Origin of the sequence: Streptomyces sp. NPDC001634, from assembly GCF_040298185.1 — a bacterium.
Taxonomy (GTDB): Bacteria; Actinomycetota; Actinomycetes; order Streptomycetales; family Streptomycetaceae; genus Streptomyces.
In genome coordinates, this window is record NZ_JBEOZU010000005.1 from 115,115 (window position 1) to 169,794 (window position 54,680).

General features: G+C 69.5%; 58 protein-coding genes, 2 tRNA genes and 3 pseudogenes (1 of these 63 cut by a window edge). 36 read left to right on the plus strand and 27 right to left on the minus strand.

Features of this window, described 5'->3' with window-relative positions; all coding sequences use genetic code 11:
• Positions 1 to 262: 262 nt before the first annotated feature.
• Together ABT186_RS04885 and ABT186_RS04890 are read left to right on the plus strand one after the other, a co-directional pair.
• On the plus strand, positions 263 to 601 hold the full coding sequence (locus tag ABT186_RS04885; protein WP_351923554.1) for a hypothetical protein: 339 nt from the start codon (positions 263 to 265) through the stop codon (positions 599 to 601).
• A gap of 321 nt (positions 602 to 922) precedes the next feature.
• Positions 923 to 1,174, plus strand: a pseudogene (locus ABT186_RS04890) (hypothetical protein); the annotation flags it as partial.
• On the opposite strand, the gene ABT186_RS04895 reads toward ABT186_RS04890, so the two are convergent.
• Positions 1,159 to 1,509 carry a hypothetical protein gene (locus tag ABT186_RS04895; RefSeq protein WP_351923697.1) on the minus strand — a complete coding sequence of 117 codons (351 nt, stop codon included), beginning with the start codon at positions 1,507 to 1,509 and terminating at the stop codon, positions 1,159 to 1,161. The pseudogene ABT186_RS04890 and the gene ABT186_RS04895 sit on opposite strands and share 16 nt — an antisense overlap.
• Before the next feature lie 204 nt (positions 1,510 to 1,713).
• Here ABT186_RS04895 and ABT186_RS04900 point away from each other — a divergent pair, with 204 nt between their 5' ends.
• Entirely contained in the window at positions 1,714 to 2,343 is a 630-nt protein-coding gene (locus tag ABT186_RS04900) for a hypothetical protein (RefSeq protein WP_502973139.1), read from the plus strand.
• A 79-nt stretch (positions 2,344 to 2,422) separates the two neighbouring features.
• Here ABT186_RS04900 and ABT186_RS04905 read toward each other — a convergent pair whose 3' ends face one another.
• The 3 genes from ABT186_RS04905 to ABT186_RS04915 form a co-directional block, all read right to left on the minus strand.
• A complete protein-coding gene (locus tag ABT186_RS04905) occupies positions 2,423 to 3,358 on the minus strand; it encodes a TRADD-N-associated membrane domain-containing protein (protein ID WP_351923558.1) in 936 nt (311 codons plus the stop codon).
• 68 nt (positions 3,359 to 3,426) lie between these two features.
• On the minus strand, positions 3,427 to 3,678 hold the full coding sequence (locus ABT186_RS04910; protein ID WP_351923560.1) for a hypothetical protein: 252 nt from the start codon (positions 3,676 to 3,678) through the stop codon (positions 3,427 to 3,429).
• Positions 3,671 to 3,877 (minus strand): hypothetical protein, encoded by a 207-nt coding sequence (locus tag ABT186_RS04915; RefSeq protein ID WP_351221199.1) that lies wholly within the window; start codon positions 3,875 to 3,877, stop codon positions 3,671 to 3,673. The genes ABT186_RS04910 and ABT186_RS04915 overlap by 8 nt, the downstream gene beginning before the upstream one ends.
• Before the next feature lie 1,148 nt (positions 3,878 to 5,025).
• Between ABT186_RS04915 and ABT186_RS04920 the strand changes: the two genes are divergently transcribed.
• Positions 5,026 to 5,110 (plus strand) — tRNA-Ser (locus ABT186_RS04920).
• 138 nt (positions 5,111 to 5,248) lie between these two features.
• Here ABT186_RS04920 and ABT186_RS04925 read toward each other — a convergent pair.
• The 12 genes from ABT186_RS04925 to ABT186_RS04980 form a co-directional block, all read right to left on the minus strand.
• On the minus strand, positions 5,249 to 6,625 hold the full coding sequence (locus ABT186_RS04925) for a tyrosine-type recombinase/integrase (protein ID WP_351923562.1): 1,377 nt from the start codon (positions 6,623 to 6,625) through the stop codon (positions 5,249 to 5,251).
• 56 nt (positions 6,626 to 6,681) lie between these two features.
• Positions 6,682 to 6,867, minus strand: a complete 186-nt coding sequence (locus ABT186_RS04930; RefSeq protein WP_351923564.1) for a helix-turn-helix transcriptional regulator — start codon at positions 6,865 to 6,867, stop codon at positions 6,682 to 6,684.
• 483 nt (positions 6,868 to 7,350) lie between these two features.
• Complete coding sequence (locus ABT186_RS04935) at positions 7,351 to 8,826, minus strand: AICE element replication initiation protein (RefSeq protein ID WP_351923566.1); 1,476 nt, start codon at positions 8,824 to 8,826, stop codon at positions 7,351 to 7,353.
• A gap of 2 nt (positions 8,827 to 8,828) precedes the next feature.
• Positions 8,829 to 9,674 carry a bifunctional DNA primase/polymerase gene (locus ABT186_RS04940; protein WP_351923568.1) on the minus strand — a complete coding sequence of 282 codons (846 nt, stop codon included), beginning with the start codon at positions 9,672 to 9,674 and terminating at the stop codon, positions 8,829 to 8,831.
• An 89-nt stretch (positions 9,675 to 9,763) separates the two neighbouring features.
• Positions 9,764 to 10,228, minus strand: coding sequence for a hypothetical protein (locus ABT186_RS04945; protein ID WP_351923570.1), 465 nt, complete (start codon positions 10,226 to 10,228; stop codon positions 9,764 to 9,766).
• Positions 10,229 to 10,432: 204 nt separating this feature from the next.
• Positions 10,433 to 12,562: an FtsK/SpoIIIE domain-containing protein gene (locus ABT186_RS04950; RefSeq protein ID WP_351923572.1), complete on the minus strand. Its 2,130-nt coding sequence runs from the start codon at positions 12,560 to 12,562 to the stop codon at positions 10,433 to 10,435.
• A gap of 104 nt (positions 12,563 to 12,666) precedes the next feature.
• Entirely contained in the window at positions 12,667 to 12,966 is a 300-nt protein-coding gene (locus tag ABT186_RS04955; RefSeq protein ID WP_351923574.1) for a hypothetical protein, read from the minus strand.
• Between the two features lie 2 nt (positions 12,967 to 12,968).
• Positions 12,969 to 13,286: a hypothetical protein gene (locus ABT186_RS04960; protein WP_351923576.1), complete on the minus strand. Its 318-nt coding sequence runs from the start codon at positions 13,284 to 13,286 to the stop codon at positions 12,969 to 12,971.
• 1 nt (position 13,287) lies between these two features.
• Entirely contained in the window at positions 13,288 to 13,635 is a 348-nt protein-coding gene (locus ABT186_RS04965) for an RRQRL motif-containing zinc-binding protein (protein WP_351923693.1), read from the minus strand.
• The gene (locus ABT186_RS04970; RefSeq protein WP_351923695.1) at positions 13,635 to 14,492 is read right to left on the minus strand and encodes a protein spdB; all 858 of its coding nucleotides are present in this window, start codon (positions 14,490 to 14,492) and stop codon (positions 13,635 to 13,637) included. Before ABT186_RS04970 ends, ABT186_RS04965 begins: the two co-directional genes overlap by 1 nt.
• A gap of 8 nt (positions 14,493 to 14,500) precedes the next feature.
• Positions 14,501 to 14,770 carry a DUF6284 family protein gene (locus ABT186_RS04975; RefSeq protein ID WP_351923578.1) on the minus strand — a complete coding sequence of 90 codons (270 nt, stop codon included), beginning with the start codon at positions 14,768 to 14,770 and terminating at the stop codon, positions 14,501 to 14,503.
• Between the two features lie 87 nt (positions 14,771 to 14,857).
• Positions 14,858 to 15,037, minus strand: a complete 180-nt coding sequence (locus ABT186_RS04980) for a hypothetical protein (protein ID WP_351923580.1) — start codon at positions 15,035 to 15,037, stop codon at positions 14,858 to 14,860.
• Between the two features lie 398 nt (positions 15,038 to 15,435).
• On the opposite strand from ABT186_RS04980, the gene ABT186_RS04985 reads away from it, so the two are divergent.
• Positions 15,436 to 16,230, plus strand: coding sequence for a GntR family transcriptional regulator (locus tag ABT186_RS04985; RefSeq protein ID WP_351923582.1), 795 nt, complete (start codon positions 15,436 to 15,438; stop codon positions 16,228 to 16,230).
• A complete protein-coding gene (locus ABT186_RS04990; RefSeq protein ID WP_351923584.1) occupies positions 16,227 to 16,901 on the plus strand; it encodes a YdcF family protein in 675 nt (224 codons plus the stop codon). Before ABT186_RS04985 ends, ABT186_RS04990 begins: the two co-directional genes overlap by 4 nt.
• 497 nt (positions 16,902 to 17,398) lie before the next feature.
• Here ABT186_RS04990 and alsS read toward each other — a convergent pair whose 3' ends face one another.
• The 3 genes from alsS to ABT186_RS05005 all read right to left on the minus strand — a co-directional run bounded on the left by alsS (position 17,399) and on the right by ABT186_RS05005 (position 21,194).
• Positions 17,399 to 19,084, minus strand: coding sequence for an acetolactate synthase AlsS (gene alsS / locus ABT186_RS04995; protein ID WP_351923585.1), 1,686 nt, complete (start codon positions 19,082 to 19,084; stop codon positions 17,399 to 17,401).
• Between the two features lie 50 nt (positions 19,085 to 19,134).
• Entirely contained in the window at positions 19,135 to 19,944 is an 810-nt protein-coding gene (gene budA / locus ABT186_RS05000) for an acetolactate decarboxylase (protein ID WP_351923586.1), read from the minus strand.
• 746 nt (positions 19,945 to 20,690) lie between these two features.
• Positions 20,691 to 21,194, minus strand: a complete 504-nt coding sequence (locus tag ABT186_RS05005; protein WP_351923587.1) for a PP2C family protein-serine/threonine phosphatase — start codon at positions 21,192 to 21,194, stop codon at positions 20,691 to 20,693.
• Here ABT186_RS05005 and ABT186_RS05010 point away from each other — a divergent pair.
• Entirely contained in the window at positions 21,172 to 21,735 is a 564-nt protein-coding gene (locus tag ABT186_RS05010) for an IS630 family transposase (RefSeq protein WP_351923588.1), read from the plus strand. The genes ABT186_RS05005 and ABT186_RS05010 overlap by 23 nt on opposite strands.
• 657 nt (positions 21,736 to 22,392) lie before the next feature.
• Here ABT186_RS05010 and ABT186_RS05015 read toward each other — a convergent pair.
• Positions 22,393 to 22,867: pseudogene (locus tag ABT186_RS05015) on the minus strand (ArsI/CadI family heavy metal resistance metalloenzyme).
• Between the two features lie 83 nt (positions 22,868 to 22,950).
• Here ABT186_RS05015 and ABT186_RS05020 point away from each other — a divergent pair.
• The 5 genes and pseudogenes from ABT186_RS05020 to ABT186_RS05040 all read left to right on the plus strand — a co-directional run bounded on the left by ABT186_RS05020 (position 22,951) and on the right by ABT186_RS05040 (position 25,974).
• Positions 22,951 to 23,340 carry an ArsR/SmtB family transcription factor gene (locus ABT186_RS05020; protein ID WP_351923590.1) on the plus strand — a complete coding sequence of 130 codons (390 nt, stop codon included), beginning with the start codon at positions 22,951 to 22,953 and terminating at the stop codon, positions 23,338 to 23,340.
• A complete protein-coding gene (locus ABT186_RS05025; RefSeq protein WP_351234204.1) occupies positions 23,337 to 24,080 on the plus strand; it encodes an aquaporin in 744 nt (247 codons plus the stop codon). Before ABT186_RS05020 ends, ABT186_RS05025 begins: the two co-directional genes overlap by 4 nt.
• Positions 24,081 to 24,107: 27 nt before the next feature.
• A complete protein-coding gene (locus ABT186_RS05030; RefSeq protein WP_351234202.1) occupies positions 24,108 to 24,530 on the plus strand; it encodes an arsenate reductase ArsC in 423 nt (140 codons plus the stop codon).
• A 55-nt stretch (positions 24,531 to 24,585) separates the two neighbouring features.
• Positions 24,586 to 25,115 (plus strand): annotated as a pseudogene (locus tag ABT186_RS05035) (GNAT family N-acetyltransferase).
• Positions 25,116 to 25,188: 73 nt separating this feature from the next.
• Complete coding sequence (locus tag ABT186_RS05040) at positions 25,189 to 25,974, plus strand: hypothetical protein (RefSeq protein ID WP_351923592.1); 786 nt, start codon at positions 25,189 to 25,191, stop codon at positions 25,972 to 25,974.
• 64 nt (positions 25,975 to 26,038) lie between these two features.
• Here ABT186_RS05040 and ABT186_RS05045 read toward each other — a convergent pair whose 3' ends face one another.
• Positions 26,039 to 27,016: a hypothetical protein gene (locus ABT186_RS05045; protein ID WP_351234198.1), complete on the minus strand. Its 978-nt coding sequence runs from the start codon at positions 27,014 to 27,016 to the stop codon at positions 26,039 to 26,041.
• A gap of 61 nt (positions 27,017 to 27,077) precedes the next feature.
• Between ABT186_RS05045 and ABT186_RS05050 the strand changes: the two genes are divergently transcribed.
• Both ABT186_RS05050 and ABT186_RS05055 read left to right on the plus strand, forming a co-directional pair.
• The gene (locus ABT186_RS05050) at positions 27,078 to 27,806 is read left to right on the plus strand and encodes a TetR/AcrR family transcriptional regulator (RefSeq protein WP_351923594.1); all 729 of its coding nucleotides are present in this window, start codon (positions 27,078 to 27,080) and stop codon (positions 27,804 to 27,806) included.
• 10 nt (positions 27,807 to 27,816) lie between these two features.
• Positions 27,817 to 28,515: a helix-turn-helix transcriptional regulator gene (locus ABT186_RS05055; protein ID WP_351923596.1), complete on the plus strand. Its 699-nt coding sequence runs from the start codon at positions 27,817 to 27,819 to the stop codon at positions 28,513 to 28,515.
• Positions 28,516 to 28,526: 11 nt separating this feature from the next.
• Here the strand turns inward: ABT186_RS05055 and ABT186_RS05060 are convergent, their stop codons facing one another.
• Positions 28,527 to 28,910: a VOC family protein gene (locus ABT186_RS05060; RefSeq protein ID WP_351234193.1), complete on the minus strand. Its 384-nt coding sequence runs from the start codon at positions 28,908 to 28,910 to the stop codon at positions 28,527 to 28,529.
• Positions 28,911 to 29,074: 164 nt separating this feature from the next.
• A complete protein-coding gene (locus ABT186_RS05065; protein WP_351923598.1) occupies positions 29,075 to 29,944 on the minus strand; it encodes a bifunctional DNA primase/polymerase in 870 nt (289 codons plus the stop codon).
• A 381-nt stretch (positions 29,945 to 30,325) separates the two neighbouring features.
• Between ABT186_RS05065 and ABT186_RS05070 the strand changes: the two genes are divergently transcribed.
• From ABT186_RS05070 to ABT186_RS05105, 8 genes are all read left to right on the plus strand, one after another.
• On the plus strand, positions 30,326 to 30,637 hold the full coding sequence (locus tag ABT186_RS05070; protein WP_351234189.1) for a hypothetical protein: 312 nt from the start codon (positions 30,326 to 30,328) through the stop codon (positions 30,635 to 30,637).
• Between the two features lie 313 nt (positions 30,638 to 30,950).
• Positions 30,951 to 32,207, plus strand: coding sequence for an acyl-CoA dehydrogenase family protein (locus ABT186_RS05075; RefSeq protein ID WP_351234220.1), 1,257 nt, complete (start codon positions 30,951 to 30,953; stop codon positions 32,205 to 32,207).
• Positions 32,204 to 33,202: a bifunctional MaoC family dehydratase N-terminal/OB-fold nucleic acid binding domain-containing protein gene (locus ABT186_RS05080; protein WP_351923600.1), complete on the plus strand. Its 999-nt coding sequence runs from the start codon at positions 32,204 to 32,206 to the stop codon at positions 33,200 to 33,202. Before ABT186_RS05075 ends, ABT186_RS05080 begins: the two co-directional genes overlap by 4 nt.
• 1 nt (position 33,203) lies before the next feature.
• On the plus strand, positions 33,204 to 34,256 hold the full coding sequence (locus ABT186_RS05085) for an acyl-CoA dehydrogenase family protein (protein WP_351234186.1): 1,053 nt from the start codon (positions 33,204 to 33,206) through the stop codon (positions 34,254 to 34,256).
• The gene (locus ABT186_RS05090; protein ID WP_502973140.1) at positions 34,253 to 34,678 is read left to right on the plus strand and encodes a MaoC family dehydratase; all 426 of its coding nucleotides are present in this window, start codon (positions 34,253 to 34,255) and stop codon (positions 34,676 to 34,678) included. Before ABT186_RS05085 ends, ABT186_RS05090 begins: the two co-directional genes overlap by 4 nt.
• Positions 34,675 to 35,841 (plus strand): lipid-transfer protein, encoded by a 1,167-nt coding sequence (locus tag ABT186_RS05095; protein WP_351923602.1) that lies wholly within the window; start codon positions 34,675 to 34,677, stop codon positions 35,839 to 35,841. Before ABT186_RS05090 ends, ABT186_RS05095 begins: the two co-directional genes overlap by 4 nt.
• Positions 35,842 to 36,022: 181 nt before the next feature.
• The gene (locus tag ABT186_RS05100; RefSeq protein WP_351234490.1) at positions 36,023 to 36,577 is read left to right on the plus strand and encodes a SigE family RNA polymerase sigma factor; all 555 of its coding nucleotides are present in this window, start codon (positions 36,023 to 36,025) and stop codon (positions 36,575 to 36,577) included.
• 121 nt (positions 36,578 to 36,698) lie between these two features.
• Positions 36,699 to 38,354: a long-chain fatty acid--CoA ligase gene (locus ABT186_RS05105; protein ID WP_351234494.1), complete on the plus strand. Its 1,656-nt coding sequence runs from the start codon at positions 36,699 to 36,701 to the stop codon at positions 38,352 to 38,354.
• 88 nt (positions 38,355 to 38,442) lie between these two features.
• On the opposite strand, the gene ABT186_RS05110 is transcribed toward ABT186_RS05105, so the two are convergent.
• Entirely contained in the window at positions 38,443 to 42,630 is a 4,188-nt protein-coding gene (locus ABT186_RS05110; protein WP_351923604.1) for a PAS domain-containing protein, read from the minus strand.
• 224 nt (positions 42,631 to 42,854) lie between these two features.
• Positions 42,855 to 43,286 carry an SSI family serine proteinase inhibitor gene (locus ABT186_RS05115; RefSeq protein WP_351234486.1) on the minus strand — a complete coding sequence of 144 codons (432 nt, stop codon included), beginning with the start codon at positions 43,284 to 43,286 and terminating at the stop codon, positions 42,855 to 42,857.
• Positions 43,287 to 43,620: 334 nt separating this feature from the next.
• On the opposite strand from ABT186_RS05115, the gene ABT186_RS05120 reads away from it, so the two are divergent.
• Positions 43,621 to 43,714, plus strand: a tRNA-Ser gene (locus tag ABT186_RS05120).
• A 60-nt stretch (positions 43,715 to 43,774) separates the two neighbouring features.
• Here the strand turns inward: ABT186_RS05120 and ABT186_RS05125 are convergent.
• On the minus strand, positions 43,775 to 45,283 hold the full coding sequence (locus ABT186_RS05125) for a tyrosine-type recombinase/integrase (RefSeq protein ID WP_351923606.1): 1,509 nt from the start codon (positions 45,281 to 45,283) through the stop codon (positions 43,775 to 43,777).
• Positions 45,284 to 46,051, minus strand: a complete 768-nt coding sequence (locus ABT186_RS05130; protein ID WP_351923608.1) for a helix-turn-helix domain-containing protein — start codon at positions 46,049 to 46,051, stop codon at positions 45,284 to 45,286.
• A gap of 122 nt (positions 46,052 to 46,173) precedes the next feature.
• On the opposite strand from ABT186_RS05130, the gene ABT186_RS05135 reads away from it, so the two are divergent.
• The 13 genes from ABT186_RS05135 to ABT186_RS05195 all read left to right on the plus strand — a co-directional run.
• Complete coding sequence (locus ABT186_RS05135; RefSeq protein ID WP_351923610.1) at positions 46,174 to 46,398, plus strand: helix-turn-helix transcriptional regulator; 225 nt, start codon at positions 46,174 to 46,176, stop codon at positions 46,396 to 46,398.
• A complete protein-coding gene (locus ABT186_RS05140; RefSeq protein ID WP_351923612.1) occupies positions 46,398 to 46,733 on the plus strand; it encodes a helix-turn-helix domain-containing protein in 336 nt (111 codons plus the stop codon). Before ABT186_RS05135 ends, ABT186_RS05140 begins: the two co-directional genes overlap by 1 nt.
• Before the next feature lie 437 nt (positions 46,734 to 47,170).
• Positions 47,171 to 48,070 (plus strand): bifunctional DNA primase/polymerase, encoded by a 900-nt coding sequence (locus tag ABT186_RS05145; protein WP_351923614.1) that lies wholly within the window; start codon positions 47,171 to 47,173, stop codon positions 48,068 to 48,070.
• Positions 48,067 to 50,136 (plus strand): hypothetical protein, encoded by a 2,070-nt coding sequence (locus ABT186_RS05150; RefSeq protein ID WP_351923616.1) that lies wholly within the window; start codon positions 48,067 to 48,069, stop codon positions 50,134 to 50,136. Before ABT186_RS05145 ends, ABT186_RS05150 begins: the two co-directional genes overlap by 4 nt.
• A 317-nt stretch (positions 50,137 to 50,453) precedes the next feature.
• Positions 50,454 to 50,798 (plus strand): hypothetical protein, encoded by a 345-nt coding sequence (locus tag ABT186_RS05155; protein ID WP_351923618.1) that lies wholly within the window; start codon positions 50,454 to 50,456, stop codon positions 50,796 to 50,798.
• Positions 50,795 to 51,472, plus strand: coding sequence for a hypothetical protein (locus tag ABT186_RS05160; protein ID WP_351923620.1), 678 nt, complete (start codon positions 50,795 to 50,797; stop codon positions 51,470 to 51,472). Before ABT186_RS05155 ends, ABT186_RS05160 begins: the two co-directional genes overlap by 4 nt.
• Entirely contained in the window at positions 51,469 to 51,738 is a 270-nt protein-coding gene (locus ABT186_RS05165) for a hypothetical protein (RefSeq protein ID WP_351923622.1), read from the plus strand. The genes ABT186_RS05160 and ABT186_RS05165 overlap by 4 nt, the downstream gene beginning before the upstream one ends.
• Positions 51,735 to 52,175, plus strand: coding sequence for a hypothetical protein (locus ABT186_RS05170; RefSeq protein WP_351923624.1), 441 nt, complete (start codon positions 51,735 to 51,737; stop codon positions 52,173 to 52,175). Before ABT186_RS05165 ends, ABT186_RS05170 begins: the two co-directional genes overlap by 4 nt.
• The gene (locus ABT186_RS05175) at positions 52,172 to 52,318 is read left to right on the plus strand and encodes a hypothetical protein (RefSeq protein ID WP_351923626.1); all 147 of its coding nucleotides are present in this window, start codon (positions 52,172 to 52,174) and stop codon (positions 52,316 to 52,318) included. Before ABT186_RS05170 ends, ABT186_RS05175 begins: the two co-directional genes overlap by 4 nt.
• Before the next feature lie 69 nt (positions 52,319 to 52,387).
• Positions 52,388 to 52,981 (plus strand): hypothetical protein, encoded by a 594-nt coding sequence (locus ABT186_RS05180; protein WP_351923628.1) that lies wholly within the window; start codon positions 52,388 to 52,390, stop codon positions 52,979 to 52,981.
• Between the two features lie 67 nt (positions 52,982 to 53,048).
• Positions 53,049 to 53,477, plus strand: a complete 429-nt coding sequence (locus ABT186_RS05185; protein WP_351923630.1) for a helix-turn-helix domain-containing protein — start codon at positions 53,049 to 53,051, stop codon at positions 53,475 to 53,477.
• 1 nt (position 53,478) lies between these two features.
• On the plus strand, positions 53,479 to 53,670 hold the full coding sequence (locus tag ABT186_RS05190; RefSeq protein WP_351923632.1) for a hypothetical protein: 192 nt from the start codon (positions 53,479 to 53,481) through the stop codon (positions 53,668 to 53,670).
• A gap of 11 nt (positions 53,671 to 53,681) precedes the next feature.
• Positions 53,682 to 54,680, plus strand: partial view of a coiled-coil domain-containing protein gene (locus ABT186_RS05195; RefSeq protein WP_351923634.1) — the 5' portion only. It continues 15 nt past the right edge of the window; the window shows 999 of its 1,014 coding nt (coding positions 1–999); it begins with the start codon at positions 53,682 to 53,684; its stop codon lies beyond the right edge, outside the window.

Sequence of the window (54,680 nt, forward strand, 5' to 3'; positions counted from 1 at the left end):
GCGAACGGGGCGCCGTTCGCGCTCGTCGTGACGGGCTTCCTGATGCATTTCAAGCACGAGTGGGCATCATCGGCGAGATCTCGCCGTCGCCTGGTGTGCGCACCTGCACCTCTCGCCACAGAGCCCGTTGACATCCTCATCGCCAAGGAATAGGACAAAGTTCGTAAAACATGTGAAGGTGAGCCATCTCGGATGTGGATGGCTCACCGGCGACTGACACCAAGACTCCTTGACTTGCGCGTCGCGAGGAGGAGGTGAACACATGAGCGACACAGAACAGACGCCTCAGGAACCCGAGGAGACCTCGGCCGAAGGCGAGGAGTCGGCGGCTGAAGCAGCGGAGACTGCGGAAGGTGCGGAGGCGGAAGCCCCCGCGACCGGTGAGGCCGCGGAACCCGAGGAGGCCTCGGCCGAAGGCGAGGAGTCGGCGGCTGAAGCAGCGGAGACCGCGGAAGGTGCGGAGGCGGAAGCCCCCGCGACCGGTGAGGCCGCGGAACCCGAGGAGGCCTCGGCCGAAGGCGAAGAGCCCACAGCCGAAACGGAGAAGGAGGAAGCGGAGGCACCGGAGGCCGAGGGTGAGGAGTCATCCGAGGGTGAGTAATTGTGGTTGTACCTGGGCAAAGCGATCACCGTCAGGTGATCGGCGGATGGCGCCCAGCGTATGAAACGACGTCGTCCCCACTTTTCCAGTGGGGGCGACGGATGTGTGCCTACGGGAGCGGCGCGGTCTGGCCCGGCCGGACTACTCCTCGTCTCCGGCTTCCAGGGCCGGCTCGATCTGCTGATTCGCGTGCTGTCCAGGCCGAGGGGTGGTCCGGTCCCTGATTTTTGGTCTTGGTCATGCGAGCGGCGCCGGATGAACCGGAGCCTCAGAGGCAGCTCAGGGCTCTACCCACCTCGTAGATGGTCGGCCGGCCCTTGCGCCCGCCAGTACAACCAGGCCCGCGCATACTTCACGGAGGCTCTGCAACTGGCCAAGGAAATCGACGGCTGGCAGTTCATGGCCAACGTCCTTGCCTGCATGAGCTTGCAGGGTACGTACCAGGACAAGCCTGCGGACTCACTGGCACTTGTGACCGCCGCCCAAGACCAGGCCTGCTCAGCGCTCGACACCACCCCACGGGTTTTGTCGATGCTGTCCATGCGCGAAGCCTTCGCTCACGCCACTCTCGGCGGGTCTCCGTTGTCCTTCGGCGTCTGGAAGGTCGCGAGCACGACGTCGTTGAACGTCACACCGTGGTCGGCGCTGCGCGCGAGATGCGCCGAGACGATGGGGAAGCCGTCGCTCGTCGTTCCGTCGAAGGTGTCGTACAGCACGGATGGCAGCCTGTCTGGGTTCCTGGCGACGCGCGCGACGATGCGGCCCTGGGCGAGACGGAAGACGGCGTGATCCCCCAGGCGCAGCAACTCGATGCCGTCCGGGTCGACATTGGCCTCGCTGCAGGCCCGCCGGAGCAGGTCCTCCCCGCTCGCAGCGTCGAACTCGGTCCGCACAGGGTGCCCCGCCACGCGGGGCACCCTGTAGATACTGAGGCTGAACTCGTGGTGTCGTGGCTGGTTGTGCGGGGCTGAGGGCAGGCCGGTCTCGTGCCGAAGGGCTGTGCATGGTGGGCTCCGGGCACGGCGGGCACGTGCCACACTCGATCGGCTGTAGATCAACGATCGGCGCCCGCGGTGGACGGCAGTCCCGTCCCAAACGCCAGGAGGATGTCCGTGACCTTTGCCGTCGGCCTCTTCGAACTGTTTGGCATCGCGATCCCGGGAGGGGTGCAGCTGGCAGTCCTCCTGTACGCCCTCGGCCGCCTGCACCTGGTCGACGTCGGCGCCCTGGCCACGGCGCCGTCGGCGTTGCTGGTGGTCGGCGCTGTGGTGAGCAGCTACGTGCTGGGCAGTGTCACCACTCCCCTGAGCGCCGTCCTCGACAAGATCATGCCCCGCTGGCACCGAACTCCCGACGACGCCCGGCGTATTTTCCTTGCCAGCGTTCCCGACGCCCGGGACCGCCCCTTCGTATCCGCGGACCCCAACGTGTTGCTGGCCACCGCCGAACTACACAACAAGCCGGTCGCCAGCGAGGTCACCCGAAGGGAGGCAGTGGGGATGATGCAACGCAACCTCGCGCTCTCGCTGACCATGGCATCAATCGCTGCGCTGGTCGAATTCGCCGTCGGCCCCCACTGGCTGCTGGCCGCCTGCTGCGCCCTGCTCCTGTCGACGGCCGTCGTCGGCACCATATGGAGAGAGAGGAAGACACGACACTACCCGTGGCTGAAGACCCTGGAGATCTGCTTCTGGATACCCGATATCGATACCCCCTTCGCCCCCGACCGCGACCGTCGCTGACTGGCGTGTAGCGGACTCTCTTACCCTCAGCCCTTCATAACCAGCAACGACACCACGAGTTCAATCTCAGTCACAGCGATTACGTGAGGGTCTCCTCACCAGTTGTCGACGTTGCTCCATCCGCTGCCGATGCCTCTGCTGTCGGCTGTTCCTGATCGGCGGATTGGGTCGTATCGAGTTGGCCACCCACAAGCTGTAGGGCTATCTGAGCACGGACGGTGTTCCGCAGACGCTCTTCGCTGATGTTGTCGGAAAGGACCGTGGCGGCCTTCAGGCGGCGGTCGAAGCGGCTGTCGTCGCGAAGCATCACGCCTTGGGAACCCATGTCCCTGCGAGTTCGGTTGGATTGGAGGAAGAAGACACCGGCCAGAATATCGATGACGGCTCCCGAAGTCTGAGTGACGATTGCTCCATAGCGGTTTCCGTTGGTGTCTGCATGGAGAATAGCGAGCCAGACTCCAAAGAGGAGGACTGTCGATCCGATCACGGCGAAAGCGAGGCTGACAAAGAAACTCAGCTTGGCTTGGGCGAGCCCGTGTGTATAGATCCGAGTCAGCATTGATTCCTGGGCGTCTGACTCAAGTAGCCTAGCAGTGCCGGGTTGCTCGGCCCCTGACTGAGATCCTGTTGAGGAAATGTGGATTGTTGCCCCGGCGCCGTGGACGTGGAGGTCGCGAAGGCTGGGGTCCTCCAGCTGGCGTAGGGTTTTCTCCGTCTCGGTCGTGAATGATCGACCTGCAGCCCACAAAAGCGATGCGAGTACGCCAGATATGCCGAGAAGGATTGCGGCAGCCGCGACTCCGCGGTCATACCAAATCTGGGCCTCATAGTTATAACTGCCGAAGGATGGCCCGTTTCCTTCAACAAGCGCCCATAAAACGAAAGCAAATGCCGCGGATAGAATTGAGCCTATGGCGGCAATCAGAGGTGTGCGCAGTTTGCTTACCTGTTTTACTACCCGTGCTGAGGTGGATGGCGTGGCCTCGCCTTCCGTATTTCTCTCTGTGTCGGACAACGTCGATCGCGCCTCTCTAAGGACCACAGTCCAGGTGCCGCAGGAGTTGGCGGTTACGGCTTCCCAGGTCAGATCTCCATGTACGCGACGACGATCACCATGCCAAGAGCGGTTGCGTAGAAGACGACCCGGGCCGAACCCTGGCGATAGTCCCGCAGAAGTGGGGCGTTCGGCAGGGGATCGCCGATCTTTGGGTTGACGGAGATGGCCACCAGGAGCGGATCGAGGTGCTGCAGCTCCTGGTCGCCAATCGCAGCGAGCTGCCGCTCGGCGACTTCGTGGAAGGTGATCTGCGCGCGCCGGGGGCCGTGTTCAGGCAACGTCGTCAGCCTCGTCCTCGATGGGCGGCATGCCCCGCTCGGCGCGGATGTCCTCCCACGGCCGACACTTGTCGAGGTCGATGCCCTCGTCTGCCAGCTGCTGCAGCACGTACGCGAGGGTGGGGTTCTCAGGGAACTCGGCTCGCGCCGCAGCGCGCAGCCCGTCGGCCTCTTGGGGGTCGAACGCAATGCGTGCCATGCCGGTCCTCCCGGGCTGTCTCACGGTCGAGGGTACGCGCGCAGTCAGCGGTGGCGCACCCTCTTCGCAGACTCGCTCCATGGGAACTTGATCATGGCCGGTGGGCCGGTGGGCCGGTGGGCCGGTGGGCCGGTGGGCCGGTGATGAGCCAACAGCAAGGCATTCTTTGCGCGGCTGGTGCGGGCAACGTACGTGTGATGCGCCAGAGTTTCGCCACCCCTTGGAGTCCCAGGACCGAGAAATCCCAGCACGCGCCCTGGCGAACCCTGGCGAATGCCGGTATCCGCGAAATCCACAGAGTCGTGCGCGGTAGCGTCCGCCAGGTGGCTCGGTTCCGCCCCTCTGCGTCTCTCCTGCTCGTCTGTTGAGCAGGGGGAACTGAGAGAGGTGGGAGGTGAGTTGATGGACCAGTCGAAGGGGCCCGCGTGGTTCCGGCGGCATCACTGGTGGATCCAGTTGGCACTGGAAGCCTTGGCCGTGGCTGGGACGATCGTGGGCTGTGCTGAGCCGTTCATGCGCTGAGAGGTGGATGATCGGTGGTCCGGTCGGAGGGGCCTCTGGTGCGGGCCCGGCCGATGGGTGCTCGACCGGGCCCACTGCCCGCGTGGCCGGCCTGGCTCCGGTTGCCCCCGGGGCCAGGCCGTCGCCGTACGCGGGAGTCAAAAGGATCCCTCCAGGCGGTGCGTTTGTACCGCTGCGTAGCGCTCACCCCGCGCTACGCCAATCTAGCGTGAGGCTTGATCCAGGTGATCGTTTATGCCCACGAATCCGGGGTTGTTAATGGACGTTAACATAATGGAGTTGCAGGTCAAGCGGCGGTGAGGTGGCGAATCCTGGCGAAGTTCGTGATCTTGGGATTCGCTGTGTCCGGCTGTAGAGAGCCCGTAAGGGAGCGTCGGGCAACTCGGTGCGCTGCGGCGCGCAGGTCGTTGGCCCCTTCTTGGTCGAACACAACGTGTGCCATGTCGGTCCTCATGAGCTGTCTCACGGTCGGGAGTACGCGCGTGCCTATCGGTGGGGCAGGACCTCCCGCCAGATCCCTGTGGGGCAGTGGATCATGCTCCATGGGCCTATGACGGGCCAACAGCCCATGATCGCAGCGTCGGCCGGTAGGCTGTACCCGCTCCGCCCCTGTTGGGCGGGACGGAGGTGGGTTGCCCGAGCGGCCTAAGGGAACGGTCTTGAAAACCGTCGTGGCGCGAGCCACCGTGGGTTCAAATCCCACACCCACCGCTCCGCAGGTCAGAGACTTGCAGGTCAGAAGGGGTGCCACCCTCCAGGGGGGCACCCCTTCCGCATGCACCCTGTCTCACCCTGACTCGCCCGTATCCCGGGTTTGACCAGCCCGTGCGGCCAACCTGCGGCCAGGATTCACGACCCCTCGGCCCCGCTCTCGTGCTCTGCCAACCCCTGCTCGATCAGCGCGTTCATCCTCGCCTCTTCTCCGTCCAGAACCTTGGCGTAGTAGCGCTGAAGAACCGCGACACTCTGTCCCGCGCGGCGGGCCGTCTCGGCGAGGCTCACCCCGGACCGGAGCCAGAACGAGACGCAGGCATGCCGCAGGTCGTACGGGATCGCGGCCAGCGGAGAGGCGATCTGCGCCGGGGTGAGCGCCTTCCGCCGGGCCTCCTTCCACACAGCGCCGTACTCCTGCGACCGAACCGGGCCACCGCGTACAGCGCTGAACAGCCGGCCATCGGCAGTAGTCCCGAACGTGTCGATGTGCTCCCGAAGGATGGCGACCAGGACCGGCGGAATGGGCACGGGCCGCACCGCACGCCGGGCGCGGTGCTTGAGTTGCCGCTCCTCGTACGGCTTGCCGTCGTCAGTCCATGCGGACCCCACCTGTGGCCGGGCGCCGGCGAGCATGAGCCGTCCCCAACCCTCCTCGGGAAGGTCGCATTGGTCGGCACTCAGCATGGACACCTCCTCCGGCCGCATCGCCGCGTAGTACATGCACGCGAAGAAGGCGACGAGGTGAGCACCGCGTGGACCTTGCGCACGCACCGCGTCCAGTAGCGCCCGTGCCTGTGCGGGCGTCGCCACACTGCGCACGTCCAGCTCTTCCACTGCCTTGGGAGTCTCCCAGTGCACGCGGAGTAGCGGATTGCCGGGCAGCAACTCGTGCTCAACTGCCAGGCGCAGGCAGTTGCTCAGCACCGCGCGGCGGCGTCGGAACGTGTTGGCGGCGGCAGGCTTCCCGTCCTGCCGTTTGGCTAGATGCTCTAGCACCGTGCGCACGCGCTTGGCGCTGTCCAGATCGACCACGGCCGGCGAGTTGCGCTCCACCCACGCCAGCGCCTTGGCTTCCGCTTCCGGTGGCTCTTGGTCGTGACGCCCTGCGTTGAATCCCCACTGGTAGAGCGCGCGGCGCAGGACTTCATCGTCGGGACGTCCCTTCTCCGCCGGGCACAGAGCCATGGTGGCGATGGTCAGGCTCTCCGCGATGCTCGCTCGGTGCTTCGCCGCGGCCGTTGGCCACTTCCGCGCGGCGTGTGCGCGGGCGTGGGCGTACCAGCTCTTGCGATTCCTTTCGCGTAGCTCAGAGACGGGAAGCCCAGTCTCCGTGTCGAACGCCTCGCCCTTACGAGTCGCGGTCAGCAGTTCCGCGCGGCGGCCATCTGCGAGCGTCTTAGTGGCGAACTTCTCCTGGAACTCTTCTCCATCGACCATCCAACGCAGTTGGAATGGGGCAGCCTTGCTGGGGCGCTTACGGATGTTCCAAATGCGCACGTCGTAGCTGTGCATCGTGCTCCCTATTGGATGAGGGGCACCGTTGTTACGGTGCCCCTCATGCGGTCAGGTCAGGCGGCGATCTCGTGTTCGGCCCACCAGGCGTCAAGGTCGCTGCGGCGGCAACGGATCTGACCGTTTGGCAGCTTGATCAACTTCGGGGCCTTGCCACGGGCGCGCATGCGGTAGAAGGCGGCGCGGCTCATCTCGATCTCTTCGAGGACTTCGGGGAGCTTGAGCATCTGAGGGCGTGCCACGGTCGACTCCTTCGAGGCATCGGTCATGGCGGGGCTTGGGGCCCCGGCTCAGGGGGTGTGGATTCTTGTGGGGCTCGCGCTTGTCCGAGGCGCGGATTTCTGCGTCATTGCGTCATCAGCGTCATTCGGGCTTCTGACCTGCGGTTCTATGTGACGCAGTGGTGCGGGGGTGCGTCATCGGCGCGTCATGGGCTGTGTCATCGCGTGACGCAGATGACGCAGGATGACGCAGAGGCCGTCGTCTGCGTCATGGCTGTATCCGCAGGTCACGGGCCGTTTTTCCGTCTGCATGACGCAGATGACGCAGCGTCTCCCCTCTTAGGACAAAGAGGGGGTGTCTGTTGTGGTGCGGTGCGCCTTACAGCGTGAAGAAGGAGCCGCTGCGCGGCGCGTCCTTTGGGCGGCGTTCCGCCGAACAGCAAGAGGAGCACGCCCGGCCGGTGGTGCTCTTCTTGCTTGTCCGCGGGGCGATCGCGGCGCGGGTCAGAACATCGGTTTGTGCTCGGGTGGGGGCGGGGCCGGTTGGCGGGTCATTTCGAGGTAGCGGCCCTCGCTGGTGCGGCCCGAGTCGATGAGGACACCGCGAGCGGCCAGAGTCGGTTGGAGGCGCTTGAGACGGTCGGAGAGGACCTTTCCCGTGGTCGGCCACCCCTTGGGCAGGGGACGCAGGTCCTCGCCGCTGTAGAGGCGGCTGAGGCAGTGCAGCCACTCGGTGGACGTCATCCGCTGCGCCGCGCCCGGCTCGATGGTGTCGGCGTGCCGGAGGACGGTCTGAGCGAGGAGATCGCCCTCGATGACGTCGTCGTTGAGGTCATCCAGGCTCCGCCGGTAGGCGGCGAGCGCTCCCAGGCCGGTTGCTGCGTCGAGCTGCGCGCACAGGTGCGCGAAGTCGGCCATCCGCAGGTCGGTGGGGGTCTCCGCCTCGGCCGCGCGGACCTTGACTGTGAGGTCCAGGAGCGAGCCGAGCACGACGGGCAGGACCTCGGCGTACTCCGCCCATAGTTCCGCCTCGGTGCGCCTCACGCGGGGCCGCTCCAGCCGCAGCGGCAGGAGCCGTTCGGCGAGGTCGGGCCGGATGACTCCCACGTCGATACCGGTCAGCAGCAGGGGGCGGCGGTAGCGAGCGCGGAAGACGTCCCCGTCGGTGAAGAGAGCGCGCTTGACGTTCTCGGCGCCGGTGACGATGCAGCACATGGCGTCGGACAGGTCCGGCGTCATGTGGGAGAGGTTGTCCAGGGCGGTGACCCATCCGGCCGCCACCGCTGCGATCAGGTTCTCCTCATCCTTCGGAGCCCGGCGCAGGTCCCCGCTCATGCCCTCGATGATCCGCACGAGCATCCGGCCCCCGGTGGACTTGCCCGCACCCTGCGGCCCGGTGAGGAACGGAGCGGGGACGGGCACAGACGGCTCCAGGCAACCGATGAGCCAGGCGATAGCCAGGCATTCGGTCTCGGCGTTGGCGAAGTTGCAGAGCCTGAGCAGGAGGTCGATGCCCTTGCCGTTGGTGTCTTTGGCCGGCAGGGGCAGTTCCCCAGTGAGCTGCGTGCGGCGCCAGCACACCTCGCGAGGGTCGGGGATGGCGACGTCCCAGCCGGTGGGGTGGATACGGACCGACCGCCCATCGCTACGTCCCAGGTCCAGCCACGTCGCCCCATCGAATCCGGGGGCTACGCGGATGTGTACCGGCTGCACGTCCTCGGTCAACGCGAGCGCTTCGATCAGATCCAACGCTTCCTTGAGCGCGGTGCCGTTGAACACGCCGAGCCCGTCCTTGAACAGGCCGACCATGAGTTCCTGGCGGTGGCTGCCCGTGGTGCCCTGGGAGCGGATCGGGCGGGCCACGGGGTGGCCGTTCTTCTGCGCGTACACGGTGCCGTCGGCGGTGCGGAAGTACCGAAAGTGCGCCTGCGCGTAGTCGGTGATGACCTCGCGGGCGGGGTTCTTCTCGTCGTCGGACATGGTCACAGTCCCAACCTGGTGCGGGCGTTGGTCCACGCGTCGGTGCAGTGCCGGGGCGATTCGCCCTTGGCCTGCGCGGCGGCGAACAGCCGCGCCACGTGTGCGCCGGTGAGGCAGCCGCACCGGCCGTGAGCGGACAGCACGGCGAGGAACGTCCGGTAGACCGTGGCATGCACCCCCTTTCGGGCCTCGGTGATGCGCTGCTCCGCCATGGCGATGCCACGTTCCAGATAGGCGGGCGTGCGGTGACGGCACTCCCCCTCCCCGGCCGGTGCGGGCACGGTGAGGGCCTGCGACGCCGGCCGGACGGCGGAGGACTCCTTCACGGCGAGCGCGCGCACGACCTCCGGCAGCGCCGTGATGGCGCGGGTGCCGGGGCCGCGCCACCGTACGTAGGCCATCGTGGACTTGATGTCCACGCCATCTCGCACGGCGTTCACGGAGCGCATCGTGCCTCGGTAGATCCAGTGCTCTCCCCGTGTGGTGGGTACGGTGCGGGTGGCGGGCAGGGTGGCGCGCGCCCACGCGACAGCCGCCGCGTTGTCGAGATCCACCACCGTCAGCCCGGCGCCACCGGGGTGGTAGGCGACAGACGCCGCCGCACGCCATGCCGGCGACCACGCGGGTGAGGCGATGACCGCAGGGTCGGTAGTGGCGGCGGCCCACGCGTGGCAGGGGGCAGGGCAGCGGCAGGGGCCCGCGCTCTTCATGTTCGGGCGTCCACCGCAGGCGTTGTCCGCGCAGGCGTGGCAGTTGCCGAACGGCACCTTCCCCCGCAGGGGCAGTACGGGCAGCCCAACGGCGGCGAGGCTCAGCGCCACTCGCCGGATGCCGGTGTGTTGGGTCATGCTGGAGCTCTCCAGTTCCTTGGATGGATGCTGGCTGGCAAGGGCGGTCCCGCGACTTTGGCGAGACGAGGGGGCCGCCCTTGGCGTAGCTAGCCGTGGAAGTGGTTGCGCTTGAAGACGGCTTTGCGGATGTTGACCGTGGTCCCGCCGTGATGGCCGCTCGCGCTGAAGACCTGCACGGCGATCCAGCCGCCGAAGATGACGGCGGCGAGGATGATGAGCTGGTGGATGAGCGCGGCGAGGGCGGCGATGAACGTGGTCAGCAGGATCAGCCCGCCGCAGATGGCGCCGAAGCCGATGCCTCCGAGGGCGATGTTCACCGCCGTGCGGGACACGGCCGGTTTGGTGGCGGCGGGTTCGGGTTTGGTCGGCTCGATGGCGTAGCCGGTGACGACTCGCCCGTCGGGCAGGACCACGCTCGCCACGGTGGGCAGGGTGCCCGGCTGGACGGCAACCAGCGGCGCCGGCGCCACGGCGGCGGGCGGTATCGGGGTGGGCTCGTGGACTTCCACAGACCGCTGGACGGGCGCGCGGCCGGTGCTGTCGGGGTACATGCGGAATCCCTTCCGGTGGTGGGACAGGGAGGCAGAGACACCCCCTGCGGGGAGGCTTCTGGAGGGGCTTTCAAGGGTGCTGACCGGCGGGCCTCCCTGCCTCCCTGAGTGATCATTTGTGCAGGTCAAGGCCAGGGAGGCGGGACAGGGAGGCGTTCAGGGAGATCTCCCTGCCTCCCTGACCCGGGGGAGGTGCGGCTCCCTCTACTCAGAGGCGGAAGCGGAATCCGTCTGCGGGCGGTTGGCGAGTGCTTGGGCGACGCGGTCGCGGCCGACGACCATGCGGCCGTCGGACTTGTACGGTTCGGCCCCGGCGTCGTCGAGGACGCGCTTGAGGTCGATGAACGACCAGCCGCTGTAAGCGTCTGGGTTCAGCGCGGCGAGCCGGGTGATGACTTCCTGGGTGCGCACCCGCGCGTCCGTGCCGAGCACGGTCGCGATGTCGGCGAGCGGGTCTCGCTTCTCGCCCCGCTCGATGGCGTGCAGGGTGGCGACGGCGTTGCCGCGCAGGGCCTTGGCGCGGTCGGTGATGGCCTTGGCCTGGTCGTCGTCGATGTAGTGCGTGCGCACCGTGATGGACGACTGCCCGGCCGGGATCTCGATGCCGTCCGAGGCGACGACCAGGGTTCCCTTGTCCAGCCCTTGCCGCAGTAGGTGCGGCGCGGCCCCACCGTCCACAGCCTTGTCCCCGAGCGCCATGCGGGCTTGGGACTCGGTGCCCAGCGCGAGCGAGGCGCGCGTGTGAGCGCCCTCGCGGACCAGCTTGGGAAGGTTCTGATCGGTGGGGTCCTGGGTGCCTTCCCACAGGATCACGTCTACGGCGCGGCCCTGGTTGTGGACCTTGCGCACGGCCATGAAGTAGCGGGAGGTGGCCTTGGAGCCGCCGTAAGGGCGGCCGTCCTCGTCCTTGACCGGGCACATGAACGCGACTTGTGCCTCGTCCACGATGCCGATCAGTGGCGGGAAGACGGCTTTCGGGTCGGTCCGGCGGGCGTCGATCCGCCGGTTCATCTCCTCGACCAGGCCCTCAACCATCTCGGTCGCCTCGATCACGTTCTCATCGGCCGGGCCCTGGATCAGGACGGTGGCGAGCCCGTCGAACATGGCCCAGTCGCCCACGCCCTTGAGGTCGGCGATGCGGAACTCCACCGTGCGATCCAGCGCGGCCCACAGGGCGAGCGCGCGCAGGGAGGCGGTCTTGCCCTGGTTGGACAGACCCGTGATGAGCAGGTGCCGCTGATACAGGCTCAGCGCTGCCGCGTCGCCGCGCAGGTCCTGACCCCAAGGGGCGCGGCCCTTGGCGTAGCTGGCGGTCAGGGTCTCGTCGGTGACCAGCGGAGAGGGGCCGATCGGCTCATCCAGCGCGCCCGAGTCGGCGATCCACAGCCGCACCGTGCGGGCAGCTTGCGGGATCGTGATGAACACCTCGTGTTCGTGCCGGGTGAGGTTCTCGGCGAGCTTGCGGCGTCGGTTCTGCACTTCGACCGTCGACACCCCAGAGGGGAGGGTGACGTCGACTTCTACGCCGCATCCGGCGATCCGGATCGGTCCGAGCATGGACGCGCCGGCATCTCCCATCTCCTTGATGGCGTTGCGCAGCGCGGGCACCCCGAGATCCCGCAGGGCCTTGACCACGATCGACGGCGTGATCGGCTCCCCCTCACCGCTGCGGACGTTGGCGGGCAGTGCCCAGTTGGGGGCGGCTTTCTGGTGGGCGCCGACCGACCACAGGGCGAGCAGGGCGAGGAACGGGCCGATCGAGATCAGCGGTCCCCACACCACCTGCACGATCGTGATCATCAGGTTGATGAACTTGATGACTGCCATCAGCGGGGTGACGACTTCGGTGGCGTCCTTGGTGGCGATCGCCATCGCCACCCCGAGCAGGACCAGGCCACCGATGCCCATACCGGCACTGACGGCCGCGCCCTTGGCGGCGTCGAGTGGGGAGTGCAGGAGGTCCATGCGGCGGCGGTGGCGGGCTTCGCGGTAGCGCTGCCCGCGCTCCTCCCACTCCGCGGCCACCTCGTAGTTCCCGGCGGTCTCGGCGGCGCGGAGCATGCGTTCGTAGCGGGCGGCGGTCCGGCCGTCCCAGGTCCGGCGGGCCACGATCCGGGCGCCGCCGGCCACGTAGATGCTGTGGCGGGCCACCGCACGCGCGGCGGTGACGGTGCGCTCGTGCGTCACGGCCGTCTTTATGGCGCGCCCGGAGCGCACCCACAGCGGCACGGGCGCGGGCGGCGCCGGGTCGGGGACCACGGTCAGCGTGGTCACGGTGGCCGGTTCGGCAGGCGGGTCGGTGTCCTTGTACAGGTGAACGACGTTGTCGCTCATGATGGAAAGGCTCCTGACTGCCCCGGCAGGGGCGGGAAGTTGAGGGAGTGTCGGGGTGGCCGGGTCCGTGGCAGGTGCGGCCACCCCTGGCAGCGGGGTGCGGGTCAGTGGCCGTTGCGGGCGCGGTTCTCCGCGTGGCTGAGCTGGGACGGGCCGATGCGAGGGCCGTCGAGCCAGCAGAAGGGGCGGAGGCCGTCGGCGGCCTTGAAGACGCGGATCGCGGCACCCTCCGCCGCGTGCGGCAGGGGGTATACGCGTCCGCGATCGAGGGAGGCCAGCAGGCGGGCGGCGTGGTGCTCGCAGCCGTCCGCCCCGGCGTTCTCCCTGTCGAGTACGGTCACGGCGAGCGGGCCGTCACATGGGGTGGGGTCGTCCGGGTGGGCCGCGGGGCAGCGGCGGTTCATGCTCACCACCACCCCGACGACTTCTTGGCGGCCTTGGCGGCGGTGGCCTCGTTCACGACCCGCTGCCGCTCGGTGTGCAGGGCGGTGATCTCCGCGATGAGCCGGGTCTCCGCCGCCATCCACGCGCTCTCCAGCCGTCGGTCGGCGCGGTCGGTGCTGCGGCCCCGAGCTATGCGGTAGGTGCCGCCGGCCAGCGCGGCGAGTATGGCGCGGCGTTCGGAGTTGTTCAGCGGCCACATCTCGCGCTCGCGGACCGCTTCCAGCTTCCGGTTCGCCTGCCGGATCTCCCGGTCCAGGCGGCGGGTGTCGGGCTTGCCCATTTCAGCTACTCCTCACGGAGTCGGTGGGGTCGGGGTAGGCGCAGGGCACGCAGATGCCGAGTGAGGGCGGGATGACGTATCCGGCATCGCGTCGACATTGAGGGCAGGTGCGGCGAGCTTGGTTGGCCTTGGCCAGTGCCGCCCACTTCGCATCCGTCATGGGACGGACCGGTTTGGCCAGGTCGATGCGGTAGAGGTAGGCGACCAGCGGCCCACGGCGGTGGCGCGGGCGCTGCAACTCGGCAGCCACGTCCTGACCGCCGGGGCGCAGACCACGCGCCCGGAGCTGTCGACGGGTGGCGTATCCATCCGGGGCCAGGCGCCACCGGAACACCGGCAGCGCCCCCATCACGCCACGCGCTTCCATGAGGCCCGCAGACGGACCTCAGAGGCAGAGTGACCGGCCGCGCGGAATCGAGCGGCCATCTCCCGATACGACAGGGCCGGGGATTCGCTGCGTCGGATCTCGTCGACCAAGGCGTCAAGGGCCTCGTCGGTGAGTGCGGGTCCCGCGTCCAGTGCGGGAACGGGCTCCGTGGGACCCCATACCGGGAGCTCCCAGCGGGGCGTGACTCCGGGCGTGACGCGGGTCGTCACGCTGGTCAATGCCCTTCCGGTGTCCACCCCGCTGCGGGCCGTCTCCAGCGTCGACCACGCCCGCGAGAGCGTCTGAGCGGTCTTGGCCTGTACGCGTGCGACGCGGGCCCCGGCCTGCGTCACGGCCGTCAGCCGGGTCTCCTCGGTGGTCGCTTCGGCGCGGAGCCTGGCGCGAGCCACGGCCGCCTCGTCCCGGGCTTCCTGCCGGATACCGTGGATGGCGTCCAGCGCCGCCGGGGTGAGAGCGGTACGCTCCCACAGCCCGTGGACCAGCCACAGCGCCTTGGCCGCGACCGGAAGCCACGCCACGGCCAGCCACGCGGCGCGGCCGGAACCATCGGCGGTGAGCGCGTGCGCGACCAGCACCCCGGCCGCGATCAGACCGAAGGACCAGCCGACAGCGGTGACCGCGTGGCTGTGGTCACCCTGCGCGGCCAGGCGCCGTTCGTAGGCGAGGGTCGCGAGCCACCCGCCGTCGATGCCGATACCGACGACCAGGGCGACGGGCCACGGCACCGCCGTGCCCAGCCACATCACGACCACGGCCAGGGTGAGGACCATGGACACGCCCGTCATCGCGACGGCGGGCAGCACGGTCTTCGCGCTCATCTTGGCGCTCACGCGGCGCCCCCCGGCATGCTCGCGCCGGCGGTGCGGTTGGCCAGGTCCCGGCGGGCGGCGAGCAGGCGGCGCCGGGCGCGGCGAATGCGCTGGGTGTCCAGCTCGGTCGGCGTGCGGTCGAGGGTGATGATCTGCGCGTCGATCAGGTCGACGTCCGCGAGGATCGCGGGCAACTCCAGCTCGATGGCGTTCAGCTCCGCGTCCGTCGGCTCCATCCAGTCGGCGAACGCGGTAACAACGTCCTGAACAGTGACGATGTGGTCCATTGGGTCGTGGTTCCTCTCAGCAGTGGAACGGCCCGAACAGCGCCCCGGAGTTGCCGCTCCGGGGCGCGCGCCGTTGTGGGTGGGTGGTCAGTCGGTGATGGTGATGCCGGTGCCGGGGCGCCGCTGACGGCTTAGCTCGTTGCGGATCGCGGTCAAGGCGTCCGCCCTGCTGACTGGGTGGTCGAAGTGCGCCGTGTCCGTGACCTGCTCGCGCTTGCCGGTGTCGAGGTCCGTGACGGTGGCGGTGAAGCGGTAGCTGCGCTTCATGCGAGATCTCCCGTCTCACAGGTGATGCTGCATCTGGGATGCAGCGGAAAGAGCGGCCATGAGCGAGGGGCCGCGGTGCCCCGGACCGGACTCGAACCGGTCGGGCTGCCGTACGGGGCACGCCGGTCTTCTCCGCCTTGTTTCCGACCCCTTCGGGCAGGCGGACCACGGGTTACCGGCAGTTCCCTGTGTGAAGCTGTCAAGGACCCAGCAGCTCAGGGCCCCAAGTGGAAGCGAGCTATCCCGAACCGCACGGCCTGAAGGCAGCCCAAAGAAGGCCCCTTCCGGCCCGCTGTCCTAGGACTGCGGGCGACCTGAGAAGAAGATGGCACGCAGTCCTGGGACTGTCAACAGTCCTAGGACTGTGCTTCACTGGTTCGCGTTGAGAGGAGTTCTGCGTGGCACCGAAGTGGCGCGACCTGGCGGACAGGTTTGCGGAGAAGATCAAGAGCGGTGAGTATCCGCCGGGCGCCCAGTTGCCCCAGATCAGAGACCTGGTCGAGGCGGGGGAAGGCTCCAAGGAGACCGTCCACAAGGCGTACAAGGCTTTGGAGGCTGAAGGTCTGGTGACCTCGACGCGCGGACACGGCACCGTGGTGCGTCCGCGTACTCCGCTGAAGCGGCTCGGCATCGCGCGGTACGACAAGGCGAAGTGGCGCGACGGCGACGAGGTCGCGTTCATCGCTGACCGCGTCGCATCTGGTCGCGCGTACAAGCGTGACGAGCAGACGCAGACGGTGAGCCGCGTCCAGGCAGACGCCCTGGTGGCGGAAGGGCTCGGTGTCCCAGTTGGCTCTGAGGTGTATGCGCGAGCGCGTCTCGTGAAGGAGGGGACGCAGCCGACTCACACTCTGACCAGCTACTACAGGCCGGAGCACGTCGAGGGGACGCGCATCGTTGACCCGACCCCGGGCCCTGCCGGCCGTGGTGGCGGGTACCGGGTCCTTTACGACGCCGGATACGAGATCGACCACATGAGAGAAGCCCTGTTCGCTCGCAACCCCACGGCTGACGAGGTGCAGCTTCTCCAGCTCCCCGTCGGTGAACCCGTAGTCGAGCTGCACAGGACGACCTACACGGCAGACGGCACCGTGGTCGAGTTCGCCGTGGGCGTCCACTCGGCTTCTCGATTCGCGTGGGAGTACGACTTCAAGGTTCCGGACTCAGCACAGGACAGGAAGGGACAGGAATGATCTCGGCACAGGTATGGGCGGATGCCCGGATTCTGTGGGACTACCACCGCATGCACCACGACCTACGGCCCTGCTCAGTGGCCGTTGGTCTGGGCAGTCACGATCTGGGGGTGGCTGACGTCGCGGCGGAGCTGTATCACCAGGGCATGGCGCCGGTCATCGTGTTCACGGGGTCCACCAGCCCCACGACCCGGGCGCGCATGCCACGCGGTGAGGCTGTCCACTACCGCGAGCGAGCGTTGCAGCTCGGCGTACCCGACTCGGCGGTGCTCCTGGAGCCGCGAGCGACGAGTACCGGTGAGAACATCGAGTTCACGAAAGCGGTGCTGGCAGACGCCGGCGTCAAGGTCTCGTCCGTCCTGCTCGTGAGTAAGCCGTACGAAGAGCGACGCTCGTACGCCATGATGCGGAAGCTCTGGCCCGAGGTCGAAGCGGTGTGTGCGTCCACGTCGATGGGGCTGGAGGAGTACGCCGACTCCATCGGAGACGCTCGCATGGTGATCGACATGATCGTGGGCGCCCTGCAACGCGTGCTCGTCTTCCCCGGCTTGGGTGCGGCCATCGAACAGGAAGTGCCGGATGCCGTCGTTGCCGCCTACGAGCGGCTGTGTGGCGAGGGCTTCACCAGCCGACTCCTGCCAGCCGACGTTGCCGCCCGTCCTGATGTGTGAGGCCGCGGGGCGGCAGGACTGCACCGATCGCCCGCGCGTCTCACAGGCGGGTGCCGGCGACGAGCCAGCGACTGAGGTACAACCTTCTTCACAGGGTTCAAGCGCGGGCTGGCCCCTTGTGCCCGGCCCTCTGCGCCTTCGGCGCCCAGGCCGGGCCCCTGGGGCCGCAGCAAATTACGGCCCTGAGTAGAGACCTGATCAGCTGCTCAAGGACATGCCTCCGGCGGGGGCGCTACGGCACCGGGATGGACGGGCACCGTTCGCGGGTGCCGGCCGGTGCCTGGCGAGCGTCGTGGAGCTCCCATCCCGTCCGCCTTCGGCCCAGGCAGAGCCGAGCAGTCGCGGCCCAGGGCGTCAAGGTCGTTCGTACAGTGGCGCGCTCCACCTTGACGCCCTGAACCACGCCCGCTCCACGGTGTGTGGGCCGAAGGCGGACGGGATGGAAGCTGGGGTGAGGGGGGTCCCGATCCCCTCCGCGAGTGATCGGTGGGTGCGGGTTACTCGAGGACGCCTTCGTGGAGCTGGGCGAAGAGTTCGGTGTTGCGGGTGTAGTCGACGGGCACGTCGATGATGGTGACGCCGGGCTGGACCCGGGCCTCCCGCGACAGGGCCTCGCCAAGGACCTCGGCGAACTGCTCCTCGGTCTCCACCCGGTAGCCGTGGGCGCCGAAGGCGCCGGCGTACTGAGCGATGTCGTAGTCGCCGAGCTGGACGCCCGAGGTCCGCCCGTACTTCAGCTTTTCCTGGAAGCGGACCATGTCGTAGCTGTTGTCCCGCAGGATCACGTGGGTGAAGTGCAGACCGAGCCGCGTGGCGGTCTCCAACTCCTGGGCGCTGAACAGGAAGCCGCCGTCGCCGGAGACGGACACGACCTGCTTGCCGGGACGCACCATGCAGGCCGCCATGGCCCACGGCAGGGCCACGCCGAGCGTCTGCTGACCGTTGGAGAACAGCAGGTGGCGCGGTTTGTAGGTGCGGAAGTGACGCGCCATGAAGATGTAGTTGGAGCCGACGTCGCAGGTGACGGTCGCGTCGTCGTCCACCATGTCGCGCAGCGTGAGGATGACCGCCACCGGGTTGAGGCCGGCCTCCGTGTGGTTCGCCGAGCGTGCCCCTTCGTCTGCCTCCTTCAGCGCGCGGCGCTGCTCGGCGAGCTCGCCGAGTACTTCGGCGTCCAGGGTCAGCCCCGACACGTGGCCGGCCAGGGCGCGCAGGGTCGCGGCAACGTCCCCGCGCAGCTCGATCGCGGGTTGGTAGTGGTTGTCGACGTTCGCGGGGACGGCGTCGATGTGGACGACAGTACGGGTCGGATCGGTGTTCCACAGCTTCGGGTCGTACTCGACGGCGTCGTATCCGATGGTCACCAGGACGTCGGCATGGGAGATGACGATGTCGCCCGGTTGGTTGCGGAACAGGCCGACACGGCCGAGATAGTGGTCCTCCAGTTTCCGGGAGACCACCCCGGCCGCCTGGAACGTCTCCACCACAGGCAGATCCGTGGCCTCGAGGAGGGCGCGGAGCTCCGCGCACGCTTCGGGTCCCGCGCCCCGGACGCCGACGAGGATCACCGGGCGCTTGGCGTCCCGGATGAGCCGGGACGCGTACTCGATGCTGTCGGCCGGTGCCGCGCCTTGAGCGGGGACGGGAAAGGCCCGGGGGATGCTGGCGCTGGTGGGTGTCGCCAGTACGTCGGAGGGCAGCACCACCGCGGCGGATCCCCGGGGTTCGGTGAGAGCCGCGCGGAGGGCGTTGGCGACCGCTTCGGGCACGTTGTCGGCGTCGTTGACCTCGCCGGTGTACTTCGTGAACGGCTTGAGGGCGGCCGTGGCGTCCATGGACTGGTGGCTGCGCTTGAGACGGTCGGCGCGGGGCACCGCGCCGCACAAGGCGACCACCGGATCGTGTTCAGTGTTCGCGGTGAGCAGCCCGGTCACGCTATTGGACGTACCCGGACCGGAGGTCACCACGATGGCGCCCGGAACACCGGTCAATCGGCCGACGGCCGCCGCCATGAAAGCGGCGTTCTGTTCGTGGCGGCACACGACCAGCTGGGGACCGCCGTCCACCAGGGCGTCGTAGATCGCGTCGATCTTCGCGCCGGGCACTCCGAAGACGTGGCTTACGCCGTACGCCGACAGCACATCGACCGCACGCTGGGCGGCACGTACTTCTGACTCGGGCATAGGAATGCAAGCCCCTCTTTGAGATGGAGAGAAGGTCCGGGGGGTGGACTTCAGCCGCCCTCCGCCTGGCGGATCTGGTCCGCGAGGTTGGAGGGGGTGAGGTCTGAGCTGAGGAACTGCTCCGTCGTCGGCATGCTGAGATGCAATTCGGAGCGCTCGGTGAGAGCGATCGTTCCGTGATCGAGCCTGAAGTCAAGGCAGTGACCACCGCGCTCGTGCGCGTTGTCGATGAAGTGCAGGTGGTAGCCGGCCACGGAGATGCCCTGCTCGTAGTCAGGGGTCCGGTAGCCCGCCAGGGTGCCCGCCACATCGGTGAAGGTCGTCTCGGCCTGCCCTTCGGCGGCCTCGGTCAGGGGCGGGTAGGGCGGTTCCTGCTTGTGCACGGTTCGGGTGCGGACCTCGCCGAAGTGACCGGTGATCTTGATGGCGTAAATGAGGTTGGGGCTGCGCACCATGCCGTCGATGACCGCCGTCAGCTCGCTCCGGGTCGTCGGGGATGCCACTTCTCTCGTCGTGTCGGCGCTGAACCAGGTCATGGCCGCAAAGGGCGACAGGTCCCCGGGGGCGGCGACCTCCGCGGAGCCGTCGGCGCGCAGGTGGTAGCACACCCCGTCCAGGACGAGCATCTCGCCGTCCAGCCGGTTGAACGTGCCCAATCCGAAGTCCCCGTGCCGCAGCAGCTGCGCGACTGACGCGTCGCCCTCGTATACGCCGTCTATGAGCGCGCCCATGGTGGAGCTTTGGTAGACCTGCCGGGCCCGGTCGGCGTCGTGACCGGCACCGCTGCCGCCGTTCCAGTGCGACAGAACGGTGCGGACGAACCTTCGGAAGCGATCCCGCGGGCTTTCCTCTACCGTCATGCTTCGCCTCTCCCATTTCCCTGGGCGAACATCCGTGCGCCGGGAGGGCCGCGTACACGGGCGCTGTCCGGCCTTTGCCGATGCCTTGGCATCACGGAGAGTAGTCAATGTTGCAGCGCGCAGGGATAAATCCTGATGTTTCGCTCCTGCAACATGCTGTCCGCATCCTGCATGGCACGCAAGCGGAGCGATCTGACCTCCGAGCTGCCCAAATGGAGCCATCCATGGATTCGACGTCTGTGCTCCTCGCCCGCCAGGACACGGAGGAACTCACCGAACGGTAGCGAGGCTGGTAAGTCAGCTGCGGCGCGTCCTCCTGGGGCCGTCTCGGGGCCGTGTAAGGGCGCTCAACAACGACCAGCGCTGACAACCACCGACAGCCAAGTCGCAGGTGGCAGGTCGCAGCGTTGATCGATGACACGGCCGCAGGTCAGAGACCCGGCCCTTCACTTTTTCGGCTTCTAGTCGGAGCCGAACTTGCTGTTCACGGGTCTCCCTGAAGGATGTGAACATGATGTTCGTCAAGACCGCTTGCGGCTGCTGACATCAGCGGCTGACACCAACGAGCACGAACAGCGGCGGTCGAGGCCGGACGCCAGGGAATGGTCGGCCGAGGCGCACGGACGGTTGGCCGACGTTGGTAGGCCCCTTGATCGACCTGATAAGGATGAGGCTGGATCTCAAAGCCTGCGCCAGCGTGGGCGTCGTCATCGACCGATTGATGGCGCCCCGCCGGCTTGACGCAGTCATGTACGTCGGATGACCAGTACGGCGACGTCGTCGAGGTGGTCAACCGCGACCGCGGCGTCGAGGATGCGGTCGGCGGTCTCCTCGGCGTTCAGTCCGTCGTGGAGGGCCCCGCCGGCCAATGTTCCGGCGCGCTCCAGTCCGGCGTCCAATGTGAGGCCCGGTCCTTCGACCACGCCGTCAGTAACCAGGACCAGCGCGCTGTCCTCGTCCAGGGTGAAGGTCTCCTCGCGGTACTCGGTGCCGGGCACGACTCCCAGGACCGGCCCGCCCGGCAGCTCGCGGATGCTGTGGCTGCCGTCCTTGCGCGCGTACAGCACCGGTACATGGCCGGCGCTGGCGCCGGTGACCCGTCCGTCGCGCGGGTCGAGGTGCAGGATGGTGCAGCTGGCGAATCGTGCCGTGCCCATCGTGACGAGCAGCTCGTTGGTGCGCGTCAGCACGGTTGCGGGATCCGGTACGTGGGCGGCGATCGCGCGCATGGAGGCGCGCACCTGTCCCATGGCTGCGGCGGCGTCCACGTCGTGCCCTTGGGCGTCGCCGACCGAGAAGCGCACACACGACTATGTGCGGCACGGCACCACGAATTTGCTGCCGGCTTTGAACGTCGCCACCGGCGAGGTGTTCGGCGAGTGCAAGCCGAACCGGAACAGCGCGACCTTCCTGGCCTTCTTGAAGAAGGCGGTGAAGCCCCACGCCGGCAAGGAGATCCATATCGTGCTGGACAACCTGTCCACGCACACCACCCCGGACGTCAAGGCATGGCTGGCGAAGAACCCTGACGTGCACTTCCACTTCACCCCCGTTGGCTCCTCGTGGCTGAACCAGATCGAGACCTGGTTCGGGATCATCACACGGCAATCGATTCGTCGAGGAACGTTCTCCAGCGTCCACGTCTTGATCAAGCAGATCCGTGACTACATCGACTCCTGGAACGCCAACTCGAAGCCCTTCACCTGGACCGCGACAGCCGACGAGATTCTCGCGAAGGTCCGACTTGTTGCGACCAGTGTGAGGAAACTCGTCAATAACAATGCGAACTGACACAAACAGGATCACGAGACACTAGGACCCGTGGGAGGGCCCATCTCGGTGAGGTCGTGCTCTACAGCGGTGACGTACAGGATGCCGATGCTTTGCGCCTCCTGACGGCAGAAGATGACGGCAACAGCGGCGTACGCACCGGGACCTTGGCGGCAGCAGGGGACAGCCTTGAGCCCTTGGAGTAGCAATGCGGCAGCACGCACGTAGCTGTGAATGAACTCCTAAAGCGGGTGTCGGCGAGAACCGCAGTGGGGCCACGCAGTGCGGGTGAACTACCGAGGCATTGGGGACAGATCCGGGCTGGGATGGCTTCCCGCGGCCATCCTCTGGCCAGCATGATCCGGACGATGCGACCCAGGGCACCTAAGGCGCAGGTCAAAGCACGCCTGGCCGTGGAAATCACACTGGTCTTGAAAACCGTCGTGGCGCGAGCCACCGTGGGTTCAAATCCCACACCCACCGCGTAGGTGAACGGCCCCTGACCAGGCGTATCGGTCGGGGCCGTTCTACTGCCCGGTGTCCGTGGGTACCCGCTGTTCCCCGTTGTTCCCCGTCTGAACGGGCACGACTGGGGTTTCCCGTCTGAACGCGCACGACTGGGGCACGGCTTCTGGAGCGAGTTGAGACGTGCGAGTGGCGTCGGATCGGGCCATCGACTCACTGCCCGCAGGCGCATCCGACTGCTGTCGGTGCTTCCTCGCCGGCCTGGCTGGTGCAGCAGCCGTCACCGGTCGCGTTGGGGTCGGCGCTCTTGTCGAGGGTGTCGGCGTCGGCCTTGACGACGTAGACCTCCCAGGGCTCCTGACCGGGGCCGTGGACCCACACCTTGTCCTGGAGGGCGTAACAGCAGGAGGTGTCGTTCTCCTCGAAGGTGGCCAGGCCGGCGTCCTTCAGGCGGCTGGTGGCGGCGGTGACCTGCTCGGTGGACTCGACCTCGACGCCGAGGTGGTCGAGGCGGGTCTCCCGGCCGGGCTCGCCCTCGATCAGGACGAGCTTGAGCGGGGGGCTCGGCGATGGCGAAGTTGGCGTAGCCCTCGCGCCGCTTGGCCGGTTCGGTGCCGAAGAGCTTCGAGTAGAAGGCGATCGACCCTTCGAGGTCGCTGACACGCAGGGCGAGCTGAGCGCGGGACATGGCAAGGCTCCCATCGGCTTGTATTGATGTCTGTCGATACATATAAGCTTGTGACTTGGATCGAAGGGCGTCAATATAGACGGATGGCGAAGCAAGAGCTTGTGGTGCTCGGACAGAGCGACGAGAGCGACGAGAGCGACGCGTGCTGCCCGGGGTTGGTGACCGCACCACTGGACGAGGACCAGGCCGCTGATCTGGCGAAACTGTTCAAGGCGCTGGGCGACCCCGTACGCCTGCGCCTGCTGTCGATGATCGCTTCGCGGGCTGGCGGTGAGGTCTGCGTGTGTGACCTGACCCCGGCCTTCGACCTGTCCCAGCCGACGATCTCCCACCACCTCAAGCTGCTGCGGCAGGCCGGTCTGATCGACTGCGAGCGCCGGGGTACCTGGGTCTACTACTGGGTCCTGCCTGCCACCCTTGACCGGCTCGCCGTGTTCCTGAAGGCGTCTCAGACGGCCGAGGTGGGCGCGTGAGTGCCCCGTTGGCGCGCCGGGCCCTCGCCGAAGCCGTGGGGACGGCCGCCCTGGTCGCGGTGGTCGTCGGCTCCGGAATCCAGGCCACCGAGCTGACCCGGGATGTCGGCGTGCAACTGCTGGCCACCTCTCTGGCCACCGTGTTCGGTCTGGGCGTGCTCATCGCGCTCCTGGGGCCGGTCCCGGGCGCGCACTTCAACCCGGTCGTCACGCTCGCGGCCTGGTTCACCGGCCGCCGCAGCAACGACGGGTTGACCGCACGGGACGTCGCCGCGTACCTCTCGGCCCAGATCGCGGGAGCCATCGCAGGGGCCATCGTGGCCGATGCGATGTTCGGCAAGCCGCTTGTGCGGTGGTCCACCCCTGACCGTTCCGCCTCTCACCTGTGGCTGGGCGAGGTGGTCGCGACCGCCGGACTCGTCCTGCTGATCTTCGGACTGGTCCGCACCGACCGCGCTCACTCCGGCCCCGTCGCCGTGTCGTCCTACATCGGCGCGGCCTCCTGGTTCACGTCCTCCACTTCGTTCGCGAACCCGGCGGTCACCATCGGCCGCGCGTTCACGGACACCTTCGCCGGCATCGCCCCCGGCTCGCTCGGCCCGTTCATCGCGGCCCAGCCGGCCGGCGCCGTGCTGGGGCTGGGCCTGGTGATTGCGGTGTTCGGACGCCCGGCACCCGCGCAGGCCCGCACCGTCCCGCTTCAGGGCGAACCCGAACTCGCCGCCCCCACCCTCCCCTGACCTGACTCGCCTGGAAAGACACCTGCCATGACCACTCCCGCTGATCGGCCGTCCGTGCTGTTCGTGTGCGTCCACAACGCCGGGCGCTCCCAGATGGCCGCCGCGTTCCTCACCCACCTCGCAGGCGACCGCGTACAGGTCCGCTCCGCCGGGTCGGCACCGGCCGACACGGTCAACCCGGCCGTCGTCGAAGCGATGTCGGAGGCAGGCATCGACATCTCCGCCGAGGTGCCCAAGGTGCTCACCGTCGAGGCCGTTCAGGCGTCCGACGTTGTCATCACGATGGGCTGCGGCGACACCTGCCCCGTCTTCCCCGGCAAGCGCTACCTCGACTGGGAGCTCCCCGACCCGGCCGGACAGGGCGTCGACGCCGTCCGCCCGATCCGCGACGAGATCGAAAAGCGCATCCGCCACCTGCTCGACGAGATCGCCCCGGCGAGCCAAGGGTGAGTGCGGCGACCGGAGTTCGCAGCGCGACACGGGCCCCGAGCATGCCGACGAGGTCCTGACGATCTACCAACTCGGCATCGACGAGGGCAACGCCACCTCCGAAACAGCTGCGCCCTCCTGGGAACAATTCGACGCCATCAAGCTGCCCCAGCACCGGGACGTCGCCGTCGACGAGGCGGGCGAGGTGCTGGGCTGGGTCGCAGCCGCGCCCGTGTCCGATCGGTGCGTGTATGCAGGCGTCGTCGAACGCGTCGGTGTGTGTTTGCAGGCGTTGTCGAACACTCGGTGTACGTCCGCCCCGACGCCGGCGGCCGGGGCATCGGTTCAGCCCTGCTGCGGGCTCTGATCATCTCGACCGAGGCAGCGGGCGTCTGGACCATCCAGTCCGGCATCTTCCCCGAGAACACCAGCAGCCTCGCCCTACACCGCAAGGCAGGGTTCCATGTCATCGGCACCCGTGAACGCATCGGCCGACACCAGGCCAGTGGCGCTGTGGCCGTCGTTCCCCGCGAGTCCCCGCCACTTCCCGTTGGACCGGGCACGCTGCGGGCACGAACCCGCTCTCCTGCCGTGTACCTGGCATAGCCCGGTGATCTTGATCAAGCGATCTGCGGAGCCATACGGCGGGCTCGGCTTGCAGGTCCGCTATCGTCCGCGCGTGCAGATATGCGTCAGCGCGCTCTTCGGTGTGATCGCCCTGGTCAATCTGATGCAGATGGTGGTAGGCCGTCAGCTGGGCGGGCCGTCCCGGAGCCGACGCGTAGGCGGTCAGTTGCGCTGGGAGTCCGCTGCGGCAGCCGTGGTGGGTGTGGGCGGTGTGGTCATGGCCGTGAGCAAGACATCATGGCTCGCTGTGCAGGACGCCGCGCCTGAGGAGGTCGCCGACGCCCTTGGCCTGCAGCACCGGCGGATCGTGGACTGGACGGGCGGCACCAGCGCTGCCTACCGGCAGGGAGTCTTCGTGGCCAGGCCGGTCCCCGACTGGACGATCGCCCACGGTCGGATCCATCTGACTCCCGGAACGGACGCCACCGATCCACGCTTCCCCACCTGGCTTCAGACGCTGAGCACGCACCTTGGGGATGTCCAGTACTTCGCCACCGACCGTATCGGCGACTGTCACGCCTGGGCCAAGGTCGAATCCGGCAGGCTGACCCGCGCCTACTGCTACATCGGCGAGCGCGGCGAAGTTCCTCTGCATGTCGGCGAACCCACCGACGTCGAGATGGAACTCGGTGTCGGACAGCGCCGGCTCGAAGACGGATGGCAGGACTGGCAGGACCCCGAATGGGACGCCTGGTCCGCAGCCATGCCCCGAGAAGACCATGTGATGCGGATCGCCCGGGACTGGAGCATCTGCCCCCTCGACATCCCGGACGGCGCCGTCAGCGCCCCGGGGATCTACGGCTTCCCGTCCGGCGTTGAGCCCTGCTACGAACCCTGATTTCAGGTCGACAATGGGGCACGCACCTCGTCGGGGACGGGGCTTCCGTAAGTAGGTCGAGCACTCACCGGGCCGAGTGGGCCGGCGGGTTGCCCAGTTCGTCGATGAGTTGCCGATAGGTGTCGAAGGCCGGTTTGGGCGTGTAGTCGTCGCGCAGAAGACCGAAGCGATGAAAAATCCCCTCGGCGTTACTGTCGGCGTCCCGCAGGGCGAAGAACGAGTATCCGTCGATGTTCAGTTCGGCGGCGAGGGCGGCCACGGTCCGGACAACAGTCTCGAGGGTCGTGGCCTGTTGCTGCTCGGTGCGTCCGGGGCCGGTGGGCCAGCCGTTCTCGCAGATGCGGATCGCGACGGTGTCCGGGATGCCGGCCTTCGGCAGGGTGGTGCGGCGAAACGCCGTGAGGACCGCGATGACCGCTCCGGCCAACTGGTCGGCAGCGATGGGCCGGAACACGTCCGGGAAGAAGTCCAGGCCGACGTAGTCCAGGCTCTGCAGGAAGCGCTCGTCGGCCAAGGCGCCGAGCTCCGACCAGAAGGTGTCGGCCGGATCGAAGGTCGGCACGGCGTTGAAACCGACCGCCGGACCGTGGCCCAGGACCCTGGCCTCCTGCTTGGCCGCGATGACCCCCTGGACGAGCGCGTTCAGGACGTTGGGGGTGCTGCCGTCGAGCACGGGCAGGTCGGCGTTGGGTTCTTCGCAGATCTGGACGGACGCCAGATGCGGTCCGCCGGTCCGGACGGCTTCGCGGACGAACTCCAACCATCCGTCCAGCTCGCCGGACGGCTCGCGGAACTGCAGTACGAGGTCCAGTTTGCGGCCGTTCCGGAGGTAGGTCTGCGGGGCGGCGGGCGTGGGCGGCTCCTGCGGTGTCACGGTAGCGGCGAACGGGCGGTAGGCGCGGACCGACAGCGTGGCCGTGTCGCCTTGCAGTTCGTCGAGCGCCTTGGTGATGCGGTCCGGCACGTCCGGGCTGACCGGGTGGACGATGCCCCGGTCATCGCCCAGAAGCCCGCCGGGATAGATACCGAAGGTCAAGGTCATGCTCGCCCCACCCCAAAATATTGGTGTCACTCCAAATTTGTTGTGACACTATCATTCAGGCATGGGCCTTCGAGAGATCAAGAAGCAGCAAACCCGTACGGCGATCGCCGACGCGGCCCTGACGCTGTTCATGGAGCACGGCTTCGACCAGGTCACGGTCGCCCAGGTGGCACAACACGCGGGCGTGTCCACCAACACCGTGTTCAACTACTTCCCTGCCAAGGAAGACCTCTTCTTCGACCGCCAGGCCGAGGTCGAGGGCCATCTCGCCACCCTGGTGCGCGACCGCCCACCTGGCGCCTGCCCGGTGGAGATCATCCGCGACGACCTGCTGTCCGCCCTTCAGCAGGACGACCCCATGCTCGGGCTTCACCCCGGCGCGCTCAGGTTCTGGCAGGTCATCCACGACAGCCCCGCACTGCGCGCCCGCGAACGCGAGATCGGCGAACGCGCCGAGGCCGCTCTGGCAACTGCCCTGGCTCAGCATCCGCCGAGAACGGCCAGTGCACCGAACGCGGCCAGTACATCGCACGCGGCCAGTGCACCGAACGCGGCCAGTACATCGCACACGAACAGTGCACCGAACACCGCCAGTGCACCGAACGGCTCCGACCAGCCGATGCCGGCGCTCCTCGCAGGTGCCATCGCCGGGGCGCACCGGGCAGTGCTGCGCGAGATCCAACGACGCGTCATGTCCGGCGAACTACCTGCACGCGCCCGCAACACGGTCGCCCCGGCGGCACTTCAGGCATTCAACCTGCTCTGTTCCGGACTCCACACCGGCTTGTAAGTTGGTGCGCGTGAACCGTACCGATCGGCTTTACGCCCTGGTGGAGGAGTTGCGGGCTGTCGCACCTCGCCCGAGAAGTGCGCGCTGGCTGGCCGGTCGTTTCGAGGTCAGCGTGCGCACGATCGAACGGGACATCAATGCGTTGCAGCAGTCGGGGGTGCCGGTCTATGCCGAGCCCGGCCGCACGGGCGGCTATTGCCTCGACAAGGCGCGCACGCTGCCGCCGGCCAACCTGACGCCGGACGAGGCCGTCGCGCTGGCGCTTGCGCTGCGGCGGCTGGAGGGCACGCCGTTCCAGGCGGCCGCGGGCTCGGCGCTGCGCAAGCTGGTCACGGCGATGCAGGTCGACGACGCCGCCGCGGCCCGCGACCTGGCCGGCCGTATCCACCTGCTCGGCGACGAAGGCACCACGCCGTCGGTGCCGCGCATGGTGGCCGATGCGCTGTCCACCCGCCGCGTCCTGCGCATCGGCTACGGCGACCGCGAGGGAGCCGCCACAATGCGCGAGATCGAACCACTCGGCTATGTCGGCAGAGCAACCCACTGGTATCTGGTGGCCTGGTGCCGACTGCGCGACGCCCTGCGCGTCTTCCGCACCGACCGGATCACCTCGGTCTCGGTCACCGCCGAGGTACCCGCACCGCGCTCGCTGCGGAGCGAGGACCTCGACATCCCGTATGGGGTCGTCCATCAACTCACCTTGAGCTGACGGACGGCGGCTCAGGGCTGGACGAACGGCGGCCTGAACACCGAGAAGTGGTTACCGGCCGGGTCGAGCAGGTGCGCGAACGTCACCCCGACCGGGTTGACCTCCGGTCCACGCTGGACCCGGCCGCCCGCCTCTTCGGCCCGTCGGCATGTGCTCTCGACGTCCTCGACCAGCACGCTGAAGATCGCATAGTTGGGCAACTTCCCTTCTGTCGCGAAGAGTCCACCGTGCAGCCCCTCCGCGTCGCCCGTGGTGAAGATCTGGTACGCCGGGTCCGTGCTCTTCGTGTCGTCATGCGAAACCGTCCAGCCGAACACGTCACCGTAGAACCGCATCGCTGCCGCCGGATCGTCGGTGCCGATCTCGAACCAGCCGATGCCGTTGAATCCAGGCATGTCGTCCCTCTCGTGTGGCGCCGGGCGTGTCCCGGCTCGTCCCACCTTCGAGGGCGGCGGCGACAACCCCCTGTCGGTGTTTTCGCGAGCACGCCCGATCCGCTTCGAAGCGTGGCGTCGACGAGCACGAACGGTTTACGGCCGCCCCGGGTCCCCCTGAGCGGTTACGGCCGCCCCGTCATCCGGGCCGCCGACGCCACCGTCGAGAGGGCCTCGCGTTCCGTGAGGCCGGTACGGACCGCCGCGTCGACCAGCGCGGGGGCCAGGTCGGGGCCGAACCCGTTCTCGTACGCCCGGCAGGCGGCCCAGAAGAGGCGGGTGTTGCGTTGGCCCTCGTGGGCGGCGAGGACGAACTGGACCAGGCCCTGGCCGTGCCGGCCGGTCGAGGAGGGCGTGGTGTGGCGTGCGCGCGGAGGGGGTGTGAGCAGGCGCAGCAGGGCGGGCGGGCAGGGTGCGGGCGCCAGATGGGCGGTGCCCGGCGCCGTTCTGTACATGCCGTGTTCGGTGCGCGAGCCGGGGCCGACCAGATAGCCGCCCGCGCCGCGGACGTCGATACCGGGGGCCAGGCGGCTTGCCGAGTTCGGCACGACGATGTGCGGCGGGCCGCTCAGCCACAGGTGGCGGCCGCCGCTCGGAGTCAGCACGACCACAGTCGCGGGGATGGTGAACAGGTGGCGCAGCGCGAGTTCGCGCAGGGCCGCCGAGGAGTCGGTTCCGGACTTGGTGTCGAGGTCGATGCCGATGAGGTGGTGGGGGTGCAGACCGCAGGCGATGCCGTAGCCGGTGGCCCAGGGGGCGGCGGCGAAGAGCTCGCGGATGCGGCGGGGGTCGGTGGAGGCGTCGTAGACCCCGTGGCCGAAGCGTCCGCATTCGCCGTGGCAGGCGGGTGACGTCCGATCGGGGTCGTGTCGGTGGGGGGAGCGCAGGGCCGGCAGCTTCGTCCGGGACAGCGGGATCACCGCGAGTCCGCGCTCCGCGGCGGACAGCGCGTGGGCCAGGGCCAGGGTGGTGGCCTGCCGGTCTATGGTGGCCATGCCTCCATGTTCGTACTTGTGTTCGAAAAAGGGAAGGGGGTCGGCCAGGTTCGGCGTGGCGTCCGAAGGCCCGCGAAGAGCAGCCGGCGATCCGCGAACGAAGCGCGTACGAACCACGTACGAGCCACGAATGAAGCGCGCACGAGCCACGAACCAAGCGCGCTCGAGTCACGAACGAAGCGCGCACGAACCGCGAACGAGCCGGGAAAAGGTCGCGAAAGGGGTTTATAGACATGTCCTCACGCTTGAGGACGAATCGCGGCTTCCAGGGTGATTCGTCGGGGATTCGGTGGGCAACTCTGAAGTCGCGACGTCGCGCACCGTCCGAGGCCGTCGGCCAACTGCCTTGGAATCAGCCTTACTTGGTTCTGGAGGAAATACATGGCAAGCATCCGTACCGCCCGCGTCCTCGCTGCCGTCGCGGCCCTGCCCCTCGCCGCGGCCCTCTTCACGGGCGTCGCCTCGGCAGACAACGGCGGGTTCGCGGACGACGGATCGAACGCGGCAGCCGCGAGCATCTTCGGCAGCGGAGTCGGACACGACAACAACGGCAACTCGTCGACCACGCAGCAGCAGGCGGTCGGCTCCGGCGCCTCGGCCTTGAGCAACACCGCTCAGGTGAACTGCTCGGCGTTCACGGCCATCAACCAGCGGAGTGAGATCGTGGCCATCCATTTCACCAGGCTGTGGTGAGCGATGGGCCGATGCGCTGCCATCGGCCCTGAATTCCCGTGTGGGTGTGCTTTCTTGGGTCATCATGCGTCCGCGCGGTGGTGCTTCGGTGCCGCCGCGCGGACGTTTTCGCTGTCCACGCGCGCGTGCCCGCAACAACTGCGCCACGCGCGTGCCCGCAACAACTGCCCCACGCGCGTGCCCGCACTGATGCCGCACGCGCGCGTGCGCTCCGGACTTCGCGGGGCCGCGGCGACCTTGACAGCCGACCGTATCTGACGGACAGTCAGAAATCTCTTTGGTCATGACCCTTGGCCACCGGGAGGGCCCCGCCGTGCACCTCGCCCCCACCGCGCGCCAGCAGCGGCTGCGCGCCGAACTCCGTGTGTACTTCCGGGACCTGATGCCGGACGGGCCGCCGCCACCGGCCGACGGCGCCCGCCGCCGGGCGCTGCTGCGCCGCATCGGCGCCGACGGGCTGCTCGGCCTCGGCTGGCCCGTTGCGTACGGCGGCCAAGGGCGCGGCGCTGACGAGCAGTTCGTGTTCTTCGACGAGGCGTACCGCGCGGGCGCCCCGGTGTCGATGGTCACGCTGAACACTGTCGGGCCGACGCTGATGACGTACGGGAGCGAGGAGCAGAAGGCGTACTTCCTCCCGCGGATCCTCAGCGGAGAGGTTGTCTTCGCGATCGGCTACACCGAGCCGTCGGCCGGCACCGACCTCGCGTCCCTGCGGACCCGGGCCGTGCGGGTGGCCGGAGGTGGCGGCGAGGCCCGGGTGCCCGGAGGCGGCGGTGCCGGGGTCCGGACGGACGTCGGCGGCGCGGACAGCGGAGAGGACCCCGGCGCCGGGCACTGGCTGATCGACGGCCAGAAGATCTTCACCTCCAACGCCCAGCACGCCGAATGGATCTGGCTCGCCTGCCGGACCGATCCCGAGGCGCCCCGGCACGAGGGCATCTCGATCCTCCTCGTCCCCACGGGCGCTCCCGGGTTCTCCTGGACGCCGATCGAGACCGTGGGCGGGCTGACCACGACGGCCACGTACTACGACGGGGTCCGCGTGCCCGCCGCGAACCTCGTCGGCGAGGAGCACGGCGGCTGGCGGCTCATCACCAGCCAGCTCAACCACGAGCGGGTCGCACTCGCCGCGCTCGGTATGCAGGCCGAGGATTTCTACGCGGCCGCGCTGGAGGCGGCCCGTACGCCTGATCCGGTGACCGGCCGACGTCGTGTTGACGAGCCGTGGGTGCGTTTTCGGCTGGCCGAGGTGCATGCCCGGCTGGCGGCGAACCGCCTGCTCAGCTGGCGTTTGGTGGGGGATGTGGGGGCCGGCCGGCTGGCCCCCGGCGACGCCGCCGGGGTGAAGTTCGCGGGAACGGAATCGACTGTCGCGACGTATCGCATGTGTCAGGAAATCGTGGGAGTGCCGGCGCTGGTGCGGGCGGGCTCGCCGGGGGCGTTCGGAGACGGCGAGTTGGAGCGGCTGAACAGGGCGGCGCAGATCAACACGTTCGGGGGCGGGGTGAGCGAGGTGCAGCGGGAGATCGTCGCGACGATGCGGCTCGGGATGCGGAGGGGGCGACGATGAGCGCAGGGGGCGACGCGGAGCTGGCGGCACGGCTGACGGGCGGGGACGCGGTGGCCGGGCGGCGGACGGCGGAGGAGGAGTTCGCCGCGCGGCTGAAGGCGTACGAGGGGCGGCCCGCCGCGGTGGGGAGTGTGGGCAAGGACCGGGTCAATGAGCCCATGATCCGCCACTGGTGCGAGGCGATGGGCGACACCAACCCCGCGTACACCGGCCCGGACGCGATCGCGCCGCCCACCATGCTCCAGGTGTGGACGATGGGCGGTCTCTCCGGGCATGCGGGACGCACGGAGGCGTACGACGAGCTGCTGGGACTGCTCGACGAGGCCGACTGCACCTCGGTCGTCGCCACTGATTGCGAGCAGGAGTATCTGCGCCCGCTGCGGCCCGGGGACGAGGTCACCTTCGACGCGGTGATCGAGTCGGTCTCGGACCGGAAGCGGACGAAGCTCGGCACCGGGTACTTCGTGACGACCCGCATGGACGTACGGGTGGACGGTGAGCCGGTGGGAACCCACCGGTTCCGGATCCTCAAGTATGCGCCCGCGCGCGGGAGGCCCGGCGGCAGAAGGCCCCGGCCGGTGATCAACCGGGACAACGCCGGGTTCTGGGAGGGCGTGGGCCGGCACCGGCTGCTGATCCAGCGGTGCGCCGGCTGCGGCACCCTGCGCTTCCCCTGGCTGCCCGGGTGCAACGCATGCGGCTGCCTGGAGTGGGACACGGTCGAGGCGAGCGGCGAGGGGGCGGTCTACTCGTACGTGGTCATGCACCACCCGCCCTTCCCGGCCTTCAGCGCATCCGATCATGCCGCTGACGCGGCGGGTCCCTACGCCGTCGGGCTGATCGAGCTGGCGGAGGGCGTCCGGATCGTCAGCAACGTGATCGGCGTGCCGTACGACAAGGTGCGCATCGGCATGCCCGTACGCCTCGAATTCGTCCGGTACGACGAGGAGCTGGAGCTTCCGGTGTTCCGGGCCCAGGACGGGGACGGGGGCTGACATGGACTTCACGCCCACCGAGGAGCAGACGGCGGCCCGCGATCTCGCCGCGCGGATCTTCGGCGACCTCTCGAGCCCCGAGCGCCTCGCGGCCGTGGCCACCGGCAGCGACGCCGAGCTGTGGAAGGCGCTGTGCGCGGCCGGGCTGGTCACGGCGGTGGCGGACGTCGGCCTCCTCGGTCTGGTGCTCCTCCTGGAGGAGCAGGGCCGGACGACGGCCCAGGTGCCGTATGCGGCGAGCTGTGTGTTCGGGCTGCTGGCGGTCACTGCCCACGGGTCGGCCGAGCAACGGGAGCGGCTGCTGCCAGGGATCGGGGACGGCGCGGTGGTGGTGACCGGGGCGTTGCCCTCCACGGGGGCCGTACGGGCGGACGCGCACGTCGTACGGGCCGACGCGCGCGGGGAGTTGACCGGCACCGTACCCGTCGTGCCCTGGCTGCAGGCCGCGACGCACGTGCTCGTGGCGGACGACCGGCTCCGGCTGTGGCTGGTGCGGACGGCCGACGCCGGGTGCGCACCGGTGGAGCTGACGGCGCCCTGGTCGGCGGGGCGACTGACGCTCGACCGTGCCCCCGCGGAGCCCTTGGGATCACCGGACGCGTACGCCGACGTGCTCGCCACCGCCCGTGTCGCCTTCGCGGGGCTGCAGGCCGGGGTGTGCGCGGGCTCGCTGGCGCGGGCCGTGGCGCACACGAACACGCGGGAGCAGTTCGGACGCCCGCTCGCCGCCAAGCAGGGGGTGCAGCTCAAGGCCGCCGACGCGTACATGGACGCCGAGGCGATACGGGTGACGGCATACGAGGCGGCCTGGCGCCGCGACGCCGGCCTGCCGTACGCCACCCACGCGCTGACCGCCGGGTGGTGGGCGTCGGAGGCGGGGGCGCGGGTCGTGCACACGGGCCAGCATCTGCACGGCGGTACGGGCGCCGATCTGGAGCACCCGGTCCACCGGCACTTCCTGTGGGGGCGGCAGCTGGACGCCTACCTGGGGTGCGGCAGCGAAGTGCTTCAGGAGCTGGGGGAGTTGATCGTGAACGGAGAGGGGGCGGAATGAGGACCGGTGGACCGGAGGCGGGCGTGCTGCGGGCGGGGACGCAGCTGCCACCGCTGGAGATCGAGATCACGCGCACGCTGATCGTGGCCGGGGCGATCGCGTCCCGCGACTACCAGGACGTGCACCACGACGCGGAGCTCGCCCGGGGGAAGGGCTCCCCCGACATCTTCATGAACATCCTGACGACCAACGGCCTGGTCGGGCGGTACGTGACGGACCATTTCGGCCCGGGCGCGGTCCTGCGCAGGGTGGCCATACGGCTCGGCGCTCCCAACTACCCGGGCGACACGATGGTGCTGACCGGCACGGTCGAGGAGGTCGACGGGGACACGGCCACGGTGAAGGTGGTCGGGGCGAACGGCATCGGCAGGCACGTCACGGGCACGGTAACGGTCACCCTCCCGGGCGGGGGTGCCGGATGAGCGTACGGACGAAGGACGCCCTCGGCGGGCGGGCGGCGGTCGTCGGGATCGGCGCCACCGAGTTCTCCAAGGACTCGGGACGCAGCGAGCTGCGGCTGGCGGTGGAGGCGGTGCGGGCCGCGCTGGACGATGCGGGGCTGCGGCCCGCGGACGTGGACGGCATGGTCACGTTCACGATGGACACCAACCCCGAGATCACCGTGGCCCAGGCGGCCGGGATCGGCGAGCTGTCCTTCTTCTCCCGGGTCCACTACGGGGGCGGGGCGGCCTGCGCGACGGTCCAGCAGGCCGCGCTGGCGGTGGCGACGGGGGTGGCCGAGGTCGTGGTCTGCTACCGAGCGTTCAACGAACGCTCGGGCCGTCGCTTCGGCTCCGGGGTGCAGCACCGCGAGCCGTCGGCGGAGGGGACGGCGCTGGGGTGGTCACTGCCGTTCGGGCTGCTCACCCCGGCGTCCTGGGTGGCGATGACGGCCCAGCGCTATCTGCACACCTACGGACTGACCCCCGAGGCGTTCGGGCATGTGGCCGTCGTGGACCGCAAGTACGCGGCCACGAACCCGGCGGCGTACTTCCACGGCAGACCCATCACGCTCGCCGACCACGCGGCCTCGCGCTGGATCGTGGAGCCGCTGCGGCTGCTCGACTGCTGCCAGGAGACGGACGGCGGCCAGGCGCTGGTGGTCACCTCCGTGGAGCGGGCGCGTGATCTGCCGCACCCGCCCGCGGTGATCGCGGCCGCCGCCCAGGGGTCGGGCCGCGCACAGGAGCAGATGACCAGCTTCTACCGGGACGACCTGACCGGGCTGCCGGAGATGGCCGTGGTGGCCCGTCAGTTGTGGCGGACGGCGGGGATGGGGCCCGCGGACATCGACGTGGGCATCCTCTACGACCACTTCACGCCGTTCGTGCTGATGCAGCTGGAGGAGTTCGGGTTCTGCGAGCCGGGCGCCGCCGCTGACTTCGTGGCCGCGGAGAGGCTGCCGCTGAACACGCATGGAGGGCAGTTGGGGGAGGCGTATCTGCACGGGATGAACGGCATGGCTGAGGCTGTACGGCAACTGCGCGGCACGGCGGCGAACCAGATACCCGGAGCCGCCCGCACCCTGGTCACCGCGGGCACCGGCGTGCCCACGTCGGGCCTGGTCCTGACGGCCGACGGATGAACCTGCGCGCGGCCGGCTACTGCCCTGGTACTCGTCTCTCAGGGGTGAACCCGCAAGGGTTGGGGCCTGCTCGTCCACCTTCAGGAGGTGGGGGCAGCACTCCGCCTACAACCTGAGGCGGAGACCGCTTAGGGACCTGCGGGCGATCCGCCGGAACGGGTGGCGAACCTAGCGTGGAGCCATGACCACACCCGTCTGCACCAGCGCTTCGAACGCCGTTGCATCCGCGAGGCAGACCCTTTCATACCCGTCGTTCTCTTCGTATGTGCAGGCGCGCCAGCCGGTGCTGCTGCGCACCGCACGATCGCTGACCGCGAACCCGAGCGATGCGGAGGACCTGCTGCAGACCGCGCTGGCCAAGACGTACGTCGCCTGGGAGCGGATCGAGGACCACCGCGCGCTCGACGGGTACGTACGCCGGGCGCTGCTGAACACACGGACCTCGCAGTGGCGCAAGCGCAAGGTCGACGAGTTCGTCTGCGACGAGCTGCCCGAGCCGGAGGGGCTGCCCGCCGCGGACCCGGCCGAGGACCAGGCGCTGCACGACGCCATGTGGCGGGCGATCATGAAACTGCCCGCACGCCAGCGGGCGATGGTGGTCCTGCGCTACTACGAGGACCTGAGCGAGGCCCAGACCGCAGAGGTGCTCGGCGTCTCCATCGGCACGGTCAAATCGGCGGTGTCCCGGGCCCTGGGCAAGCTCCGCGAGGACCCCGAGCTGGAGCCGGTGCGATAGCCACCGAAGGGGACGGGCGTTGATCGATCATGTCCGGGGCTAGTGACATACCGAGTGGTATGTGCGCAGAATCAGCGCAACCCCCTACCCGCCCGTAGGCAATGCCGCCCCGGAGGACGCTGTGCTGAGCACCATGCAGGATGTACCGCTGACCGTCACCCGCATCCTTGTCCATGGAGTGCTGGTGCACGGGACGTCCCGTATCACCACCTGGACGGGCGAGGACGAGCCGCAGCGCCGCACTTTCGCCGAGGCCGGGATCCGTGCCGTGCAGCTCGCGAACGCCCTCCGCGACGACCTCGGCGTCCAAGGCGACGACCGGGTCGCGACGCTCATGTGGAACAACGCCGAGCACGTCGAGGCGTACTTCGCCATCCCCTCCATGGGCGCGGTCCTGCACACGCTGAACCTTCGCCTGCCCGCCGAACAGCTGGTGTGGATCGTCAACCACGCCGCCGACAAGGTCGTCATCGTCAACGGCTCGCTGCTGCCGCTGCTCGCCCCGCTTCTCCCGCACCTCCCGTCGGTCGAGCATGTCGTCGTGTCCGGCCCCGGTGACCGCTCGCTCCTCGACGGTGCCCGCGCACAGGTGCACGAGTACGAGGAACTGATCGCGGGCAAGCCCACGACGTTCGACTGGCCGGAGATCGACGAACGCCAGGCCGCCGCCATGTGTTACACCTCCGGTACCACGGGCGACCCCAAGGGCGTGGTGTACAGCCACCGTTCGATCTACCTGCACTCCATGCAGGTCAACATGACGCAGTCGATGGGCCTGACCGACCAGGACACCTCGCTGGTCGTGGTTCCGCAGTTCCACGTCAACGCCTGGGGCCTTCCGCACGCCACCTTCATGACCGGCGTCAACCTCCTCATGCCGGACCGCTTCCTGCAGCCCGCGCCCCTCGCCGAGATGATCGAGAAGGAGCTGCCCACGCACGCCGCCGCCGTCCCCACCATCTGGCAGGGACTGCTCGCCGAGCTGACCGCCAGGCCACGCGATGTCTCGTCCCTCACCCAGGTCACCATCGGCGGCTCGGCCTGCCCGCCCTCCCTCATGCAGGCCTTCGACAAGCTCGGTATGCGCGTCTGCCACGCCTGGGGCATGACCGAGACGTCCCCGCTGGGCACGGTGGCCCGGCCGCCGGCGCATGCCGTGGGCACGGACGAGGAGTTCGCCTACCGCCTCACCCAGGGCCGCTTCCCGGCCGGCGTCGAGGCCCGCCTCACCGGCCCCGGCGGCGAGCGGTTGCCCTGGGACGGCGAGTCCGCGGGCGAGCTGGAGGTACGCGGACCGTGGATCGCGGGCGCGTACTACAACGGCCCGGACGCCGAACCCCTACGCCCCGCCGACAAGTTCAGCGAGGACGGCTGGCTCAAGACCGGTGACGTCGGCACCATCAGCCCCGACGGCTTCCTCACCCTCACCGACCGGGCCAAGGACGTCATCAAGTCCGGCGGTGAGTGGATCTCGTCCGTCGACCTGGAGAACGCCCTGATGTCCCACCCGGACGTCGCCGAGGCCGCCGTCGTCGCCGTGCCGGACGACAAGTGGGGCGAACGCCCGCTCGCCACAGTTGTGTTGAAGGAGGGCGCCACCGCCGACTTCGCTGCCCTCCGCCTGTTCCTCGCGCAGGAAGGGAGGATCGCCAAATGGCAGCTCCCAGAGCGCTGGACGATCATCGAGGCGGTGCCCAAGACCAGCGTGGGCAAGTTCGACAAGAAGGTGCTGCGCCGCCAGTACGCGTCGGGCGAGCTGGACGTCACGACGATCTGACGTCAGAAATACGGTAGTTGGGGCGGTGTTTCACGTGAAACACCGCCCCCCGCGGCGTATGGGCCGGTTGAGTCCGCTCTGGGCGGGCTCAGTTGGTACCGATCCGCGCCAGCAGATCCACGATCCGGTCCTGCACCTCGGTGCTCGTCGAGCGCTCCGCCAAAAACAGGACCGTCTCCCCCGAGACGAGCCGCGGCAGATCGGCCTGATCGACGGCGGCCGTGTAGACGACGAGCGGGGTGCGGTTGAGCAGGTTGTTCGCGCGCAGCCAGTCGACGACTCCGGCCTGGCGGCGGTGCACCTGCATCAGGTCCATCACCACCAGGTTCGGGCGCATCTGCGCGGCCAGCGTGACCGCGTCCGCGTCCGACGCGGCCCGCGCAACCTGCATTCCGCGCCGTTCCAGCGTCGCGGTGAGGGCGAGCGCGATCTCCGCGTGCTCCTCGATGAGCAGCACACGTGGCGGGTGCTGCTCGGAGTCGCGTGGCGCGAGCGCCTTCAGGAGAACGGCCGGATCGGCGCCGTACGCCGCCTCACGCGTCGCCTGCCCGAGTCCCGCCGTGACCAGCACGGGGACCTCGGCGGCCACCGCGGCCTGGCGCAGCGACTGGAGCGCGGTCCGGGTGATGGGGCCGGTGAGCGGGTCGACGAAGAGCGCGGCCGGGAAGGCGGCGATCTGCGCGTCGACCTCCTCACGGGAGTTGACGATGACGGGCCGGTAGCCGCGGTCGCTCAGCGCCTGCTGGGTCGTCACATCCGGCGCGGGCCACACCAGCAGCCGGCGCGGGTTGTCGAGCGGTTCCGGGGGCAGCTCGTCGTCCATCGGCCGCGCCTGGGGCTGGTCGGCGACCTCGATGGCACCGCCCGGACCGTCGAGCGGCTCGGGACCCTCGTCGGCGTTCTCGTCCGGGGCCCCTATGGCGTACGACCGTCCGGCGCCCTCGGTGGCCCCGGCCAGGCGGGACTGCCCGGCCAGTGAAGGCTGTGCCGGGAGCGGGGCGGACACGGCCTGCGGATGCGGACGCGCTGCCGTCTCCGGACGCTCGCCCATGGGCTCGGGAGGTGTGCCGAGCTTGCGGCGGCGGCCCGAACCGTTCGACGAGTGCGGGGGAGGCGTCGGCGACTGGGGCCGGGGCTGGGCCTGGGGCTGGGCCGTCGCCTGGCGCGCGAAGGGCACGCCCTGCCCGAGGGTTCGCACGCTGATCGCCCGACCCTGCGTCGAATAGGGGTCGACGGGCGAGGCCGCCTCCGCGGGCAGGGGCTGAGCGGTCCGCGGCTGCGTGGCGCGCTCCGGAGGCAGCGGGGTGCCGGCCGACGGGGTGGCCTGCGGGGGCATGGGCGTGCCGGGGGCCGGGGTGGCCGACGCGGGGACACCGCCCGCGGGGGTGGACTGCGAGGGCACCTGCTGTGCCACGGGCTGCGGCGCGGTGCCGGGCTGTCCCGGCAGGGGCTGAGCGGGCGCGACGGCGGGGACCGGCTGGCCCGGTGCCACCGGCCCGGGCTGGGTGGCGGGGCCCGGCTGCGCGGGCAGCGGCTGTGCGCCGGGGACGGCCTGAGCGAGAAGCCCCTGCGGGGGAACGGCGTGCGCGGCGACCGTGGGCACGCCCTGCGGGGGGACGGGCTGCGGTCCCGGCTGAGGGGGCACGTTCTGGGCGGGTGCCGGTGCCGCAGGAGTCGTCTGCGCGGGCGCACTCTGGGCCGGCGTCATCCGGTGCGGAGTGCTCTGGGCAGGGGGCATCTGTGCGGGCACGCCCTGAGGGGGCGTGCCCGCAGGTGCGTCCGTGCCGTCCGGCCCGGCCTGCGGCTGCCCGGGCGCGGCGGCCGGGCGGGCGCGGCGGCGGCCCGTGGGTGTGGGCACCGGGTGCGGCTGCGGCGGAGTGTGGTCCTCGGCCTGCTCGTGCGCCACCGCGTCATGGCGGCCCTCGCCGGCCTGGACGGGGACGGGCGGGTTCTGTTCCGGTGTGCGGACGGCCTCGGCCGGCGGCAGTGCGAACACCGTCCGGGGACCGGCATCCACGGCGGCCGCACGCTCGTTCGCGGCGGCCAGGGCACGCCGACGGCGCCCGGTGGGCGCGGCACCGGCGTAGTCGGGGGACGGGGCGCAGGAGGCCGCGGGCAGTGCGGGCAGCAACGCCTGCGGTGCGTCGTCCCGGCCGGCGCGACGGCCCGTGGGGACGGGGACGCCCTGCGGCGGCACGGCCTCTCCCAGCCCGGTGGCCGTGGCCGGGGCGCCCGCGGCGTGCTCGGCGGCGGTCACCACCGAGCCTTCGGCCACGCCTTCGCTGCCGTTCTCGGCCGGGCTCGGCCGGCCGCGCCGCCGTCCCGTGCCACCGGTTGGACCGGTCTCCGCGGCACCGTCGTTCCCGGCCGTCTGTGCCGGACCGGAAGCCTCGGTGGCGGGTTCGTCCGCCGCGCGCCGCCTGCGCCGCCCGGTGGGTGCCGTCGCGGCCGTTTCGGAGGACGGGGCGGGATCGCCCACCTCGCTCTCCAGGAACGCGTCCACGGACGACCGGCGGGCCCGCCGTCGTCCCTGCTGCGGGGCCTGCTCGGGCACCGCGACCTCGGCCGCGGGCTCACCCGCGGACGTCTCGGCCGGGGCCGGGGGGACCGCCCCGGCGCCGCCGCCGAGCGGCACCTCGAGCACATAGGCGTTGCCGCTCATGCCCGGCACCTCGTGCGTCTGCAGCACACCTCCGTGCGCGCGCACGATGCCGCCGACGATCGGCTGGTGCACCGGGTCTCCCCCGGCGTACGGGCCCCGTACCTCGATCCGTACGACCTCGCCGCGCTGCGCGGCCGCCACGACGACGGTGTTGTCCATGTAACCGCCCGCCGAGACGGGCGCGTTGCCGGTCGCGTCGACGCCCGCCACGTCCGCGATGAGGTGAGCGAGTGCCTGGGCGAGCCGCTGCGGGTCGACCTCGGCCTCGATGGGCGGGGCGTGGACGGCGAACTGCACGCGTCCGGGCCCGATCAGTTCGACGGCACCGTCGACACCGGCGGCGACGACCGCGTCGAGCATCACGGCCGTCCGGACGAGCTCGTCCTCACCGGCGTCCAGGCGCTGGTAGCCGAGGACGTTGTCGACGAGCGTGGTGATGCGCGAGTAGCCGGCGGCGAGGTGGTGCAGCACCTGGTTGGCCTCGGGCCACAGCTGGCCGGCGTCGTCCGCGGCGAGCTTGGACAACTCGCCGCGCAGCTCGTCGATGGGGCCGCGCAGGGACTGGCCGAGCATGGCGAGCAGTTGCTCGTGCCGGGCGGCCAGCGCCTCGTACCGGTCCTTCTCACGCTCGCCGAGCGCCGCGTAGCGCTCGTCGCCGGCCGCGACCTCCTCCGCATGCCGCTCCTGGAGCCCGACGAGCTCGGCGGTCTGCTCCTCGCGCAGCCGCTCCAGCTCCTCAGCGTGCTCCTTGCCGATCCGCTCCAGCTCCTCCTTGTGCCGCTTCTCGGCCTCGTCCTTCTCCGCGACGACCGCGTCGAACGGGCGCCGGTCGGTGAACGTCATCACGGCGCCGACGATCTGTTCGCCGTCGCGCACCGGCGACGTCGTCAGGTCGACCGGAACCTTGTCCCCGGTCTTGGACCACAGCACCTGCCCGCGCACCCGGTGCTTGCGCCCGGAGCGCAGGGTGTCGTGCAGCGGCGACTCGGCGTACTGGAAGGGGGAACCGTCTTCGCGGGAGTGCAGCACGAGGGTGTGCAGCTCTTTCCCGCCCAGGTCGCTGGCCCGGTAGCCGAGTATCTGGGCGGCGGCCGGGTTGACGAGCACGATCCGCCCGTCCGTGTCCGTGCCCACCACGCCCTCGGCCGCGGCCCGCAGGATCATCTCGGTCTGCCGCTGGGAGCGGGCGAGTTCGGCCTCCGTGTCGACGGTGCCGGACAGATCGCGGACGACGAGCATGAGCAGTTCGTCGCCGGTGTAGCCGTAGCCGTCGTAGGCCTGCCGGGCGTCCTCGAGATTGGCGCTCGTGACCTCGACGGGGAACTCGCTGCCGTCCGTCCGGCGGGCGATCATCCGCGTCGGCTTGGTCCGCCCGCTCGGGTCCATGGAGTCGGGCCGGCGCATGGAGCCGGGGATCAGCCGTGAGTCGAACTGGGGCAGCAGATCGAGGAGCCCCCGCCCCACCAGGGCGGTCCCGGGCGTCTCGAAGGCCTCCAGGGCGATGGTGTTCGCGTTGACGACGGTTCCGTTGGCGTTGACCAGCACCAATGCGTCAGGAAGCGCGTCCAGTATGGCAGCGAGGCGAGCAGCGCCTCGGGATGGCCTGCTGCTCACGAGACGCTTCCTCCCTGTTACCGCACCTTGCCGACCACTGGGCCATCTTGCCAACCGGCCCGCAACGTGTCACGCGAGGGAGTCTAAAGGCAGCGGTTGTGCCGGGGATGCCGGATGAGAGGGAGGTCGCACGCGGAAGTGACGCAGAACCTGTGACCGTGCAGGTCGCCCCGAGGAACCCCGACGTCATCCGCACGCGGGCCGTGGTCCCGACGGGGCGGACCCTACGAACGAACGTCCGGCAGCAGCGGCACCAAGTCGTTCCAGCGGGCGATCTGACAGCCGTCGCGGCGGTCGTACCGCGCGTCGACCGGCCGCCCGGCCCAGGTCCCGGTGACATGAGCGGTCGCCGGGCCCCCGTACTGCATCGTGCACAGGCTGCGCGGCGGCACCGGGGCGAAGGGGTCCCGGCCCCAGGTGGTGCGCCGGTCGAGCGCGTCGCACGCGCCTGCGGGGTTCGGATGACTGCCGCGCCCCGGATGACAGTGCAGCACGTACGTCCCGTCGGAGCGACCCGCGTGGCTGACGGTGACGACGAGCCGGTCGCCGTGGGGGACGGGGGGACGGCCGTGCGCAGACGCAGCGGCGGGCGCCGCGACCACTGAGAGAACGGCGACGGCCCCGAGGAGCACGCCGCGCGAGGTGAACTGGACCATGCCGTGACTAACGGGGGCGCGGCGGGGTGGTTGCGCGTGAGGGCGCACGATCCACCTGTTGCAGGAGGGACGGCAGGTTCCACCGGGCTGCGACCGCGCGTCGCCGGAGAATCGAGGCGTCGGGGGGCCGCGCCAGGACCGGGACGTCTCCCAAGGGCCGGCGGCGCCGAATGGCGCCCCGAGGAGACGCCGACGGATCTTGCCGTGCGGATTGCGGCCCAGTGCTTTGCCCTGCGGCCTTTCTGCCTAGTACCGTGGGGGGCGATTGGTGACAGCCCGGTCGGCTGTGTCATCATCTGCACGCACCACTCGCGCTCGCGCGGGCGGTTGTGCTGGAGGCGTCGCCTAGTCCGGTCTATGGCGCCGCACTGCTAATGCGGTTTGGGTCTTAAAGCCCATCGAGGGTTCAAATCCCTCCGCCTCCGCCATCTGACCAGGGAGTTCGGCCGATATCGGCTGGGCTCCCTGAGTGGCGTCTAGGGCCCTTTTCAGCCCTGAGATGGCACGGTGTTGGCACCAACCGCCGAAAGGCGATTCTGGCGCGGAATGAAGGCCGCAATTTTGCGCGTGGCGTCCTCGGCCAGTTCCTCCGCGACGACCGCGTACACGTCCTTCGTGAAGGACACCGACGCGTGCCCGAGCACCTCTGAGACGAACTTGTCGTCGACCCCGGCGGCGATCAGCATCGTGGCCGCGCCGTGACGCAGATCATGGAAGCGGATGGGCGGCAGCGTCATCCGCAGGGCCACCTCGACCGCGGCCTCGGTCGTCCGGAACTTCCGGGCGATCCGCTCGACCGACCACTTCTCCGCAGCCTTCTCACGGATCTTCGCGTACCGCTCGAGCAGGATCCGGAACCGGCTCGACAGGTACTCGGCCTTGAGGGCTGTGCCGTCCTCGTAGCAGAACACCCGGCCGGAGTCCTGGTACAGCTCGCCCCACTGCAGCCGCTCCTCGAGCTTCCGCTTCCGCCAGGCCCTCAGGACGCGCACGGTCTCGTCGTCGAGAGGGATCTGCCGATAGCCGGCGTCGGTCTTCGTGTCGTCGAGCTCGTCGTCCGACTGCGCCTGCAGGACGTGCAGCCGCTTGCGCTCGAGGCTCAGGTCTTTCTCCTCGGCGCCGACCAGCTCGCCGCGCCGCGGCCCGTAGTAGGCGTCCAGGTGGAACGCCGGGTACATGCGTTCCTCGGAAGCCTCGGCGAAGTCGAGGAACGCCCCACACTGCCCGGACGTCCACACCATCACCTTGGCCGGGATGCTGCCGGTCTTCTCCCACGCCTCGACGCGCTCGGCCGTCCACAGCAGGGGACGGGCACGGCCCTGCTTCCGCTTGCCACCCTTCGAACGCCATACCCCGTCAGTCGGGTTGTCCGTCCGGATCTTTGACAGCTTCACGGCGTCCGTGAGAGCCCCGTGAAGGACTGCGTGCACCCGGCGGATACGACCCTCGGAGATCGGCCGGGAGTGCAGCCGGCGGCCGTCCCGGGTGGCCCGAGCGTCCTTCAGGCGGCGCAGAATCTCCGACCGGTCGCCCTGCTCCTCCGGCCGGTTCAGCTTCCGCATCGCCGCGTACAACTCGCGGAAGTGCTCGTCGGTGAGGTCGACGACCTTGATATGCCCGAGGCCCGGCTTCCCGTACAGGTCGATCGCCTCGCGCTCGGCATCGAGCGTGCTCTTCTTCAGACCCTCGCCCGTCTCGGCCTCCGACTTCCGCCACGCGTACCGGCGCTCGAGGTACTCGCCGAACGTAGTCTTCCGCTCGTCGTGCGCCTTCGGGCTGGCGGCTGTGCCGAGCACGTTGGCCAGCTCCTTCTTGCACTCCGTCTCAGTGGTGTACGGACCGATGCGCGGCTGCCGGCGCTTCCCATCTGCCGACTTCGGCGCCTCGTAGCGGGCGTACCAGCCGCCGTGCCCCTTCTTGCTGAGATCCGGGCACTTCTTGCCGAGCAGCCGTTTCGTCTCCGGATCCCGGCATGAGCAAGCCTTGAACGGCTTCATTCACTCCCCCTTCGTGTCGTCCTTGGCGGTGTCGTCTTCGATGCCGCCCTCGGCGGCGAGCCTCTCGCGGAACTGCTCGAACCCGACCCCCGGATGTACGACGGGCTTCGGGTCGAACCGCTCCTGCAGCTCCTCCAACTCGATGCCGAGCTGCTGGTATCGGCGCAGCGCCATACGCACCCGCGCCGCCTCGGCACCCCCGCCCGCCTCCGGCGACACCAGGTCTTCGACCAGGTCAGCAAGTTGCCGGGCGAGCCGGACGGATGAGTGTTCAGCTGTCCTGCGATGCTCGGGCGGATTCGCCAGCGCCAGGTAATCGGGCCGCAGGCGTCCGTACTCCTGCTCCCGCTCGTAGGCCTCCGCCTCGACGGCGGGATCGGTGCCGGGTTCCGCCAGGTTGACGCCGTCGCCTGGCTCCCAGTCGACTGCCGGCCCCTGCCCCAGGGCCCACAGCCACGCGATACGACTGCGCAGCTGCTTCTCGTCCGTCGCCAGGCCGATCAGCTCGTTGTCGGACCTGGCCGGCAGGAGCAAGGTGAGCGGCGAGACGTTGAGGGCCAGAGCGAGCGCAACCAGGTCATCGGCGTCGACACGACGCGTCCCTGCCTCGATCCGCGAGATCCCGAGCGGCGGGATAGCTCGACCATGCTCGCGGGTTGCGTCAGCCAGGTCCTTCTTGCTCAGTCCTCGCGCTTCCCGGAGGCGTTGCACGTTGGCCTGGACCCGCTGTCCAGTGGGCCCCAGGGGGTTCTTCTTCTCGTCTGCCACCCGCCCAAGGTACGCATCGAAATGATGCGTTCGCAACTCAACTTGCTTCCCGGACATTCCGTGGCTTACCTTTGATCTGTCAACGCATCGAAGTGATGCGTCGACGGATCAAGGGAGATTCCATGTCTTCAGGGTTGATCTCCGTGCTGTCGGGAGTCGGAGACGACTGGCTGACGGCACGCGAGGCCGGCGCTATGGCGCGAGTCAGCGAGAAGACGCTCGCTAACTGGCGCTCCCTCGGGGTCGGGCCGCCGTACACGAAGCTGAGCCCCGGCCGCGGAGGTCGCATCCGATACCGCCGTAGCGACGTCCTCGCCTGGCTCGCGCAGCGAGGGGTGGCGGCCTGATGGCGAACTGGACCCGCGAAGAGGTCGAGGCGGAAGGACCGACGACAGAGGTCCCCGTCCTCGCATCGATCCTCGGCGTCGACAAGGACACGATCTACGACTCGATACGCCGCGGCGACTGGACCATGACTCGCGTCCTCCGCCTCGGCCGCCGCATCAAGATCCCGACCGTCGACATCGTCACATACCTGTTCGGCCCCGCCGCGGTCTCACCGGCCGTGCCATCGCGGTGCCGACACGACGACTTGCTGCAGGTCACGGCGCACGAATCGCAGTCTCAATGCGGTTGCACCCCAGTGGTTCCGGGCGCCGTCCACCAACTTCGGGGTGCATGAGACGGCCCGGCCGTCGGTGTCTCCAGCACCAGCGACCGGGCCTCAGCGCAACCCATCCAACGACGAGACCCCGGGCTCATCGCCTCCTACAGCGACCCGGGGCCACGCACCAACAGAACGGAATCCAACGCCATGGCCATAGTGGCACATCGCACCCAGGACGTGCCCCCTGGTCCTGCCGTCGAAGGCGACGCCGCAGCGGTCGGGGTTACATCCTCCGACGCGCACCAGCCGAGTCTCTTTCCGACGGAGGCCGCGACCATTGATCGCCCGGTCGCGCGCCCGTTTCTGCTGACCACCCGTGGTCGTGTCGAGTACGGGGTTCGCTGCCCGGAGTGCCGCCAGATGCACCGGCATATCCACCTCGGGCTCGTTCGTGCACCGTGCGGCGCCAAGTACGACGTCCAGCCCAAGCACGGACGTACACGGAGGGCGGCATGAGCTGGTGGACCAACGCCCGGGATGACGCGTTGCGCGCCGCCGAGCACGACTTCAAGGTCCTGCCGCTGTCCCTCAGCAAGCTGCCTGCCATCAAGTCCCCGCACGACAAAGGGCACAGCTGCAAGGGAGAGTGCGGGCTCCTCGGCCACGGCGTGCACGACGCCAGCAGCGACCCGGACCGCATCCGCGACATGTTCCGCGCTGCTCCACACGCGACCGGCTATGGCACTGCCTGCAGGGTGCCGCCGAACTATCTGATCGGCCTGGACCTCGACATCAAGAACGGTGTGAACGGCGTTGCCGAGCTGCGCCGTCTGGCCGACGAGTACGAGTTCGCCATCCCCCGCACTGTGGCTGTACGCACGGCCGGGACGCCCGGGACGCCCGGCGGCTGGCACCTCTGGTTGAGCGGACCGCCAGACGTCGCCGTCTCCAACTCGGCCGGCCGGGTGGCTCCCGGAATCGACGTCCGCGGTGCCGGCGGATACCTCGTCGGCCCCGGGAGCCGTGGCAAGAAGGGGTTGTACCGCCTGGTCGGCGATCCGGACGACTTCACCGTGGCCCCGATGCCCGAGGCACTGCTCCGCCTTGTGACCGCCGTCAAGGAGCAGCCGCGGCGGGAGCGGCCGTTCCGCACACCGATCGGCCCGGGCGCGGCCGGCAAGGTCCTCGTCGGCCTGGTCCGCCTGGTCCTCGATGCCCGTGAAGGGCAGCGCAACGACCGCCTGTACTGGGCCGCCGCCAGAGCCTACGAGCACGCGGCAGCCGGCCGTCTGGACGAGAACGCAGCCGAGCGTGCCCTGATCCGCGCGGCCGTCGAGGCGGGCCTGCCCGAAAGCGAAGCACAGAGGACCGTCGCGTCAGCGCGCGGCACAAGCACGGGAGTTGCCCGGTGACCGACAGCCAGAACCTCGCCGAGGAGATCGTCAAGGGCGAGGGCGTCGATGTGGGAGAGTGCCCGCTCGGCACCCCCGAGGAGGCCGTCAAGCAGCTGGCCGAGCTGGAGGGCGCCGACCGGCTCGACAGCATCGGCAAGCTGGTGGTGTGGGCGGCTGGCCGCGGCGAGCTCGCGCTGCAGCAGTACAAGAACGCGGTGGTGGAGGCTGGACTGATCCGCCCGGGTGACTGGCGCTCCCTCGCCTCCGAGGCCAAGAAACAGCGCGTCCACGACATCAAGGTGGCCGTCCGCTCGGAGTGCCCGTATGACGACGAGGACGGCCTCCTGTACCTGAACACGCCGGACGGCGGACGGGTGCTGCTCGCCCGCTTCGTTCCCGAGGTCGTGGCGCAGGTGATCCGGGACGACGGCGCTGAGATCACCACGCTGATCAAGATTCGGGTGACACGGCCCGGCGGCCAGTCAGTCGAGGTCGAGGTGCCCGCCGAGCGGCTCCCCCAGGCTCGACGCTGGGCTGCGCAGGCCATCGGCGCGTCCGCCGTCATCACACCCATGTCCCGCGACGAGGCCCACGTCGCCACGGCCGCGCAGTACCTCGGTAACGACAAGTGGGACACCCAGACCACCTACGCACACACCGGCTGGCGATCGGACATCGACGGCAACTGGCGGTTCCTCACCGCCTCCGGTGCCCTTGGTGCGGACGGCCTGGACACGGCCGTCACTGTCGACCTGGGGACCGACCAGCTGAACATGTACGCGCTTCCCGACCCCACTGCGGTGGAAGTCGAGGTACTCGTCGCAGCGGTCCGCGCGTCGGTCGCCCTGCTCGATGTGGCTCCGCTGAACGTCACGGCGCCGATGCTCGGGGCCGCCTACCGCGCGCCGCTCCCGCTGCTCCCGGAAACCAGCGCATTCCTGGTAGGTACTTCCGGATCACTTAAAAGCGCGATGTCTGCCACGGTGCAGCAGCACTACGGGCGCCGACTCGATGCCAAACATTTCCCCGCAAACTGGACTTTCACCGGGAACGCGCTGGAGTCCCTTGCCAATCAACTTGCGAACGTTCTTCTCATCATTGACGACTACGCGCCACAGTCCGCGGACGACCCCCGCCGGCTGGCCATCGCAGCTGACCGCATCTTTCGTGGCGCGGCGAACAGTGCTGGACGCGGCCGTCTGCGGCCGGACGGTACCCCCCGCCCTGCACGACCGCCAAAAGCTCAGCTCGCGGCGACCGGCGAGGACGTGCCGCCCGGAGAGTCACTGCGAGCCCGGCTGACCATCACCAACGCGGACGCTATCGACGTCGTGAAGCTGACCGAGGCGCAGCAGCGGGGCGCGGCTGGCGTGTACGAGCTCGCGATGGCTGGGTACGTGCGTCACCTCGCGGCCGAACTGGACGCGGACGCTGAGTACACCGACCGGTTGCGGGAGCAGATTGCCCAGCGGCGCGCGGAGTTGGCGAGGGCCACGGGTGGACATACCCGGGTTCCCGAGGCGGCGGCAAGCCTGCTGACGGGGTTCCGTCAGTTCCTCACGTTCGCGGTCTCGATCGGCGCGTTCACGGCCGACGAGGCGTCAGCGCAGATGGAGAAGGTGAAGGCCGCTCTCCTCCAGGTGGCCGCAGACCAGGCCGCCTACGTCAAAGGCATGTCCGTTGCCGAGGTCTACCTGCGGGCGCTGCGGGCTGCTCTGTTCGGCGGTGGTGCGCATCTGGCCGACCAGGAGACCGGACGCGAGCCCGCCGACCCGGAGAAGTGGGGTTGGGAGTCCCACGCGGGGGAGTACCGATCCAAGGGCAAGCGCATCGGCTGGCTCTCCAACACTGGGGACGTCCTCTTGCACCCAGACGTGGCGTTCGAGGTAGCGCGCGATCACGCCGGGCGTTCCGCCGAGCCGCTCGCTACCACGAAGGTCACGATCCACAAACGGCTCAAGGAGGGCGGTCACCTCGCGTCCACGGGCGAGGACGACCGGCCAGCTGTAAGGCGGCGGATCGTCGGCAGGAACACGCGGGTCCTCCACGTTCACGCCAACCGGATCACCGGAGAGACGGCGTAATGCGTTCCCGTGCAGCAGCCCCCTATGTGCTGGAGAACCGGGAGCAGCGGGAGCAGCGGGAGCGCGGCAGATATCTGCGCAGGTCAATGGCCCCTGCTCCGCTCCCACTTCCAGTACTCCAGCGGGAGCGGTCCGCGCGGAGACCGGGAGCAGCGGGGCGCTCCCGGTTCTGCTCCCGGTCGCGCTCCCAGTTCGTCACCGCGACTGGGAGCAGCACGGACGCCCTCTGGCCTGCGGATGTGCCCGCTGCTCCCGCTGCTCCCGGTTTTGCGCACCCCACCCCACCCCATAGGCGAAACACGACACAGGAGATGGTCATGAACGGCACCCCATTGCCCCCGCTGCACGCTTACGTCCTCGCGCACCGCTGCACCACCTGCGGCGCCGAACCGGGCCAGGAGTGCAACGCCCCGAACAAGAACAAGCGGCTGGCCCGTGCTGACCGCATCCGCGCCGAACTCGGCATGGAGCCCTTCGAGCATGATCCGACCGACCGCATGCACGCGGCCCGGTACGACGCTGGCACCCGCCATCGGCACCGCGACGTAGCCCGCGCCCCGTGGGCCGAGGACCGGGAACCGGGGCGGCGCTACGACAGCCTCGGCGACGCCTGGACGCCGGGTACCGCCATGACCTCCCGCGCCGTAGGGGGGTCGTCATGACCACCACGGACGACCCGCCGCTGATCTTCTGGGGGCGCTGCCGTAGCGGGCGCCGCTGGTTCTGGGTCGCTCGAGAGATCGACGGCGACGACGCCCACGGATGGGCCAGCACGCCCGACGAAGCTTCCCGCCAGGCCAACGCCGCCGCGGTGCAGCTGGCCGCCGGCCGGTACGCCAACGTCCGTGTCCTGCACGGCGTCGCCGCGGAGAAGCTGAAGAAGCTCAACGCCGCCAAGCGCCAGGAGAAGACGCCGAAGCCGAAGCGGCCCCAGCCCAAGGTCACGCCGCCCGCCGAGCCGATCGGCTACCTGTACGCAGTCGAACTCGGCCGCTACGACCTCGACGACGTGACGTGGATCCCCGGCAAGGTCGTCAGCTTCCCCATCACGAAGAAGACCGCGAAACGCGTCTACTACCTGCGCCCCCGCGGCCCCTTCGAGTGGCAGCCCGGGTACGTCGACCGGCAGGAGCTCGAGCGTCACGGGTCGGTACGGGGCGCCCACTGGCTGCAGCTCTTCGCCACACCGCCCGAAATTCCCAAGCCCGTCACCCCGCCCAGCGTCAAGGAGCTGAAGGCGGCCATGGCCGCAGCCCACCCCGACCGTGGCGGAACCGACGAGGCGTTCATCGCCGCCCGGGAGCGCTACCTGAAAGCCCTCCGGAGGGCCGCATGACCTCCCGCGCAGACCTCGCTGCCAAGGCGGCCGACGGGCTTCCTGACCGTGTGGGCGCCGACGTGATCGTCCCCCTCGACTGGTGCTCGTGCGGCGGCGCCCTCGGTATCGCCCCGGGCCGAGTGATCGACTTCGAGTACAACGGCGATCCCGTGGTGCAGCTGGATCTCAGCGGCTGTTCAACGCGGTCCACGCCGCCACACTGCTCGGCGCCGCCGCTCGTCTTCACCCGTCACGAGATAGAGAAGTTGAGGTGGCTCCTGTGACCAGCCACGTTGAACAGGCGGTCGCCGCCCGCATACAGGTGGCGAAGCGGCGGACCGAGGACATGCGCCGCCAGCGCGCAGAACTCGCCGCAGCCCGCAAAGCAGGCGTCGCCCGCCGGCACGCATCCAAGCTCTACCGTCAAGCCTCCGCAGGAGACGCCCCGGTGAAGACCTACCGCCGACACAACTGCTCGAGCAGCCACGGCAGCTGGCCAGACCTCGCCGCGTGCGTCTGGCCGATGGCCCGCATCGACGGAGACGGCCCGTTCGCCGCCCTCGCCTGCCGAGCCCAGGCCGTCACCCTGTACCCCGTCCTCGACCAGGCGCAGGGTCGCCGCCGCGCCCACGACCGCGACGGCTGCGGACCCGACTGCCGACGTGCCCATCAGCTCATCGCCCTCGACCCCGGGCCCGAACAATCCGGGGCCGCCGCGTGAGCCACCGCCTGATGCTCGTCGCCCTGTGCGCGCGGCTTGTCGTCATCGCCGCGACCGGTACCCAGCTGGTCGCCGAGCTCCGATGGCGCCGCCGCTGGGCCCGCCGGGAGCGGCTTGCCGAGGCCGCCGCCGAGAAGCCCTGACGCGGCGTTTCTGATGCGCGGCATTTGAGCTGCACATTCCGGTATATACCGATCCCCTTTGGAGTCCCGTTGTCCACACCTGCTGCCCTGGTCGGCGGTCGCCGCCCGAACGTGTTCACCAGGCGGCCCGAGCCTGGCGAGATCGTCCCCAATCCCGGCACGATCATCTGGACAGTCGACGGCGAGGCCCTGCTGTACGTCGGCGACAGCTGGCGTGACGTCGACGTCCGGCCGCTCGCCCTGCAGCTCCGCCAGGCCCGAAAGGTGACCCTGGTCGGTCACCGCGGCAGCGCGTGCCGACCGGCGAGGGGTGCCCTCGGCTGGGCGTGGACCGAATTGGCCCGCGCAGCGCGGGCCTCGAGGCCGCCCGCTCTGCCGCAGGCGCCCCCGCAGGTGTGCGGCCGGCCCAAGACGGACGGGCAGCCGTGCCGGCGGCCCGCGGGCTGGGGAGCTGATCCCGGAGAGGAGGCGTGCCGGGATCACGGCGGCAGCACGGCTTTGCAGGAGGCGGAGGCGGAACGGGTCGCCGACCAGGCGCTGACGTTCGCCCGGCTCACCACGAAGGCCCGTACAACCCCCCTGACGCCCCAGGAGCAGCTACAGGCAGCCACCGCGATACGGGACGTTCTCGAGGCCCGTTCGAGCCGCCATCGCCGCCGCTAGCCGCGCCGCAACCCCATCGACCGGCAGCCAAATCTCGAACCCATGACCGGTGCACCCCAGGAGCCGTATGCCCGAGCTGATCCCCGGCCCGTCCGTGATCCTCACGGGCACGGATCTCATTTATGTCGCCGATGTGCTGGCCGCGGCGTTGCGGGCGCGTGCGCAGCGGGATGGCGGGGTTCCGCCAAGGCTGCGGGAGATTACGGCGATGGTGCAGGCTGCGGCGTTGCTGTACCGCGCGGACGTCCTCACAAGTTCCGAGCCCGGAACGACGGAGTTCCGTGATGGGGCGATTGAGGCAGTCTGCGGCCAGTCGACCACCTGGTTGACCGTCGAGGCCACAGCATCGCTGCTGGGCTGCTCCGACAGCTACGTGCGACGGCTCTGCCGCGAGAGAACGCTGTACAGCGTTAAAGCGAGCAGCAACGGCGCGTGGCTCGTCGATGAGGCTGCAGCGTTGGAGCGTCTCGGCGAACGGACCGACGAGGCAGCGTGAGATGTCAAGGCCGTCACTGAGGCAGGAGCCGAGCCGGCAGAGGACCCCGTGGGTCAAGGCCGCGCAGCTCGACGAGGACGACGACCTGCACCCCGAACCGTACCCGGTCGGTATTGCCCGCTGGCGGCACGCGATGGCCACGCGCTACGCCCGGAGCACACCGGCCCGAATCATCGACTCCACCTCGGCATGAGGAGATTCCTGATGCGTTTGTTTGGAAGGGTCGACCAGCCCGTGCCGGAGCCTGAGGCCCCGGACGCCGCGGATGCGGTGCCGGTCGACGACGAGACCGCGGTGCGCGCCGCGGCAGAGCAGGCCCGTACCGAGGCCGCCCAGCGGCGTACAGAGGCCGAGACAGTGGTCGAGACGGCCCGGGCAAAGGCGGCCCGCCTGGTCGCTGAGGCGGAACATCAGGCCCGCATCCTGGCCGGTGAGGCCCGGGAGGCAGAGGGGCGCGCCGAGCAGCTGGAGGAGCGGGCCCAGTACCTGGCGCACGCCGACCAGCTCCGCGACCGGATAGCCGACACGGAACAGAACGCGGCCCGCCTGGACGCGGAGGCCGTACAGACCGCGGAGCAGGTCGAGGCCCTGGCCGTCCGGCTGGAGGGGCTCGGCGTGCAGCGGGAGGACGCCACCGCTGCCCTGTCGGCTGCGCGGGACGCCGGCGACGTCGAGGGCGTCCAGCAGCAGCGTGCGCAGCTCACCGCGATCGATGAGGTCGTGAAGGCGCTCAGCGGGCAGCAGACGGCCCTTGGGGAGCGTCTGCGGGCGATCGGCGGCCCCGAGGATCCCGCGGGCGAGATGGCCCGCACGCTGGCCCGCACGCAGGCGGCCCGCATGGAACTGCGCCGGGTCCTCAACATCCTCGACCCCGAGCGCGTCGAGGCCCAGATGGACGAGCTGCTCGACGTGCTGCAGGGCTCGCTCGAGGCGCAGGTCGCCGAGATGACCCAGCCGCCCGCGCCCCGCCCCAACCCGCAAGTCCAGCACGCCCCGGTGATCCAGGAGCCCCCCATGGCAACCAGCAAGATCGACCAGCTTCGCAAGGCCGCCAAGGCGAAGGCCGAGGACCAGGTCGGCGTGTACGACTGCGACGGCAACCTCATCGGCCTCGTCGACCCCGACAAGGTCATCCCCGTCGCGCAGATGGACGACATGGAGAAGCAGGCCCTGGCCGCCGAGGTGTTCAAGGGCATCCGCAAG

Excerpts from the sequence above, each read along its gene's own strand:
- ABT186_RS05090 (WP_502973140.1), top strand. The coding sequence starts at position 34,253 with ATGAGGACCGGTGGACCGGAGGCGGGCGTGCTGCGGGCGGGGACGCAG.
- ABT186_RS05160 (WP_351923620.1), top strand. The coding sequence starts at position 50,795 with ATGACCACCACGGACGACCCGCCGCTGATCTTCTGGGGGCGCTGCCGT.
- alsS (WP_351923585.1), bottom strand. The coding sequence starts at position 19,084 with ATGCCCGAGTCAGAAGTACGTGCCGCCCAGCGTGCGGTCGATGTGCTG.
- ABT186_RS05010 (WP_351923588.1), top strand. The coding sequence starts at position 21,172 with ATGGAGGCGCGCACCTGTCCCATGGCTGCGGCGGCGTCCACGTCGTGC.
- ABT186_RS05145 (WP_351923614.1), top strand. The coding sequence starts at position 47,171 with ATGAGCTGGTGGACCAACGCCCGGGATGACGCGTTGCGCGCCGCCGAG.
- ABT186_RS05070 (WP_351234189.1), top strand. The coding sequence starts at position 30,326 with ATGGCAAGCATCCGTACCGCCCGCGTCCTCGCTGCCGTCGCGGCCCTG.
- ABT186_RS05165 (WP_351923622.1), top strand. The coding sequence starts at position 51,469 with ATGACCTCCCGCGCAGACCTCGCTGCCAAGGCGGCCGACGGGCTTCCT.
- ABT186_RS05185 (WP_351923630.1), top strand. The coding sequence starts at position 53,049 with ATGCCCGAGCTGATCCCCGGCCCGTCCGTGATCCTCACGGGCACGGAT.
- ABT186_RS05080 (WP_351923600.1), top strand. The coding sequence starts at position 32,204 with ATGAGCGCAGGGGGCGACGCGGAGCTGGCGGCACGGCTGACGGGCGGG.
- ABT186_RS05115 (WP_351234486.1), bottom strand. The coding sequence starts at position 43,286 with ATGGTCCAGTTCACCTCGCGCGGCGTGCTCCTCGGGGCCGTCGCCGTT.
- ABT186_RS05085 (WP_351234186.1), top strand. The coding sequence starts at position 33,204 with ATGGACTTCACGCCCACCGAGGAGCAGACGGCGGCCCGCGATCTCGCC.
- ABT186_RS04915 (WP_351221199.1), bottom strand. The coding sequence starts at position 3,877 with ATGGCACGCATTGCGTTCGACCCCCAAGAGGCCGACGGGCTGCGCGCT.
- ABT186_RS05065 (WP_351923598.1), bottom strand. The coding sequence starts at position 29,944 with ATGGCCACCATAGACCGGCAGGCCACCACCCTGGCCCTGGCCCACGCG.
- ABT186_RS04885 (WP_351923554.1), top strand. The coding sequence starts at position 263 with ATGAGCGACACAGAACAGACGCCTCAGGAACCCGAGGAGACCTCGGCC.
- ABT186_RS05100 (WP_351234490.1), top strand. The coding sequence starts at position 36,023 with ATGACCACACCCGTCTGCACCAGCGCTTCGAACGCCGTTGCATCCGCG.
- ABT186_RS05005 (WP_351923587.1), bottom strand. The coding sequence starts at position 21,194 with ATGGGACAGGTGCGCGCCTCCATGCGCGCGATCGCCGCCCACGTACCG.
- ABT186_RS04945 (WP_351923570.1), bottom strand. The coding sequence starts at position 10,228 with ATGTACCCCGACAGCACCGGCCGCGCGCCCGTCCAGCGGTCTGTGGAA.
- ABT186_RS05050 (WP_351923594.1), top strand. The coding sequence starts at position 27,078 with ATGGGCCTTCGAGAGATCAAGAAGCAGCAAACCCGTACGGCGATCGCC.
- ABT186_RS04950 (WP_351923572.1), bottom strand. The coding sequence starts at position 12,562 with ATGAGCGACAACGTCGTTCACCTGTACAAGGACACCGACCCGCCTGCC.
- ABT186_RS05135 (WP_351923610.1), top strand. The coding sequence starts at position 46,174 with ATGTCTTCAGGGTTGATCTCCGTGCTGTCGGGAGTCGGAGACGACTGG.
- ABT186_RS05190 (WP_351923632.1), top strand. The coding sequence starts at position 53,479 with ATGTCAAGGCCGTCACTGAGGCAGGAGCCGAGCCGGCAGAGGACCCCG.
- ABT186_RS04975 (WP_351923578.1), bottom strand. The coding sequence starts at position 14,770 with ATGGACCACATCGTCACTGTTCAGGACGTTGTTACCGCGTTCGCCGAC.
- ABT186_RS04940 (WP_351923568.1), bottom strand. The coding sequence starts at position 9,674 with ATGACCCAACACACCGGCATCCGGCGAGTGGCGCTGAGCCTCGCCGCC.
- ABT186_RS05095 (WP_351923602.1), top strand. The coding sequence starts at position 34,675 with ATGAGCGTACGGACGAAGGACGCCCTCGGCGGGCGGGCGGCGGTCGTC.
- ABT186_RS04955 (WP_351923574.1), bottom strand. The coding sequence starts at position 12,966 with ATGAACCGCCGCTGCCCCGCGGCCCACCCGGACGACCCCACCCCATGT.
- ABT186_RS04935 (WP_351923566.1), bottom strand. The coding sequence starts at position 8,826 with ATGTCCGACGACGAGAAGAACCCCGCCCGCGAGGTCATCACCGACTAC.
- ABT186_RS04980 (WP_351923580.1), bottom strand. The coding sequence starts at position 15,037 with ATGAAGCGCAGCTACCGCTTCACCGCCACCGTCACGGACCTCGACACC.
- ABT186_RS05155 (WP_351923618.1), top strand. The coding sequence starts at position 50,454 with ATGAACGGCACCCCATTGCCCCCGCTGCACGCTTACGTCCTCGCGCAC.
- ABT186_RS04925 (WP_351923562.1), bottom strand. The coding sequence starts at position 6,625 with ATGCACAGCTACGACGTGCGCATTTGGAACATCCGTAAGCGCCCCAGC.
- ABT186_RS05140 (WP_351923612.1), top strand. The coding sequence starts at position 46,398 with ATGGCGAACTGGACCCGCGAAGAGGTCGAGGCGGAAGGACCGACGACA.
- budA (WP_351923586.1), bottom strand. The coding sequence starts at position 19,944 with ATGACGGTAGAGGAAAGCCCGCGGGATCGCTTCCGAAGGTTCGTCCGC.
- ABT186_RS04965 (WP_351923693.1), bottom strand. The coding sequence starts at position 13,635 with ATGGGGGCGCTGCCGGTGTTCCGGTGGCGCCTGGCCCCGGATGGATAC.
- ABT186_RS04970 (WP_351923695.1), bottom strand. The coding sequence starts at position 14,492 with ATGAGCGCGAAGACCGTGCTGCCCGCCGTCGCGATGACGGGCGTGTCC.
- ABT186_RS04990 (WP_351923584.1), top strand. The coding sequence starts at position 16,227 with ATGATCTCGGCACAGGTATGGGCGGATGCCCGGATTCTGTGGGACTAC.
- ABT186_RS05045 (WP_351234198.1), bottom strand. The coding sequence starts at position 27,016 with ATGACCTTGACCTTCGGTATCTATCCCGGCGGGCTTCTGGGCGATGAC.
- ABT186_RS04960 (WP_351923576.1), bottom strand. The coding sequence starts at position 13,286 with ATGGGCAAGCCCGACACCCGCCGCCTGGACCGGGAGATCCGGCAGGCG.
- ABT186_RS05020 (WP_351923590.1), top strand. The coding sequence starts at position 22,951 with ATGGCGAAGCAAGAGCTTGTGGTGCTCGGACAGAGCGACGAGAGCGAC.
- ABT186_RS05030 (WP_351234202.1), top strand. The coding sequence starts at position 24,108 with ATGACCACTCCCGCTGATCGGCCGTCCGTGCTGTTCGTGTGCGTCCAC.
- ABT186_RS05125 (WP_351923606.1), bottom strand. The coding sequence starts at position 45,283 with ATGAAGCCGTTCAAGGCTTGCTCATGCCGGGATCCGGAGACGAAACGG.
- ABT186_RS05060 (WP_351234193.1), bottom strand. The coding sequence starts at position 28,910 with ATGCCTGGATTCAACGGCATCGGCTGGTTCGAGATCGGCACCGACGAT.